This window comes from Agreia pratensis, assembly GCF_900177685.1.
Classification (GTDB): Bacteria; Actinomycetota; Actinomycetes; order Actinomycetales; family Microbacteriaceae; genus Agreia; species Agreia pratensis.
This window is the reverse complement of sequence record NZ_FXAY01000008.1, coordinates 1-57671: the sequence shown is the minus strand read 5'-3', so window position 1 is coordinate 57671 and position 57671 is coordinate 1. Positions and strand designations below refer to the sequence as shown.

General features: G+C 63.9%; 52 protein-coding genes and 1 pseudogene (1 of these 53 running past the window's edge). 36 read left to right on the top strand and 17 right to left on the bottom strand.

Annotated features, from left to right (window positions below; all coding sequences use genetic code 11):
- A protein-coding gene (locus tag B9Y86_RS16850) for a ParA family protein (RefSeq protein ID WP_085488411.1) crosses the window boundary here: on the bottom strand, nt 1-570 show its 5' portion. It extends 249 nt beyond the left edge of the window; only the first 570 of its 819 coding nucleotides appear in the window; its start codon is at nt 568-570; its stop codon lies beyond the left edge, outside the window.
- 76 nt (nt 571-646) lie between these two features.
- Here B9Y86_RS16850 and B9Y86_RS16845 point away from each other — a divergent pair, with 76 nt between their 5' ends.
- A complete protein-coding gene (locus B9Y86_RS16845) occupies nt 647-4054 on the top strand; it encodes a pyruvate carboxylase (RefSeq protein ID WP_085488268.1) in 3408 nt (1135 codons plus the stop codon).
- Complete coding sequence (locus tag B9Y86_RS16840; RefSeq protein ID WP_085488266.1) at nt 4051-4542, top strand: peptide deformylase; 492 nt, start codon at nt 4051-4053, stop codon at nt 4540-4542. Before B9Y86_RS16845 ends, B9Y86_RS16840 begins: the two co-directional genes overlap by 4 nt.
- Here the strand turns inward: B9Y86_RS16840 and B9Y86_RS16835 are convergent.
- The 3 genes from B9Y86_RS16835 to B9Y86_RS16825 all read right to left on the bottom strand — a co-directional run bounded on the left by B9Y86_RS16835 (nt 4539) and on the right by B9Y86_RS16825 (nt 8150).
- Nucleotides 4539-5201 (bottom strand): TetR/AcrR family transcriptional regulator, encoded by a 663-nt coding sequence (locus B9Y86_RS16835; protein WP_085488264.1) that lies wholly within the window; start codon nt 5199-5201, stop codon nt 4539-4541. The genes B9Y86_RS16840 and B9Y86_RS16835 overlap by 4 nt on opposite strands.
- A gap of 100 nt (nt 5202-5301) precedes the next feature.
- Complete coding sequence (gene aroQ / locus B9Y86_RS16830; protein ID WP_176223411.1) at nt 5302-5979, bottom strand: gamma subclass chorismate mutase AroQ; 678 nt, start codon at nt 5977-5979, stop codon at nt 5302-5304.
- 347 nt (nt 5980-6326) lie between these two features.
- A complete protein-coding gene (locus tag B9Y86_RS16825; protein WP_085488260.1) occupies nt 6327-8150 on the bottom strand; it encodes an AMP-dependent synthetase/ligase in 1824 nt (607 codons plus the stop codon).
- Nucleotides 8151-8333: 183 nt separating this feature from the next.
- Here B9Y86_RS16825 and B9Y86_RS16820 point away from each other — a divergent pair, with 183 nt between their 5' ends.
- From B9Y86_RS16820 to B9Y86_RS16810, 3 genes are all read left to right on the top strand, one after another.
- Entirely contained in the window at nt 8334-9281 is a 948-nt protein-coding gene (locus B9Y86_RS16820; RefSeq protein ID WP_085488258.1) for an ROK family glucokinase, read from the top strand.
- 14 nt (nt 9282-9295) lie between these two features.
- A complete protein-coding gene (locus B9Y86_RS16815; RefSeq protein WP_085488256.1) occupies nt 9296-9985 on the top strand; it encodes a lysophospholipid acyltransferase family protein in 690 nt (229 codons plus the stop codon).
- Between the two features lie 64 nt (nt 9986-10049).
- Entirely contained in the window at nt 10050-11429 is a 1380-nt protein-coding gene (locus B9Y86_RS16810; protein ID WP_085488254.1) for a class II 3-deoxy-7-phosphoheptulonate synthase, read from the top strand.
- Nucleotides 11430-11531: 102 nt separating this feature from the next.
- Here B9Y86_RS16810 and pknB read toward each other — a convergent pair whose 3' ends face one another.
- Together pknB and B9Y86_RS16800 are read right to left on the bottom strand one after the other, a co-directional pair.
- On the bottom strand, nt 11532-13490 hold the full coding sequence (gene pknB / locus B9Y86_RS16805) for a Stk1 family PASTA domain-containing Ser/Thr kinase (RefSeq protein WP_425319480.1): 1959 nt from the start codon (nt 13488-13490) through the stop codon (nt 11532-11534).
- 108 nt (nt 13491-13598) lie between these two features.
- Nucleotides 13599-13991: a LysM peptidoglycan-binding domain-containing protein gene (locus B9Y86_RS16800; RefSeq protein ID WP_085488250.1), complete on the bottom strand. Its 393-nt coding sequence runs from the start codon at nt 13989-13991 to the stop codon at nt 13599-13601.
- A gap of 163 nt (nt 13992-14154) precedes the next feature.
- On the opposite strand from B9Y86_RS16800, the gene B9Y86_RS16795 reads away from it, so the two are divergent.
- Nucleotides 14155-14496: an Rv2175c family DNA-binding protein gene (locus B9Y86_RS16795; protein WP_085488248.1), complete on the top strand. Its 342-nt coding sequence runs from the start codon at nt 14155-14157 to the stop codon at nt 14494-14496.
- 12 nt (nt 14497-14508) lie between these two features.
- Here the strand turns inward: B9Y86_RS16795 and B9Y86_RS16790 are convergent, their stop codons facing one another.
- Nucleotides 14509-15600, bottom strand: a complete 1092-nt coding sequence (locus B9Y86_RS16790; protein ID WP_085488246.1) for a polyprenyl synthetase family protein — start codon at nt 15598-15600, stop codon at nt 14509-14511.
- 77 nt (nt 15601-15677) lie between these two features.
- Here B9Y86_RS16790 and B9Y86_RS16785 point away from each other — a divergent pair, with 77 nt between their 5' ends.
- The 21 genes from B9Y86_RS16785 to dnaE all read left to right on the top strand — a co-directional run bounded on the left by B9Y86_RS16785 (nt 15678) and on the right by dnaE (nt 39455).
- Nucleotides 15678-16058 (top strand): DUF3040 domain-containing protein, encoded by a 381-nt coding sequence (locus B9Y86_RS16785; RefSeq protein ID WP_085488244.1) that lies wholly within the window; start codon nt 15678-15680, stop codon nt 16056-16058.
- A 294-nt stretch (nt 16059-16352) separates the two neighbouring features.
- Complete coding sequence (gene mraZ, locus B9Y86_RS16780; RefSeq protein ID WP_055928434.1) at nt 16353-16784, top strand: division/cell wall cluster transcriptional repressor MraZ; 432 nt, start codon at nt 16353-16355, stop codon at nt 16782-16784.
- 100 nt (nt 16785-16884) lie between these two features.
- Complete coding sequence (gene rsmH / locus B9Y86_RS16775; RefSeq protein WP_085488242.1) at nt 16885-17841, top strand: 16S rRNA (cytosine(1402)-N(4))-methyltransferase RsmH; 957 nt, start codon at nt 16885-16887, stop codon at nt 17839-17841.
- A complete protein-coding gene (gene ftsL / locus B9Y86_RS16770) occupies nt 17838-18422 on the top strand; it encodes a cell division protein FtsL (protein WP_085488240.1) in 585 nt (194 codons plus the stop codon). The genes rsmH and ftsL overlap by 4 nt, the downstream gene beginning before the upstream one ends.
- Before the next feature lie 41 nt (nt 18423-18463).
- Nucleotides 18464-20251 carry a peptidoglycan D,D-transpeptidase FtsI family protein gene (locus B9Y86_RS16765; protein WP_085488238.1) on the top strand — a complete coding sequence of 596 codons (1788 nt, stop codon included), beginning with the start codon at nt 18464-18466 and terminating at the stop codon, nt 20249-20251.
- Nucleotides 20252-20266: 15 nt separating this feature from the next.
- Nucleotides 20267-21811, top strand: a complete 1545-nt coding sequence (locus B9Y86_RS16760; RefSeq protein ID WP_244894818.1) for a Mur ligase family protein — start codon at nt 20267-20269, stop codon at nt 21809-21811.
- Nucleotides 21812-21814: 3 nt separating this feature from the next.
- Complete coding sequence (locus tag B9Y86_RS16755; RefSeq protein ID WP_085488234.1) at nt 21815-23239, top strand: UDP-N-acetylmuramoyl-tripeptide--D-alanyl-D-alanine ligase; 1425 nt, start codon at nt 21815-21817, stop codon at nt 23237-23239.
- Nucleotides 23236-24333: a phospho-N-acetylmuramoyl-pentapeptide-transferase gene (mraY, locus tag B9Y86_RS16750; RefSeq protein ID WP_085488232.1), complete on the top strand. Its 1098-nt coding sequence runs from the start codon at nt 23236-23238 to the stop codon at nt 24331-24333. Before B9Y86_RS16755 ends, mraY begins: the two co-directional genes overlap by 4 nt.
- Nucleotides 24330-25883, top strand: coding sequence for a UDP-N-acetylmuramoyl-L-alanine--D-glutamate ligase (gene murD, locus B9Y86_RS16745; protein ID WP_085488230.1), 1554 nt, complete (start codon nt 24330-24332; stop codon nt 25881-25883). The genes mraY and murD overlap by 4 nt, the downstream gene beginning before the upstream one ends.
- On the top strand, nt 25867-27090 hold the full coding sequence (gene ftsW / locus B9Y86_RS16740; protein WP_139824960.1) for a putative lipid II flippase FtsW: 1224 nt from the start codon (nt 25867-25869) through the stop codon (nt 27088-27090). The genes murD and ftsW overlap by 17 nt, the downstream gene beginning before the upstream one ends.
- Nucleotides 27087-28163, top strand: a complete 1077-nt coding sequence (locus tag B9Y86_RS16735; protein ID WP_085488228.1) for a UDP-N-acetylglucosamine--N-acetylmuramyl-(pentapeptide) pyrophosphoryl-undecaprenol N-acetylglucosamine transferase — start codon at nt 27087-27089, stop codon at nt 28161-28163. Before ftsW ends, B9Y86_RS16735 begins: the two co-directional genes overlap by 4 nt.
- A gap of 60 nt (nt 28164-28223) precedes the next feature.
- Nucleotides 28224-29636 (top strand): UDP-N-acetylmuramate--L-alanine ligase, encoded by a 1413-nt coding sequence (murC, locus tag B9Y86_RS16730; RefSeq protein ID WP_085488226.1) that lies wholly within the window; start codon nt 28224-28226, stop codon nt 29634-29636.
- Nucleotides 29633-30736 carry a cell division protein FtsQ/DivIB gene (locus B9Y86_RS17425; protein WP_139824959.1) on the top strand — a complete coding sequence of 368 codons (1104 nt, stop codon included), beginning with the start codon at nt 29633-29635 and terminating at the stop codon, nt 30734-30736. The genes murC and B9Y86_RS17425 overlap by 4 nt, the downstream gene beginning before the upstream one ends.
- A gap of 168 nt (nt 30737-30904) precedes the next feature.
- Nucleotides 30905-32086 (top strand): cell division protein FtsZ, encoded by a 1182-nt coding sequence (ftsZ, locus tag B9Y86_RS16720; RefSeq protein ID WP_085488224.1) that lies wholly within the window; start codon nt 30905-30907, stop codon nt 32084-32086.
- Entirely contained in the window at nt 32083-32754 is a 672-nt protein-coding gene (locus B9Y86_RS16715) for a YggS family pyridoxal phosphate-dependent enzyme (RefSeq protein ID WP_085488222.1), read from the top strand. Before ftsZ ends, B9Y86_RS16715 begins: the two co-directional genes overlap by 4 nt.
- A 41-nt stretch (nt 32755-32795) precedes the next feature.
- A complete protein-coding gene (locus B9Y86_RS16710) occupies nt 32796-33284 on the top strand; it encodes a cell division protein SepF (RefSeq protein ID WP_085488220.1) in 489 nt (162 codons plus the stop codon).
- 7 nt (nt 33285-33291) lie between these two features.
- Nucleotides 33292-33600 (top strand): YggT family protein, encoded by a 309-nt coding sequence (locus B9Y86_RS16705; RefSeq protein WP_280522313.1) that lies wholly within the window; start codon nt 33292-33294, stop codon nt 33598-33600.
- A gap of 127 nt (nt 33601-33727) precedes the next feature.
- A complete protein-coding gene (locus B9Y86_RS16700; protein WP_085488218.1) occupies nt 33728-34378 on the top strand; it encodes a DivIVA domain-containing protein in 651 nt (216 codons plus the stop codon).
- Nucleotides 34368-34946, top strand: coding sequence for a signal peptidase II (gene lspA / locus B9Y86_RS16695; RefSeq protein WP_228515455.1), 579 nt, complete (start codon nt 34368-34370; stop codon nt 34944-34946). The genes B9Y86_RS16700 and lspA overlap by 11 nt, the downstream gene beginning before the upstream one ends.
- Entirely contained in the window at nt 34946-35869 is a 924-nt protein-coding gene (locus tag B9Y86_RS16690) for an RluA family pseudouridine synthase (protein ID WP_085488216.1), read from the top strand. Before lspA ends, B9Y86_RS16690 begins: the two co-directional genes overlap by 1 nt.
- A 118-nt stretch (nt 35870-35987) precedes the next feature.
- Nucleotides 35988-39455: a DNA polymerase III subunit alpha gene (gene dnaE / locus B9Y86_RS16685; protein WP_244894826.1), complete on the top strand. Its 3468-nt coding sequence runs from the start codon at nt 35988-35990 to the stop codon at nt 39453-39455.
- 34 nt (nt 39456-39489) lie between these two features.
- Here dnaE and B9Y86_RS16680 read toward each other — a convergent pair whose 3' ends face one another.
- Entirely contained in the window at nt 39490-40029 is a 540-nt protein-coding gene (locus B9Y86_RS16680) for a flavin reductase family protein (RefSeq protein ID WP_085488212.1), read from the bottom strand.
- 82 nt (nt 40030-40111) lie between these two features.
- Here B9Y86_RS16680 and hisD point away from each other — a divergent pair, with 82 nt between their 5' ends.
- The 3 genes from hisD to B9Y86_RS16665 are packed head-to-tail and all read left to right on the top strand — an operon-like array spanning nt 40112 to nt 42970.
- Entirely contained in the window at nt 40112-41428 is a 1317-nt protein-coding gene (hisD, locus tag B9Y86_RS16675; protein WP_085488210.1) for a histidinol dehydrogenase, read from the top strand.
- A 10-nt stretch (nt 41429-41438) separates the two neighbouring features.
- Complete coding sequence (gene nrdR, locus B9Y86_RS16670) at nt 41439-41927, top strand: transcriptional regulator NrdR (RefSeq protein ID WP_085488208.1); 489 nt, start codon at nt 41439-41441, stop codon at nt 41925-41927.
- Between the two features lie 2 nt (nt 41928-41929).
- Nucleotides 41930-42970, top strand: a complete 1041-nt coding sequence (locus B9Y86_RS16665; RefSeq protein WP_085488206.1) for a quinone-dependent dihydroorotate dehydrogenase — start codon at nt 41930-41932, stop codon at nt 42968-42970.
- Here B9Y86_RS16665 and B9Y86_RS16660 read toward each other — a convergent pair.
- Both B9Y86_RS16660 and B9Y86_RS16655 read right to left on the bottom strand, forming a co-directional pair.
- Nucleotides 42967-43398, bottom strand: coding sequence for a YdeI/OmpD-associated family protein (locus tag B9Y86_RS16660; protein WP_085488204.1), 432 nt, complete (start codon nt 43396-43398; stop codon nt 42967-42969). The two genes, B9Y86_RS16665 and B9Y86_RS16660, sit on opposite strands and share 4 nt — an antisense overlap.
- A 38-nt stretch (nt 43399-43436) precedes the next feature.
- Entirely contained in the window at nt 43437-44018 is a 582-nt protein-coding gene (locus tag B9Y86_RS16655; RefSeq protein ID WP_244894817.1) for a DUF3043 domain-containing protein, read from the bottom strand.
- A gap of 46 nt (nt 44019-44064) precedes the next feature.
- Between B9Y86_RS16655 and B9Y86_RS16650 the strand changes: the two genes are divergently transcribed.
- From B9Y86_RS16650 to B9Y86_RS16630, 5 genes are all read left to right on the top strand, one after another.
- On the top strand, nt 44065-45495 hold the full coding sequence (locus B9Y86_RS16650) for a dipeptidase (RefSeq protein ID WP_085488203.1): 1431 nt from the start codon (nt 44065-44067) through the stop codon (nt 45493-45495).
- Nucleotides 45496-45603: 108 nt separating this feature from the next.
- A complete protein-coding gene (gene erpA / locus B9Y86_RS16645) occupies nt 45604-45966 on the top strand; it encodes an iron-sulfur cluster insertion protein ErpA (protein ID WP_044443252.1) in 363 nt (120 codons plus the stop codon).
- Between the two features lie 160 nt (nt 45967-46126).
- Nucleotides 46127-46996 carry an aa3-type cytochrome oxidase subunit II gene (ctaC, locus tag B9Y86_RS16640; RefSeq protein WP_139824958.1) on the top strand — a complete coding sequence of 290 codons (870 nt, stop codon included), beginning with the start codon at nt 46127-46129 and terminating at the stop codon, nt 46994-46996.
- 11 nt (nt 46997-47007) lie between these two features.
- Nucleotides 47008-48744 carry an aa3-type cytochrome oxidase subunit I gene (ctaD, locus tag B9Y86_RS16635; RefSeq protein WP_055781588.1) on the top strand — a complete coding sequence of 579 codons (1737 nt, stop codon included), beginning with the start codon at nt 47008-47010 and terminating at the stop codon, nt 48742-48744.
- Nucleotides 48745-48747: 3 nt separating this feature from the next.
- Complete coding sequence (locus B9Y86_RS16630) at nt 48748-49164, top strand: cytochrome c oxidase subunit 4 (RefSeq protein ID WP_085488202.1); 417 nt, start codon at nt 48748-48750, stop codon at nt 49162-49164.
- 70 nt (nt 49165-49234) lie between these two features.
- Here B9Y86_RS16630 and trpS read toward each other — a convergent pair whose 3' ends face one another.
- The 5 genes from trpS to ctaE form a co-directional block, all read right to left on the bottom strand.
- Nucleotides 49235-50275: a tryptophan--tRNA ligase gene (gene trpS / locus B9Y86_RS16625; RefSeq protein ID WP_085488200.1), complete on the bottom strand. Its 1041-nt coding sequence runs from the start codon at nt 50273-50275 to the stop codon at nt 49235-49237.
- A gap of 209 nt (nt 50276-50484) precedes the next feature.
- A complete protein-coding gene (qcrB, locus tag B9Y86_RS16620) occupies nt 50485-52125 on the bottom strand; it encodes a cytochrome bc1 complex cytochrome b subunit (protein ID WP_085488198.1) in 1641 nt (546 codons plus the stop codon).
- Nucleotides 52122-53198: a cytochrome bc1 complex Rieske iron-sulfur subunit gene (gene qcrA / locus B9Y86_RS16615; protein ID WP_085488196.1), complete on the bottom strand. Its 1077-nt coding sequence runs from the start codon at nt 53196-53198 to the stop codon at nt 52122-52124. Before qcrA ends, qcrB begins: the two co-directional genes overlap by 4 nt.
- Before the next feature lie 89 nt (nt 53199-53287).
- Nucleotides 53288-54076 carry a cytochrome bc1 complex diheme cytochrome c subunit gene (gene qcrC / locus B9Y86_RS16610; RefSeq protein WP_085488194.1) on the bottom strand — a complete coding sequence of 263 codons (789 nt, stop codon included), beginning with the start codon at nt 54074-54076 and terminating at the stop codon, nt 53288-53290.
- Nucleotides 54077-54134: 58 nt separating this feature from the next.
- Nucleotides 54135-54803 carry an aa3-type cytochrome oxidase subunit III gene (gene ctaE / locus B9Y86_RS16605; protein WP_082466303.1) on the bottom strand — a complete coding sequence of 223 codons (669 nt, stop codon included), beginning with the start codon at nt 54801-54803 and terminating at the stop codon, nt 54135-54137.
- Between the two features lie 65 nt (nt 54804-54868).
- On the opposite strand from ctaE, the gene trpD reads away from it, so the two are divergent.
- On the top strand, nt 54869-55921 hold the full coding sequence (gene trpD, locus B9Y86_RS16600; protein WP_085488192.1) for an anthranilate phosphoribosyltransferase: 1053 nt from the start codon (nt 54869-54871) through the stop codon (nt 55919-55921).
- Between the two features lies 1 nt (nt 55922).
- On the opposite strand, the gene glpK is transcribed toward trpD, so the two are convergent.
- Both glpK and B9Y86_RS16590 read right to left on the bottom strand, forming a co-directional pair.
- Entirely contained in the window at nt 55923-57437 is a 1515-nt protein-coding gene (glpK, locus tag B9Y86_RS16595) for a glycerol kinase GlpK (RefSeq protein ID WP_085488190.1), read from the bottom strand.
- Between the two features lie 79 nt (nt 57438-57516).
- Nucleotides 57517-57671 (bottom strand): annotated as a pseudogene (locus B9Y86_RS16590) (aquaporin); the annotation flags it as partial.

The window sequence follows — 57671 nt, the reverse complement described above, 5'->3', positions numbered from 1 at the left end:
AACACGGTTCACAATGATTCCGAGCGGCTGGAGTCGGGGACTGAGGCCGCGGCGGATCTCTTCTATCGCACGCAACGCCCTGTCGGCCGCGGCTACGGAGAAGAGTCCAGGCTCGGTGACGACACTCACCCTGTCGCTCGCTGCCCACGCGGTACGCGTGAGTGCGTTGAGCGAAGGCGCACAGTCGATGAGCACGAGGTCGTAGTCAGCCTCGACGGTCGCGAGGGCTTCCTCGAGCTTCCAGATGTCGCGGATGCTCGGGTGCGGACCGTCGAAGTTGAGAGCAGATGGACTGCCGATCAGCACATCGATTTTGCCGCCACGATCCTTGGTCCAGCCGCTCGGAGCGATAGCCGCGCGAACGACCTTCTCTTTGGGGCTGGCCAGAACATCGGCCACATTGAGGTGACCGGCGACACGAATGTCCATTCCGGTCGAGACATCGGACTGGGGGTCAAGATCGACGACGAGGGTACGCAGGCCCTTTGCAAAAGCGGCCGAGGCGAGCCCGAGCGTCACCGTGGTCTTTCCCACTCCTCCCTTGAGGGAGCTGACGCTGAGTACATGCACGGACACCACGTTACCTTTACTAGGCTGAGACAACCTAACCGTGCGCTCGATACGCACGTATTTGTGAAAGGCCCCCATGTTCTCCAAGATTCTTGTCGCCAACCGTGGAGAGATCGCCATCAGGGCATTCCGTGCGGCGTATGAACTCGGTGCGAAGACCGTCGCGGTCTTTCCCTACGAAGACCGAAACAGCATGCATCGGCTCAAGGCCGACGAGGCCTATCAGATCGGCGAGATCGGTCACCCCGTGCGCGCATATCTCGATGTGGGCGAGATCATTCGCGTAGCCGTCGAGAGCGGCGCCGACGCCATCTACCCCGGCTACGGATTCCTCTCCGAGAATCCCGATCTCGCCGAAGCCGCCCGCGCCGCCGGTATCACCTTCATCGGGCCGGGCTCACACGTGCTCGAAATGGCCGGCAACAAGGTCACGGCGAAAGATCACGCGATCGCGGCCGGTGTTCCAGTGCTCCGCTCTACGCCCGCCTCGCGCGACCTCGATGTGCTCTTGGCCGGCGCCGACGACATCGGCTTCCCTCTGTTCGCCAAGGCCGTCGCAGGCGGCGGTGGGCGTGGGATGCGCCGGGTCGAGTCGAAGGGCGAACTGACAGAGGCGCTCGAGGCAGCGATGAGAGAGGCCGACAGTGCATTCGGCGACTCGACCATGTTCCTCGAGCAGGCGGTGCTCCGCCCGAGGCACATCGAGGTTCAGATCCTCGCCGATGCGACGGGGGAGACCCTGCACCTCTTCGAGCGGGACTGCTCTGTTCAACGGCGCAACCAGAAGGTGATCGAGATCGCACCGGCGCCGAACATCAGTGACGAGCTGCGCGAGGCGCTGCACCGAGACGCGATCGCCTTCGCTCGATCGATCGGCTACGTGAATGCCGGCACAGTCGAGTTCCTCGTGGACACGGTGGGGGAGCGCGCGGGCGAACACGTCTTCATCGAGATGAACCCGCGCATCCAGGTCGAGCACACGGTCACCGAAGAGGTCACCGACGTAGACCTCGTGCAGTCGCAGATGCTCATCGCAGCCGGCGTCACGCTCGCCGAGATGGGCCTGTCGCAACAGGGCATCGTGCTTCGCGGCGCCGCACTGCAGTGCCGCATCACGACCGAAGACCCGACCGCCGGGTTCCGACCCGACACCGGCAAGATCACGACCTATCGGTCGCCGGGAGGCGCCGGCATCCGACTCGACGGCGGAACCATCAACCCGGGCGCGCAGATCAGCCCGCACTTCGACTCCATGCTGGCGAAGCTCACCTGCCGAGGCCGCGATTTCTCGGCGGCGGTGCGGCGGTCTAAGCGGGCCCTTGCCGAGTTCCGCATCCGAGGGGTCGCCACCAACATCCCCTTCTTGCAGGCTGTTCTCGAAGACCCGAGCTTCGAGGCGGGCGACCTGAGCACCTCCTTCATCGATGAGCGTCCCGAACTGCTTCGAGGCCATGTCTCGAAAGACCGCGGAACCAAGATCCTCAACTGGCTCGCGGATGTGACGGTCAACCAGCCCAATGGGGCGCGCCTATCGAGCGTGGACCCTCTCGACAAGCTTCCCGCGATCGATCTCGATGCTCCCGCGCCGAGTGGGTCGAGGCAGCGACTCCTCGAACTCGGGCCGCAGGCATTCGCGAGCGCCCTTCGTGCTCAGACTGCTCTCGCCGTGACCGAGACCACGTTCCGTGACGCGCATCAGTCGCTGCTGGCTACCCGCGTGCGCACCCGAGATCTGCTCGCGGTGGCGCCCTACGTGGCTCGCATGACCCCAGAGCTTCTGTCTGTCGAGGCCTGGGGCGGCGCGACCTACGATGTCGCGCTCAGATTCCTCGGAGAAGACCCCTGGGAGCGCCTCGCCTCCCTGCGGGAAGCGGTTCCGAACGTGGCTCTGCAGATGCTGCTGAGAGGGCGCAACACCGTGGGGTACACCCCGTATCCGACCGAGGTCACCGACGCCTTCGTGCGCGAGGCGGCCAAGACCGGAGTCGACATCTTCCGCATCTTCGACGCGCTCAACGATGTCGGGCAGATGCGCCCCGCCATCGACTCGGTGCTCGAAACAGGCCATGCCGTTGCCGAGGTGGCGGTCTGCTACACCGGCGACCTGCTCGACCCGGCCGAAGATCTCTACACCCTCGACTACTACCTGAGGCTGGCGGAGCAGATCGTGTCATCGGGTGCGCACGTGCTCGCCATCAAAGACATGGCGGGCCTCCTTCGTCCGGCGGCGGCCGAGAAGCTGGTTGCGGCCTTCCGCAGCAACTTCGATCTACCCGTGCATGTCCACACTCATGACACACCGGGCGGCCAGCTGGCGACTCTCTTGGCGGCGAGCCGGGCAGGTGCCGATGCCGTCGACGTGGCGAGCGCTCCGATGGCCGGAACGACGAGCCAGCCATCGGCATCCAGTCTTGTCGCCGCACTGGCACACACCGACCGCGACACGGGCATCTCGCTGCGGTCCGTGCTCGACCTCGAGCCCTACTGGGAAGCCGTGCGCACCGTCTATCGCCCGTTCGAATCGGGCCTCGCCGGGCCCACGGGCCGGGTGTACAGTCACGAGATCCCCGGCGGCCAGCTGTCGAACCTTCGCCAGCAGGCGATCGCTCTCGGGCTCGCCGACGACTTCGAGCGCATCGAAGACCTCTACGCCGCGGCGAACAAGATTCTCGGTCGCGTGCCCAAGGTCACACCCTCGTCGAAGGTCGTGGGCGACCTCGCCCTGCACCTCGCCGCCGTCAAGGCCGACCCGAAGGACTTCGAAGAGAACCCCCAGAACTACGACATCCCGGACTCGGTGATCGGGTTCATGGCGGGGGAGCTCGGCGAGCTGCCGGGCGGATGGCCGGAGCCGTTCCGCACCAAGGTCTTAGAGGGCCGCGAGGTGAAGATCGGGGTCACCCCGCTCGAACAGGCCGACGCCGAGACCCTGACGGGTGACGACAGCGCGGCGATCAGGTCGACTCTGAACAGGCTGCTGTTCGCCGGACCGACGAAGGCCTTCGAGCAGGTGCGCGAGCAGTACGGCGACCTGTCGGTGGTCGATACGGTCGACTATCTCTACGGCCTTCGCCAGGGCGTCGAGAACGTCGTGGAAATCGATAAGGGCGTCAAGCTCTACGTGGGCCTCGAAGCGATCGGTACGGCCGACGACAAGGGCATGCGCACGGTCATGACCATTCTGAACGGCCAGCTCCGCCCGGTGTTTGTGAGAGACCGCAGCATCACCGTCGAGACCACCGCTGCTGAGAAAGCCGATCCCTCGAAGCCCGGTCAGGTTGCCGCTCCCTTCTCGGGCGTGGTGACACTCAAGGTGGCCGAGGGCGCGATCGTCGCGGCGGGCGAATCCGTGGCGACCATCGAGGCGATGAAGATGGAGGCCGCCATCACGGCCCCGATCGCGGGCAGGGTGAGTCGTGTCGCGATCCCCGCAACGCAACAGGTCGAAGCCGGCGACCTTCTCGTCGTGGTGGCCGCCCAGTGAGCGCGCGCGAGATCCGACTGTTCGGTGACCCTGTTCTGAAGACCGTCTCCGATCCAGTCACGGACATCGACGATCGCATCCGGGGCCTTGTGGAAGACTTGCTCGACAGCGTGCGTCTTCCCGGCCGCGCCGGAGTCGCCGCGTCGCAGATCGGTGTCAATCTACGCGCGTTCAGCTACAACGTCGACGGGCGGATCGGGTACATCCTGAACCCCACGATCGTCGAGCTGTCGGGCGAACCCCAGCTCGTCGATGAGGGGTGTCTCTCCGTTCCCGGGCTCTGGTTCCCCACTCTGCGGCATCCATTCGCCCGGGCGACGGGCATCGACCTCGACGGCAACGAGATAGAGGTGTCGGGCACCGGAGTGATGGCGCAGGCCCTTCAGCACGAGACCGACCATCTCGACGGCCTGCTCTACCTCGATCGGCTCGACAAGCCGGCACGGCGCGAGGCCATGAAGCAGGTTCGAGAGTCCGACTGGTTCTAGTTCTCGTCGTCGGTGGAGTCGGTATGCCCGGCGTCCACGGTGTCTAGTGCTTTCACTCGCTCGACCCGCGCAACGGCGTCTGCGATGCCCCAGGATTCGAAGAGGGGTCCCCAGAGTGACTTGAGTCGAATCTCGAACTCCTCCGCGCTCACCGTCATGGATCCGCCCACCAGCCCGAATGTTGCGCTGAGCAGGAGCCCGACTGTTCGCTCAGGAATACCGTCGGGGTCGCCGCCGGAGTCGCGCACGGCGATCTCGAGCTGCTGTCTCAGGATTGTTCCCCAATCGAAGTCGCGGGGCACCTCGATGCCCGCCTCGAGAAGCTCGTGCAGCAGCCGCGTCGCGCCTGCGGCTATCGGACATGAACGAGCGTCGAAAGACGTCGTCAACAGGAATGCGGTGAGTCGTTCAAGGCCCGGCTGCTCAGATATCTGTGCGTACAGACTCGTCCACCGCTGTTGCTGGTGCTCGATCACAGCGCTAGCGAGGGCGAGTTTCGACGGGAACAGGTGGTATCCGATGGCGGACTTCGGCTTGCCCATCGCCTCTGCAATTCGCGAAAACGAGGTGCCCTCGTAACCGAATGTGCCGAACTGCCGACCCGCGGCCTCGATGATGGCAGCCTTCGACGCCTCCATCGCTTGCACTCGCCGATTCATTGCCCTCCTCCGCCGATGTTATGGCATGTCACAAAAGGCCAATTATACGGAGATCGAGTGTCGCCTCCAGCTCGGGGGTGTGCGGCCGCGGGTCGTCAGCTCAGCTCGCGCAGAAGGATGCCCAGGCTACTCTGACGGCCTTGCGTTCGAGAGAATCCATACCCGGGTAGGTCCGATCACGCTCGGAGTCGACAGCGTGTGAACAGCGCGCGTCATTCGCCACTGCGGATGCGTCGCCGATGGCCGTCACGAGCGCGGTGTCGATGGAGTCCAGTTGTGGTCGGATCGTAGCCAGGTCGGGGGCTTCGGTGGGAGCTGTCTGCGTGTTGTGCTTCCATTCCGTGAAGAGACCGTTTTGCACCACCTTGCTGGCGCTGATCTGCGCACGCACGACTCTGGCCACCAGATCTGGATCGACGCCGTCCTTCGTCGCGAGAGCGACGGCCTCGTCGACCACGGCCTGCTCTCGAACGGGGTCGGTGATGGGTTTTCCGCTCAACCACTTGGACTGGGCGACAGGGGTCGCGAGTGCGAGTCGCTGGGCGACGAGGGATCCGATCGGATCGAGCGTGTCCGCGTCATCGACCCGGTGTTGTGATGAGACATGGGCATCGGAAGACTGCTCGATGCTCGACGGCATATCAGCGGCGATGGCGCCCTGCCCCGAGGCGACGATCCCCGTGAGGGTGAGGCCGAGAACGACCGCCCCGGCGAGAGACCGGGGGATAGTGCTGTGGCGAGGCGTCTGAGACTTTTTCGTGGAACGGGTGCGTGGCATGGTGCTCTCCCTTGCTGGGTGGTTAACTGCTGCGGCGGCGCGCCGCAGCAGTTCGTCGGATGAAGCTCGCCAGGGAGTGGGCGAGGTCTGCGCTGAGAGAGTAACTTCCGAGATGGTCATGACCGATGGAGCAGTCGCACTCCATCACGCACGGTTCGTCGACGTACGCGATGTGACAGATCGCGTTGTGCGCGACTCTGCTCTCGAGCTCGTCCATACCTCTACCCGCCTCCCTAGACGATCGTCTAAGAAGATGATTCATCAGCGCGACGGTGTTCACCGACCAACGGGGCAAGTTGTCAGTGAATCGGAAGCTATGAGAAGGAGGGCTACCGAGCCCTCGGGCATCAGAGGATGAGCGACTGGCCCTCTGTTGCAGGTGCCGCCTGATAGATGCGTTCGACGTCGTCGGCGAAGTCCTTGAGGATCACGTTCCGCTTGATCGTGAGCTTCGGGGTCAGGTGGCCCGAGTCTTCGGTGAGATCGTCGCTCAGCACGACGAACTTGCGGATGGACTCGGCTCTCGAGACGGAACTGTTCGCATCGTCGACAGCGCGCTGAATCTCGGCGAGCACGGCGGGGTTCTGAGCCGCCTCGGCGAGAGTGAGGCGCGGCGATTGGCCGTTGTTGCCGAGCCAGACGGGGAGCATTTCGGGATCGAGGGTGATCAGAGCCGAGATGAAGGGCTTCTGATCGCCGACAACGATGACCTGCCCGACGAGCGGGTTCGCGCGGATCGGATCCTCGAGAACGGCCGGAGCGACGTTCTTGCCCGCCGCCGTCACGATGATCTCCTTCTTTCGCCCCGTGATGGCGAGGAAACCGTCGGAGTCGAATGCCCCCATGTCGCCCGTCTTGAACCAGACGCCGTCCATGGCCTCGCGGGTCGCCTCCTCGTTGTTCCAATACCCGGCGAATACGTTGATGCCGGATACCTGGATCTCGCCGTCGTCGGCGATCCGGACTCCCACACCCGGCAGAGCGGGCCCGACGGTGCCGATCTTAAACTTCGACACGAGGTTGACGGTCGCGGGTGCGGTCGTCTCGGTCAGACCGTAGCCCTCGAGGATCTTGATGCCGAGGCTGCGGTAGAAGTGGCCGAGGCGGTGGCCGAGCGGCGCGGAACCCGATACCGCGTACTGCACACGCCCGCCCATGGCCTGGCGGATCTTCGAGAGGACGAGCCTGTCGAAGAGGGCGAACCGCAGTCGCAGTCCCAGAGGCACCTTTCCCTCGTCGAGGGCCACGGAATGTTCGATCGCCGTGGCAGCTGCTTTGCGAAAGATCGACCCTTTGCCGCCTGTCTCGGCCTTCTGTTCGGACGAGTTGTAGACCTTCTCGAAGACGCGGGGCACGGCGAGTAGGAATGTGGGTCGGAAGCTGCCCAGAGAGGTCAGCAGCTTCTTCGTGTCCGACTGGTGTCCGACCTTGACGCCGGCGTGCACGCAGAGCACGGAGATGAACCGAGCGAAGATGTGCGCCGTGGTGATGAATAGCAGAGTGGATGCTCCGGGCTCGAGCATCTCTTTCATGGCGACCCCGGCGTTTCGGCTGAGCTCGACGAAGTTCGAATGGGTGAGCATGCAGCCTTTCGGCCTGCCCGTTGTTCCCGAGGTGTAGATGAGTGTCGCGAGGTCGCTGCCCGACGCACTCGATCGCGCGGCCTCGAGTGCCTCGTCGCTCACAGCGGATCCCGACGCCACGATCTTGTCGAGGTCGCCGAGGTCGATCTGCCAGACCTGGTTGATCAGGGGGAGATCGGGGTGCACCTCATCGAACTTCGCGAAGTGATCGGCGGTCTCGAGGATGACCGCGACAGCACCCGAGTCGCTCAGGTTCCACTGGACCTGGCTGGGAGCAGATGTCTCATAGATCGGCACGAGAATCGCCCCGGCGAACCACGTCGCGAAGTCGACCACCGTCCACTCGTAGCGGGTCTTGCACATGAATCCGATCTTGTCGCCCGGCTTGATGCCATTGGCGATGAGGCCCTTCGCGGTCGCGCGAACTCGATGCAGGAACTCGGCGACGGTGATCTCGCTCCATCCGTCTCCATCAGGAACGGCGAACAGAGGCGCATCCGGTGTGGCGGCGGCTCGAGCCAGCAGCAGATCGGTAGCGTTCGCGTCGGGGTCAGCCTTCACAACGGCGGGTACAGAGAATTCTTCCACGTCAACTCCTTCGTCAACAGGTCAATGTGCTCGTCGGCGCTTGAGGCCGATGCTCAGGCCAAATGGTGCTGGATGGTGCCTGATAACTACACTCTACTTGGCGCATTCGATCCTTTGTCGGAACGCGCATCGCAAGCGACGTCTTCGCCCCAGTGGCCGGCGACGTGGAAGGACACGGTTTTAATGCACGCCATCGGCATCGACATCGGCGGAACCAAGATCGCCGGCGCGTTGGTCGACGACCTCGGGCAGATCGTGCGTTTCGACCGACGACCCACCCACGCCGTCGACATCCAGAACATCGAGGACACGGTCGTCGCGATGATCACCGAGCTTGCGGATGGCTACGACGTCGCTGCTGTCGGTGTGGCCGCAGCCGGATTCATCGACGCGGCGCAGTCGACCGTGTACTACGCACCCAACATCAGCTACCGCAACGAACCGTTCCGCGAAAAGCTCGAGCGACGTGTGCCCTTCCGTGTCATCATCGAGAACGACGCGAACGCGGCAGGATGGGCGGAGTTCCGCTATGGCGCGGGCCGCCTCGTCAGCGACATGTGCATGCTCACCATCGGCACGGGGGTCGGGGGAGCCATCGTCTCATCCGACCGCATGTTTCGAGGCGGATTCGGCGCGGCTGCCGAACTCGGCCATATGAGAGTCGTGCCCGACGGCCTGCCCTGCGGTTGTGGCGCGCGCGGCTGCATCGAGCAGTACGGCTCGGGCCGAGCGCTGCTTCGCTACGCGAACGAGTTGGCGGATGCCGGCGGTGTCGGTATCGCGTTGGCCGCCGCACGGACTCGCGTCGGCGTGCTGACGGGCCACGAGGTGAGCGAGCTTATTCAGGCGGGCGACCCCGGGGCCCTCGCCGCACTGCGCGAACTCGGCCACTGGATCGGGCAGGCGAGCGCAAGTCTCGCCGCCGTGCTCGATCCCCAGCTCTTCGTGATCGGCGGTGGAGTCGCTCAGGCCGGAGACCTGCTGCTCGATCCCATCCGGCAGTCGTTTCTCGACAACCTGCCCGCTCGCGGGTACCACCCCGAACCGGAGTTCAGGATCGCCGAACTCGTCAACGATGCGGGAGTCGTCGGCGCCGCCGACCTCGCACGTCTCTACGCCGCGCAGATCTGAGCCGAAGGCACACGATGTTCTACTGGATCATGAAGAACCTGATCGCCGGGCCGATCGTGCTCACGGTGTTCCGCCCCTGGATCAGAGGACTCGAGAACGTGCCGCGCACGGGAGGGGCGATACTGGCGAGTAATCACCTGTCGTTCATCGACTCGGTGATCCTTCCCCTCGTGCTCTCCCGGCGCGTGTCGTTCCTTGCCAAGAGCGATTACTTCACGGGCAAGGGCATCAAGGGTGCTCTCGTGCGGGGATTCTTTCTCGCGACCGGGCAGTTGCCGATCGATCGCTCCGGAGGCAAGGCGTCGGAAGCCTCGCTGAACACGGGGCTCGCCGTGTTGGGCAGGGGCGACCTCCTCGGTATCTACCCGGAAGGCACCAGGAGTCCGGACGCGAAGATGTACCGGGGGCGAACCGGTGTCGCCCGGATGGTCCTCGAGGCGGGTGTGCCCGTCATTCCCGTCGCGATGATCGACACGCACAAGGTCATGGCGATCGGAACGAAGGTTCCGAAGATCAGGAGAGTTGGCGTCATCATCGGCGAGCCGCTAGATTTCTCTAGGTTCGAGGGGTTGGAATCCGACCGATTCATCCTTCGGAGCGTCACCGACGAGATCATGTACGAACTGCAGCGGCTCTCGGGCCAGGAATACGCAGACGTCTACGCGACTTCGGTAAAGGAGAAACGGACGAGCGTCGTTCGTTGACGCGGTCGGCCTTCCCGATGGCCGGTCCGCACACTCGAGAAGCAACAGATACGGAAACCCTCACGTGGTAGATCCAACCGAACTGGTCGTTCAAGCAGACGAGTCTGTGATCGCCGGGTTGGACTATTGGCGAGGTCTCCCGGTGAAGCAGCAGCCCACCTGGCCCGACAGCGTCGCTGTCGAATCCGCCTCCGCCGAGATCGCTGGTCTCCCTCCTCTCGTCTTCGCGGGTGAGGTCGACAATCTGCGTGATCGACTGGCCGTGGCGGCGCGTGGAGAGGCATTCCTGCTCCAGGGAGGCGACTGCGCCGAGACATTCTCCGGTGCCACGGCAGAACAGATCCGCAATCGGGTGAAGACCGTGCTGCAGATGGCCGTTGTGCTCACCTACGGCGCTTCGATGCCCGTCATCAAGATGGGGCGTATGGCAGGGCAGTTCGCCAAGCCTCGCTCGAGCGACACCGAGACACGTGGATCGGTCACCCTGCCCGCCTACCGTGGCGACATCGTCAACGGATACGACTTCACTCCCGAGTCCCGTGAGGCAGACCCTCGGCGACTGGTCCAGGGTTACCACACCGCGGCATCGACCCTCAATCTGATTCGAGCCTTCACGCAGGGCGGATTCGCGGACCTCAGGCAGGTGCACGACTGGAACAAGGGCTTCACATCGAACCCGGCCAACGTCAGGTACGAGCACCTCGCTCGCGAGATCGACCGGGCCGTGAAGTTCATGATCGCCTGCGGGGCAGACTTCGAGGCGCTCAAGCGCACCGAGTTCTTCGTCAGCCACGAGGCCCTGCTCTTCGACTACGAGCGGCCCATGACTCGCATCGATTCGCGCACGGGAACCCCGTACAACACGTCGAGCCACTTCCTCTGGATCGGTGAGCGCACTCGTGACCTCGATGGGGCCCACGTCGACTTCCTCAGCCGTGTGCGCAACCCGATCGGAGTCAAGCTCGGTCCCACCACGAGTGGTGACGACATGCTGCGCCTCATCGACAAGCTCGACCCGAACAGAGAGCCCGGCCGTCTCACGTTCATCACGCGAATGGGCGCAGGCAAGATCCGCGACGCCTTGCCGCCCTTGCTCGAGACCATCAAGTCGGCCGATGCGACTCCGCTGTGGGTCACGGATCCGATGCACGGCAACGGGCTGACGACACCCACGGGCTACAAGACGCGTCGTTTCGATGACGTCGTCGACGAGGTCAAGGGCTTCTTCGAGGCTCACCGCGCCGCGGGAACTCATCCGGGCGGCATCCACGTCGAGCTCACGGGCGACGATGTCACCGAGTGCCTCGGCGGCTCGGAGCACATCGACGAGGCCGACCTCGCGACTCGCTACGAGTCGCTGTGCGACCCTCGCCTCAATCACATGCAGTCCCTCGAACTCGCGTTCCTGGTCGCCGAGGAGCTCGGCGAGGTTCGCAAGGGCTAGCGCTGCTCAGCCGATCGGTCGCGCCCGACCCGGATGCCTCGCGCATCCGAGGTCGGGCGCTTCAGTTTTCGAGCGGCGCGGCTGCACCCGGAGCCGCGTTGACTAGAAGCTGACGCTGACGGTGAGCTTCGAGCCGCGGGGAACGCTGGTGCCGGCGGCGGGGTTCGTCGCAGTGACGGTGACGAGTGCGGGCACGATGTCGGCGCCAGCGGGGTAACTGAGGTCGAATCCGGCCGCCACCAGAATCGATTTGGCATCGATCCAGGGCTTGCCGACGACATCCGGAACCGTGACAGGTTCGGGGCCACGCGAGATCTGAAGCGACATCGTGTCGCCGGGATGGACGGTGTCGGCGGGCGCGATGGCCTGGATCACGTTGCCCTCCTTGATCGAGTCGCTGTAGACCTGCTCGCCGGCGGCAGCCGACAGGCCGACGGACTGCAGAGTCGCGGTAGCGTCGTCGACCGTTTTGTTGGACACATCGGGGATGGCGCCGGCCGAGACCAGGAGAGAGACCGGTTGGGCCTCGCTGTAGATGACACCCTCGGTAGAACCGTTGCTGGCGAGGCTCGCGCCCTCCGCGTTGTACGCGTCGAGAACGATTCCTGCCGCGGCAGAGTTCGAGAAGACCTGCGATTCGCTGCCGAGAGTGAACTTCGCATTCTGGATGGCTTGCGCTGCCGCGGTCTTGTCGACACCGATCAGCTGAGGGAGCGGCAGCTGGGCCGGACCTGTCGACACGATGAGGCTGACTGCGGCATCGCGTGCGACGTGAGCGCCGGACGACGGATCGGTGCCTATGACAGTTCCGGCAGGAACGGTCACGCTCGATTGATCTGCGCGGGTCACGACGACACCGAGCTTCTCGAGAGTCGATTGCGCGGCGTCTGGCGCCTGTCCAGCCACGTCGGGGATCGTCAGCTGGGCGCCCGGCCCGATGCCGAAGTACCACCCCGTGCCGCCTGCCAGAGCGACGAGAAGGAGCACGATGCCGACTAACCAGAACGCGCGGCGGCGCCGCACAGCGACTGAGGCTTTCAGACGGTCAGCCGGAGCTGCGGGGCTGTGCGCCGCCGTCTGTTGGGGCGCTCTTTGCGTCGCCGGTGCGCGGTTCGGCATGGTCAGAGCCGACGTGATGCCGGTTTTCTGAAAAGACTGTGTCTGTGCCGACGCGATGTCGGGACTGAGGGCTGCAGGCATCACGACCGTGCGCTGAATGCCGGTCGTCGCTGCCTGGGTCGCGGACATACTCTGCTCGGTGAGTCGAAGCTGTTCGAGCATGGCCCGACCATCTGTCGGACGGTCGACAGGGTCTTTGGCGGTCGCCCACAAGACGAGCTCGTCGAGGTCGCGCGGCACCGATGGATTCACCGCGCTGGGTCGGGGAACCTGGTCGTTGGCGTGCTGGAACGCAATCTGCATGGGCTGGTCGCCGACGAATGGCTGTGCGCCGGTGAGCATCTCGTACATCATGATGCCGGCGGCGTAGATGTCGCTTCGTGCGTCGGCCGTTCCTCGAGTCAGGAGCTCGGGGGAGAGGTACGCAATCGTTCCGAGCAACGCCTGACCGGTGGCCGTATTGGCCGACGTCGCACGCGATAGTCCGAAGTCGCCGATCTTGATGCGGCCGTCGTCGGCGAGCAGCACGTTTTCTGGCTTGAGGTCGCGGTGCACGATGCCCGCTTTGTGCGCTGCCGCGAGACCCCCGAGAACGGCGTCCATGATGTCGAGGGTCTGCTCGGTCGTGAGCGTTCCATAGTCTTTGAGGAGGTCGCGCAGGGTCATACCGGGCAGGTACTCCATGACGAGGTACGCCATGTCCGAGTCCTGGCCCTGATCGAAGACGTTGACCACGTTGGGGTGAGCCAGTCTCGCCGCAGACCTGGCCTCCTGCACGAAGCGTTCTTTGAAATTGGATTCGTCGGCCAGATGGCCGTGCATGATCTTGATGGCGACACGACGCTCGAGTCTGAGGTCGGTCGCGAGGTAGACGGTGGCCATACCGCCCCGGGCGATCCGCGACCGCACCTGATACCGACCGTCGATAAGACGTCCGATCATAGGGTCAGTGGGCGCGGTGGTCACGAATGAAGTTTAGAGAGCCGTGGCCACGGAAGCCGGGATAGACACCACGAAGATCGAGACCCGCCGTGCCGGCCGTGCGCACGTTCAGCCGAAACGCCTGTCGCGCCGGTCCGCGGTCTCGGCCGCGGGCCATTCGAGATCGTCCGGGATCGGGTCGAGCCGGAGCAGCTGCCCTGGAAAAATGGGCGTCTTCCAGCTCAGCCCGTTCTGCGCCAGCACGTGGGCTGTCGGCAGGCCGTGACGGATGGCGATCTCGCTGACGGTGTCACCCAATTCGACGCGGTACGACGACTCGTCCGGCTCGTCGTGTGTGGGATCTGGGCTGACCGGCAGCTTGTCTTTGCGGCGACTCGACGACGCTGCGAGTTTCGAAGCGACAAGTCCGACCAGAACGAAGGGGAGTGCGACGAGGGCGGCGAACGAACGGGGTTGGTGATGCCGCGCTCGTCGGCTCGCGCGGCTCGGCGACCTGGTCATAGCGGTCGTGCACCTCGCAATTCTGTTTTCACCCGTGCGTCAACAGTTCCACGTATGCAGAGGCTCGTCAACGCTCCATCGGTGGGCGAAGCGAGGCCGTCATAACGATGCGATATCGGTGACGGGGTGCCGGGGGCGCCCCCGATCGTGGCAGGCTTGGCATGTGAGTGAAAACGCCCCCGCAAGAACCTGGTTGACCATCCCCGACGTCGCCGACATATTCGGATCCACACCGGGTCGAGTCCGCAAGATGATCGAGGAGCATTCACTGCTCGCGATCCGCCGAGACAAGGTCCTCGTCGTGCCGGATGTCTTCATCCGCGACGGCGAGCCCCTCCCTGAGCTGAAAGGCACGATCATCGTCCTCCTCGACTCCGGTTTTGTGCCGGATGAGGCGATGCAGTGGCTGCTCGAAGAAGAGGAATCGCTCGGGGTCGCGCCGATCGACGCGTTGCTCGCCGGCCGTAAGGCCGAGGTTCGCCGAGTGGCGCAGGCTCTGGCCTGATCGATCAGCTCGTCACGACGAGCGCTCGGTGAGGAGCCGGGCGAGCTGCTCCAGCTCAGCGACCGCATCGACGTCGAGGTCCGCGTCACGCAGAGCGTCGAGCGCGTTGGCCGTGTATGACGATATCGACCGCTCAGCACTCTCGAGTGCGCCGCTGACTTCGATCTGCCGCTGCAACTCGACGACGGCCGCGTCGTCGAGCTCGGGTCGACCGAGCGCGTCGTCGAATGTCTCTCGCTGCGAGTCGCTCATGCCCTGGCGGGCAAGCGCCACCAGAACGGTGCGCTTGCCTTCGCGCAGATCGTCGCCCGCTGGTTTTCCGGTCACGGCCGCATCGCCGAAGACCCCCAGGACGTCGTCTCGCAGTTGAAATGCCAGTCCGAGTGGAAGGCCGAAGCTGCGCAGAGACTCGAGTTGCGCCGCGGATGCCCCGCCGATGAGGGCGCCCAGGGCGAGTGGCGCCTCGACGCTGTACTTGGCCGACTTGAAGGTCATGACCCGTTCCGCGCGGCGGATCGTCTCGGTGTCGGGAACTGTGGGCCAGGCGTTCTCTTCGAGGATGTCGAGATACTGTCCGACAGTGACCTCGGTGCGCATGCGGTTGAACTCCGCCCGCGTCGATCGAGCTCGGTCTCGGTCAGTCAGCAGATCGAGTGCCCCGTCGACGAGTTCGTCGCTCCAGCCGAGAAGGAGGTCTCCGTGCAGGATGGCGCTGGCGCGACCGAACGCATCCGCCGAGCCGACGAAATGCTCGTCGCGATGCAGCGCGGCGAATCGAATGTGGGCGGCGGGCATGCCGCGACGCGTGTCTGAATTATCGATGATGTCGTCGTGCACCAGCGCTGCGGAGTGGAACACCTCGAGCGCTGCGGCGAGGGTGACGACGGCTCTCTGCTCGTCGGCCTCGGCGTGGGTCGATGTCGCCTGCCATCCGGCGATGCAGAACCGTGCGCGAAACCGCTTGCCGCCGCTGAGAAGATCCCGGGAGAAATCGGTGAAGGCGGACAGTTCGTCAGCCACAGCGGCGAGAATGGGTTCACGAGACGCGAGAAAATCGGCGATTTCGGTGTCGACCTGGCTTACCAGGCGCGTGCTTTGTGTCACGTACCTAGCCTAGCCAGATGCTGAGCACTACAATCGCTTCAAGTACGACGCGTGTGACAGAGCCTGAGGTGAATAGGATGCCGCTTTCCGAGCAGGAGCAAAAGCTTCTAGATGAGATGGAGCGCAGTCTCTATCACAACGATGCCGATTTCGTCTCGGCGGTCAACGCCAGTAGAGGCAGAGTCAACTACGGCGCCCTCGTACTCGGCATTCTTCTCGCCATCGCTGGTCTCGTGGTCGTCATCGTCGGCGTCATCACGCACCTTCCCATTGTCGGCCTCGTCGGCTTCGTCGGGATGTTCGCCGGGGTGCTCCTTGCTCTTCGGCCGTCGTCGACAGCGTCCCGTCCGGCATCCGGGCCGCGCACGGGGTCTTCACCCAGCGCCGCCGCATCCAAGACCAATCTGATGGACAAGCTCAACGATCGCTGGGACAAGCGTCAGGACCGCGAGGAATAGGCCAAGAGCCGCTTCTTCCGCACACCTCCACAAAGGGGGCCGACCTTCGGGTCGGCCCCCTTTTTTTGTCGTCTTGCGCCGGAGCTTGCGTGCCCGTGCTCCAAAATACGGCCCGACTCGCTCGAAACGTCAAATTCCCCTCCATTTCCCTCCACCGCCAAAAGTGCTTGATTTGTGCGGAAGTCTGGGCCGTTTCACGGCTTAGATCTCAGCTTTCTGTTGTTTGGTGGTGTGAAGTGGAGTATCGTGGAGGAATACCCAACACCTGGCCGGATTCGAGGGGGAGAAAGGACGATGTTCCTTGGCACGTACGCTCCCAAACTCGACGACAAAGGTCGCATCATCCTTCCGGCGAAATTCAGGGATGAACTCGAAGGCGGAGTCGTGCTGACTCGCGGTCAAGAACACTGCGTCTACGTGTTCAGCTCGGCCGAGTTCGAGGAACTCCACAACAAGATCCGGCAGGCACCGGTCACCAGTAAGCAGGCTCGCGACTACATGCGCGTCTTCCTCTCCGGCGCCGATGCCTCCGTGCCCGACAAGCAGAACCGCGTAAGCATTCCTGCTCACCTGCGCAGCTACGCCGGGCTCGAGCGCGAACTGGTCGTCATCGGCGCCGGATCGCGCGCCGAGATCTGGGACGCCGAAGCCTGGAACACCTATCTGGCGGCCCAGGAGGCCGCATTCTCCGAGACCGACGAGGAGGTGATTCCCGGCCTCTTCTAGTCGTTCCGCGTGACTCCCAGCCGTTCCTCGCCCTGACACACTTCCCCGGTGCCAGGTCGGAATGGATGGGGATCAGGCAGAACGAACAGGTCGATACTCCATGGAAGACGTCACACGAATCCACACTCCCGTCATGCTCGAGCGGTGCATCACCGTGCTGGGGCCGGCTCTCGAACGCCCGGGCGCTGTTCTCGTCGACGCCACCCTGGGACTCGGTGGACACGCGGAGGCCTTCCTCACTCGCTTCCCCGAGCTGACGCTCGTGGGGCTCGACCGTGATCTTCAGGCCCTGGCGCTCGCCGAGGGCCGACTGAAACCATTCGGGGATCGCGTGCACCTTGTGCACTGCGTCTACGACGAGATCAACTCCGGTTTGCAGAAGCTCGGCATCTCCTCGGTCGACGGCGTGCTCTTCGACCTCGGCGTCTCGAGCATGCAACTCGACCGTGCCGAGCGAGGCTTCGCGTACTCGAAGGACGCACCGCTCGACATGCGCATGGATCAGGACGCCCCGCTCACAGCCGAGATGATCCTCGCCGAGTACTCGGAGTTCGACCTCCGTCGCATCTTCCGCGACTACGGCGAAGAGAAACTTGCCGACCGCTATGCGCGACGAATCGTGCAACGACGTGCCGAACAGCCACTTGTGCGATCTGCCGATCTTGTCGATCTGCTGCAGCAGGCCACCCCGGCCGCCCTGTCGCGCGCCGGCCACCCCGCCAAGCGTGTCTTCCAGGCGCTGCGCATCGAGGTCAACCAGGAGCTGAGCGTGCTAGAGCGGGCCATTCCCGCCGCGATCGGATCGCTCCGAGTCGGCGGTCGCATCGTCGTGATGTCGTACCAGTCGCTCGAAGACCGCATCGTCAAACGTGCACTCCAGTCGCTGAGCGTGTCCACGGCTCCACCCGGCCTTCCGGTCGAGCTGCCCCAGCACAAGCCGGAGCTGTCGCTCCTCGTTCGTGGCGCCGAACTGGCGACCGAGGAGGAGAAGGCCGAGAACCCTCGAGCCACCCCTGTCCGTTTTCGAGCTGCCGAACGTATCAGGAGCGCCTCATGACGAATCTGGCCACCGTGCCCATCTCCCGACTCGGCGCACCCGCATCCACGCCCGCGGTCGAGCCGCGTCGTCGGTGGCTCAAGCCTGCGCCCGACAGCGTCCCTCGTCAGCGCCGGCGCCCTCGCATCGTCTACGCCGCGGTCGCTATCGGCGGCATCGCGATCATCGCCCTCGCCCAGCTCCTGCTGACCATCGGGCTCTCAGACGGCGCCTACCAGGTTTCAGCACAGCAGGCGAAGTTGAAAGATCTGTCGCGAACGAATCAGGCGCTGAGTGAACAGCTGACGGCCCTGTCGTCGCCCCAGAATCTGGTGCAGAACGCACAATCGCTCGGCATGGTCGCCAACGGAAACACCGTATACCTCAGGCTCTCCGACGGCGCCGTTCTCGGCTCGCCCGCTCCTGCTAGCGCCGCCACTGCACCCATCGCCGCAGACCAGGCGCTCGTTCCGAACTCATTGCTGCAGCCCGCTCCCGTCGTGGCCGCGCCTGTTCCTGATGCGTCGAGCGCGCCTCCGACGGCGGCGCCCGACCCGAGCGTACCGTGGCAGGGTGCTCTTCCCTCCCCGCAGACGCACTGACCGACCGGTGACCCGCTCACCAGCCGAATGAAAGGCCGCACGTGACCCCGACGACAGCCAGAACAACCCGAGGGCGCGTGACCATCGCGGTGCTCATCATCGTCGCCGTGGTGTCGGTCTTCTGCGTCAGGCTCGTCGATATCCAGATCGTTCAAGCCGACAGCTTGAATGCCACCTCGCTCGCCAGTCGTTCTGACAGCACAGTCACTCTGGGCACGCGCGGCAATATCGTCGACGCCAACGGTGTGGTCCTGGCCACCAGCATCCTGCGTTACGCCATCGAGGCCGACCCGTCGGCTGTCGCTGAGTTCGATCGCCCAGCCGCGGACGGCTCCGGTGATGTCAAGGTGAGCGCCCAGCAGGCGATCGGGGAGCTCGCGTCGGTCATGGGGCTCGATCCGGCTGTCATCACGGCCATCGTGACCGCGGACCCCACCTCGCGTTATGCGCAGATCTCGAAGTCGGTCGATGTGTCGACGTATAACAAGATTCGTGCGCTCGACATCCCGTGGCTCTATTACAAGGCCGATCAGTCGCGCACCTATCCCGATGGCAGCGTGGCGGGCAACCTCGTCGGATTCGTCGGTGCAGACGGATCCGCCCTGGCGGGCACCGAACTCACTCAGGACTCGTGCCTCGCCGGCAGCGATGGCAGTGAAGTGACGGAGACCGGTGAGGACGGTGTCGCGATTCCCGGATCGACCGTGACCCTGAAGAAGGCTGTCGATGGCGGCACGGTGAAGTTGACGATCAACAGTGACCTGCAATATTTCGCGCAGGAGGCACTCGCACAACGCGTGACCGAGGTCGGCGCCGAATCGGGAACCGTCGTCGTGACCGAAGCCAAGACAGGCAAGATCCTCACGGCGGCTGAGTACCCGACCGTCGATCCGAACAACATCGACGCCACCGATCCGGCGTACCGTGGCGCCAAGGTCTTCAGTGACCCCTTCGAGCCCGGCTCGACGTTCAAATCGATCACGGCCGCATCGCTGATCGACGCCGGCGCGGCGACTCCGGCCAGCCAGGTACTCGCTCCCTATGAATACAAGTCGGGCAACGCCGTCATCCACGACTCGTTCTATCACGCACCCATGCCGTGGACCCTCACCGGCGTCATCGAGCAGTCCTCGAACACAGGCATCTCCATGCTCAGCAACAACATGTCCGTCGATCAGCGCTGGGACTACATGAACAAGTTCCACTTGGGAAAGCCCACCGAGGTCGGATTCGTCGGTGAAGACTCTGGCGACATCCTGCCCGGCGGTGTATCTGGCCCCACCCAGCTCGACGATCAGACGATCTACAACACGACCTTCGGGCAGGGTCTCACGGTGACGGCGGTGCAGATGGCGAGCGCCTACCAGGCCATCGCGAACAACGGCGTGAGGATGCCCGTGCAACTCTTCGAAGGATGTCAGCACGAAGACGGCACGGTGACAGACGCCCCTGCCGCCTCCACCGGCGAGCAGGTCGTCTCGCCTCAAGCGGCTCAGGACACCGTGCACATGATGGAGTCCGTGGCAACGACCGGATACGCCGCCGATGCCCTGAAAATCCCCGGCTACCGGGTGTCTGCGAAGACAGGAACGGCCGAGATGAGCAACGGCGACGGCGCCTACGGAGGGGCATACCTCACGTCGATGGCCGGTATGGCACCATCGGACGATCCTCAGTACGTCGTTTCGGTCACTATCCGGAAGCCCGTTACCATTACATCTGGACTGGCCGCAGCGCCGGTCTTCCAGAAGGTGCTGTCACAGGTGCTGAAGACGTATCGGGTGCAGCCGTCCACGGTTCCAGCGCCTGACTTGCCCACTACTTACTGAATGAAGGAGTCATCTGTGCCGGATCGGGTTTCGCAGGGACTGCGCCCGGAACATCCGATCGCACGGTCGCTCTCTCAGCTCGTCTCCGACTTCGAGCTCGAGCAGATCGGTGAATTCGCGCCCGACTCCGTTACCGGGATCAGCCTGACGTCGAAGGACATCCTGCCCGGAGACCTCTACGTCGGTCTCCCGGGACGCAACGTGCATGGCGCCAGCTTCGCCGCGGCTGCCGCGCAGAGCGGCGCCGTGGCGATCCTCACCGACTCGGTGGGCGCAGGTCTTGCCGCAGACAGCGGACTGCCGGTGATCGTCACACAGCAGCCTCGCGAGGCTCTGGGGGCGGTGTCGGCGTGGATCTATCGCACGCTCGACGATCCGCCCACGCTGTTCGGTGTCACGGGTACCAATGGCAAGACGAGCGTGACCTACATCCTCGACGCGATCCTCTCGCAGCTGGGTATCGTCGCGGGCTTCAGCACGACGGCCGAGCGCGGCATCGGCGACCTGCGTATCACCAGCACGCTGACGACTCCGGAGGCGACCGAGGTTCATGCTCTGCTCGCCCGCATGCGCGAGGCGGAGGTGCGGTCGGTGATCATCGAGGTGTCGGCGCAGGCACTCACTCGCCACCGAGTCGACGGAATCGTCTTCGACGTCGTCGGTTTCACGAACCTCACGCACGATCATCTCGACGACTATGGTCGAATGGAGGACTACTTCGAGGCGAAGCGCGCCCTGTTCGAACCGGATCGTGCTCGCCGCGGAGCCGTGCTCGTCGACGGGGAATGGGGATCCCGGCTCGCCGAGGAGTCACGAATTCCCGTGGCCACGATTTCGACGAAGCCGGGGATCCCGGCCGATTGGCGGATGACGATCCTCGAGGAGACCGTCGATTTCACGCGGTTCACCATCGAGGGTCCCGATCACCGTTCGATCACCACGAGTATCCCGATTCTCGGCCGGTTCATGGCCGAGAATGCCGCCCTGGCGATCGTGATGCTCGTGGAATCGGGCTACGACCTCGAGGCTATCTCGCACGTGCTCGAACGCGACGGCGGCATCGACGCCTTCGTGCCGGGTCGCGCAGAGAAGGTGTCCGCCGATGCGGGACCGCGGGTGTACATCGACTACGGCCACAGCCCAGACGCATTCCAGAGCGCCCTCGAGGCGCTGCGGCGCGTAACCGACGGCCGGGTGATCATGGTCTTCGGTGCCGATGGAGACCGGGACACGACCAAGAGGGTCGACATGGCGTCGATCGCGGCCCGGCTCGCGGATGTCGTGGTCATCACCGACTACAACCCCCGGTTCGAAGACCCGGCGTCGATTCGCTCGGTGCTTCTGGATGCCGCACGTTCGGCTCGAGACGATGTCGAACTGTACGAGGTTCCCGACCCGAGGCTTGCGTTCAGGAAGGCCCTCTCTGTGGCCGGCGATGGTGACGTCATCCTGCACGCCGGTCCGGGCCACGAGGACTATCAGGAAGTCGCGGGCGAGAAGATTCCCTACTCCGCGCGCGACGAGGCACGGCTCGCCCTGCAGGAATACGGATGGCTTTGACCCATGCTTCAACTCACACTTCATGACATTGCCGAGACCATCGGCGGTCGCCTCGTCATTCCCGACGCCGTCGGGGCCGCGGGCGTCTCGGCCTCGACCGTCGTCTCCGGAGCCGTCGACACTGATTCGCGTGAGATTCGCGACGGGGGCATTTTCGTCGCCAAGCCCGGCGAGTTCAGCGACGGCTTCCTCTTCATCGACAAGGCCGTGTCCGCCGGTGCGGCTCTGATCATCGCCGAACGACCATCCGATGCGCTCGTCGCGCAGATCATCGTCGACGACGCGGTTCTCGCGCTGGGAGCTCTCGCAACCGAGGTCGTGCGCCGTGTCCGAGCGCACGGACTGCTGCGGATCGTCGGAATCACAGGCTCGAACGGCAAGACGACCACCAAGAACCTCCTGCGCTCGATCCTCGAATCCGAGGGCGAGACGATTGCGCCGCGAGACTCGTTCAACAACGAGGTCGGCGCCCCGCTCACGATGCTCAAGCTGACGCCGTCGAGTCGATATCTCGTGGCCGAGATGGGCGCATCCGGCCCGGGGGAGATCACGCGGCTCATCCGCATGGCCAAACCCGATGTCGGTGTGGTGCTCACGGTAGGGCTCGCCCACGCCGGAGAATTCGGCGGCATCGCCACGACGCTGGCCACGAAGACCGAGATGGTCTCTGACCTCGAGCAGACGGATGTCGCGGTGCTGAACATCGACGACGCCCGGGTCGCAGGAATGGCAGACAAGACCGCGGCGCGAATCGTCTGGTTCGGCCTCGACGAGCGGGCCGCGGTGCGCGCACACGATGTGTCGGCGCATGCCGGCGGCACGGATTTCATCTTGACGCTCGCCTCGGGCGAGAGACGACCGGTGCGGTTCAGAGTGCTCGGCGAGCACCATGTGATGAACGCGTTGGCTGCCGCTGCGGCGGCAGAAAGCCTCGGCGTGGGTATCGACCGCATCGTCGACGCGCTGCAGACAGTGACCCGCGCCGAACGCTGGCGTATGGAGGTGCTCGGGGGTCGCGACAACGTCACCGTGATCAACGACGCCTACAACGCGAGTCCCGACTCGATGGTCGCTGGGCTCAAGACCCTCGCGCAGATCGCAACGCCGGCGTCACGCAAGATCGCGGTGCTCGGAGAGATGAGCGAACTCGGCGAATTCTCACTCGAAGAGCACGACCGGATCGGACGCATGATCGTGCGGCTCGGTATCGAGAAGTTGATCGTCGTGGGCGAAGGAGCGCGTGCGCTCCACCTCGCGGCGACGCACGAGGGATCGTGGGACGGCGAGTCGCAATTCGTCGATACCGCCGACGAGGCCTACGACGCTCTGGCGCCAGAACTGAAGCCGGGCGACATCGTGTTCGTCAAGTCGTCGAACTCCGCCGGGCTGAGGTTTCTCGGTGACCGACTGGGGGAGTTGTACGCATGAAAACACTGCTCGCCGCCGGGGCGCTCTCCATGGTCTTCTCGCTCTTTATGACCCCTGTCTTCATCCGTCTCTTCAAGCGCCTCGCTTGGGGCCAGTTCATCAACATGGATGGACCCGAGACCCATCACGTCAAGCGTGGAACGCCGACCATGGGCGGAATCGTCATCGTGCTCGCCACGCTGTTCGGCTATTTCGTTGCCCTTCTCGTCACGCAACGCGGCGTGTCGATCTCTGCGCTTCTCGTGCTGTTCCTCATGGTCGGACTCGCGGTCGTCGGGTTCATCGACGACTTCATCAAGACGCATCGAAAGCGCAGCCTGGGTCTCGGGCCGGCCGCCAAGCTCATCGGGCAGATCGTGGTCGGCGTCGCCTTCGCGATCCTCGCGCTGAACTTTCCCGACAAGAATGGCGTGACGCCGGCATCGACAGCGATCTCGATTGTGCGCGACACGCACATCGACTTCGACATGCTCGTCATTCCCGCCATCATCGTCATCGCCTTCGTCGTCTGGGTGTGTGTGATCGTCATGGCGACGTCGAACGGCGTCAACCTGACTGATGGTCTCGACGGGCTGGCACCCGGGTCGAGCATCCTGGCCATCGGAGCGTTCGTCTTCATCGGCTTCTGGCAGGACAGCCAGAACTGCTTCAATCCGCATCTTGCCTCAGACGTACTCGGCAAGTGCTACGAAGTGCGCGACCCCCTGGATCTCGCCATCATCGCGGCCGCCATCGTCGGCGCGCTGATCGGTTTTCTCTGGTGGAACACCAATCCTGCGAAGATCTTCCTCGGTGACACCGGTTCGCTCGCACTGGGTGGGGCTCTCGCTGCACTCGCCATTCTGAGCCGCACCGAGCTGCTTCTCGTCGTGATCGGCGGCATCTTCGTGATCGTGGCCGGCCAGGTGGTCATTCAGCTCACCTACTTCAAGCTCACGAAGGGCAAGCGCATCTGGCTCGCCAGCCCGCTTCACCATCACTTCGAGGTGAAGGGCTGGGCAGAGGTCACCATCGTGGTGCGGTTCTGGATCATCGCCGGGCTTCTGGTCGCCGCCGGTGTCGGGTCGTTCTACCTCGAATGGGTATCACGATGACCGACGCCCTCGGCGGCAGGGCGCTGGGTCTGACGAGTTGGTACGACGACTGGTCTGGCCTCAGGGTCGGCGTTCTCGGTCTCGGTGTCACAGGCTTCTCCGTGGCCGACACGCTCGCGGAGCTCGGCTCACGTGTGCTCGTGGTCGCCGAAAAGGTCGACGACCGTTACCGGCTGATGCTCGAGGTGATCGGTGCCGATCTCGTGCAAGCGTCGCCGCTGGCGTCCTTGCCGGCTGAGCTCGAGTCGCTCGATCCGGAGCTGCTGATCGTGTCTCCGGGATTCCACCCGGATCATCCGGTGATCACGTGGGCGCTCGAGCACGGCATCCCCGTGTGGGGCGACGTCGAACTCGCCTGGAGACTGCGCGACAAGGTCGGCGTCTCCGGTGCCGGTAGCGCTCCGGCCGAGTGGATCGCCGTGACCGGAACGAACGGCAAGACGACCACCGTTCAATTGACGGCCGCCATGCTCGCCGCGGGTGGGTTGCGCGCGGCGCCCTGCGGCAACATCGGTGTGCCCGTTCTCGACGCTGTGCGTGATCCGCAGGGCTTCGATGTCTTCGTGGTCGAGCTCTCGAGTTATCAGCTGCATTCGACGTCGAGCATGTCCCCGTGGGCTGCTGTGTGTCTCAACGTCGCGGAGGATCATCTCGATTGGCACGGATCGATGGAGGCCTATGTGGCAGCCAAGGCCCGTGTCTATACCAACACGCGAAGTGCCTGTGTCTACAACAGGGCTGACGAGCTCACCCTGAAGATGGTCGAAGATGCCGAGGTCGTCGACGGAGCCAGGGCGATCGGATTCGATCTCGGCGTGCCCGGCCCAAGCGATCTCGGCATCGTCGACGGAATCCTGGTCGACCGGGCTTTTCACGACGATAGGCACAGCTCGGCTCTCGAGGTCACCACGGTCGCTCGTCTGGCTGAGGCAGGTCTGGGGGCGCCTCACACCGTGGCCGATGTCCTTGCTGCGACGGCGCTTGCGCGCAGCGTGGGTGTGACGATTCCGGCCATCAGATCGGCGCTCGAGACCTTCCAGCTCGATCGGCACCGCATCGAGGTCGTCGAGATCCGCGACGACATCACCTGGGTCGATGATTCCAAGGCCACGAACGCGCACGCCGCGGCGGCGTCGCTGTCTGCGTACCCCTCCGTCGTCTGGATCGCGGGAGGCCTGCTCAAGGGCGTCGACATCGAGCCCCTTGTGCGGGCGCGTGCACCGAAGCTTCGAGGTGTAGTTCTTCTCGGTGAAGATCGCACGGCCCTTCGGCAGGCATTCCAGCGACACGCGCCCCACCTTCCCGTGCGAGAGGTGACGGGCACGGAGACTAAGAGTGTCATGTCGGTCGCCGTCGAACTGGCTGCCGCTCTCGCGGTGCCCGGTGATGTGGTGCTTCTGGCACCTGCGGCCGCGTCGATGGATCAATTCACCGACTACTCCGACCGTGGCGACCGCTTCGCACACGCCGTGCGCAAATATCTGAGAGGTGATCCGGCTGACGACAACACGCCCGACGGTACGGCACCCGCTGGTGCTTCCGGGATCTAACTCGAAGAATCGCGCGACGTCCACTTCCGCCGGTCAAGCGGCTCGCACAGCCCGTATCTCGCTCGGACGCGCATTTCAGCCTGAGTCTCGCAGCTATTTCCTGCTGCTCGGCACAACCATGTTCCTGATGCTCTTCGGGCTGGTCATGGTGTTGTCGGCGAGTTCGGTCTCGTCGTATGCCGGATCGCAGGGAGCATTCGGTGTTTTCTGGCGACAGGCCATCTTCGCCGCCGTCGGCGTTCCGTTGATGCTGATACTGGCCCAGACGCCGGTGAGAGTCTGGCGCCGCTTCGCGTGGGTTCCGCTGGTCGCGGGCATATTTCTGCAGATATTGGTGCTTTACACCCCCCTGGGCATCGAGGCAGGAGGTAACCGCAACTGGATCGGTATAGGCGGATTCAACGCCCAGCCCTCCGAGCTCATCAAGCTCGGGCTGGTGGCATGGCTGGGAGTGATTCTGTCGAAAAAGGAGCCCTACCTCAATCGTTTCGGTCACGTCTTGATTCCCGCGGTCCCCGTGGCCGGCCTCGGCATCTTTGTCGTGCTGCTAGGCGGCGACATGGGAACCGCGATGATCATGGCCGCCTTGGTTTTCGGGGCGCTCTTCTTCGCGGGCATCAAGGTCCGGATGCTCGTGATCCCGGTGGCGGTGGCCCTCGCTCTGACAGTCGTCATCGTTCTGACGAGGTCGTCGCGTATCGAGCGCATCCAGAACTTCCTGGGCATCGGCGGCGGAGACCAGACCGGTCTGAGTTACCAGAATCAGCACGCTGACTGGGCGATGGCAGCGGGTGGCGTCTTCGGCGTTGGACTCGGCAACAGCAAAGCCAAGTGGTTATGGCTCCCCGCCGCGGACAACGACTTCATCTTCGCCATCATCGGCGAAGAACTCGGCCTTGTGGGTGCGGTTGTCGTGCTCGCACTCTTCGTCGTTCTAGCTATCTCGTTCTTGCGAATCGTGAGGTCGTCGACTGAACTCTTTTCCCGGGTTGTGACAGGCTCCGTGATGGTGTGGGTCATCGGCCAGGCGTTTGTGAACATTGCCGTTGTTCTGCAGGTCCTCCCGGTTCTCGGTGTTCCCCTGCCGCTCATATCTTCCGGTGGATCTGCTCTTGTGACCAGTCTCTTGGCGGTCGGCATGGTGCTTTCGATCGCGAGACACAACAGTCGGTCGGGAGACGACCTGTCGGAGAAGACCATTCGATGACCACCTACCTCCTTGCCGGTGGAGGCACCGCCGGGCACGTGAATCCTCTGCTCGCGACCGCCGATGAATTGAGGCGGCGTGAACCCGACGCGTCGATCATCGTCGTCGGCACGGCAGAGGGGCTCGAAGCGCGCCTCGTGCCTCTCCGTGGCTATGAGCTCGTCGTCATCCCGCGACTTCCATTCCCTCGCCGGCCCGGCAAGGCAGCGGTCACGTTCTTTCCGCGTCTTCTCGGTGTCATCTCACAGTTGCGCTCGCTCATCGCCGACAGGTCGGTCGATGTGGTGGTCGGATTCGGGGGATATGCGGCCGCGCCCGCCTATCTGGCGGCTCGTCGCGCCCACGTTCCCATCGTCATCCATGAGGCGAACGCCCGACCGGGCCTGGCGAACAGACTCGGCGCGCGATTCACTCCCTATGTCGGCGTCGTCTTCGCCGGCACGCCCCTGCCGCACGCCGAGCTCACGGGTCTCCCTCTCCGCAGTGAGATCGCCACGCTCGATACCAGTGCGATGGCACAGTCCGCGCGAGAGAACTTCGGGCTCGAGAATTCGGCCCCCGTGCTCCTGGTCACCGGTGGGTCGCTGGGTGCGCAGAGACTCAATCACACGATCCGGGATGCCTTCGGCTCGGTCCTCGACGCCGGGTGGCAGATTCTGCATATCTGGGGAGACAAGGCCGACCTCGTCGACCCGGGCGTCGACGGCTACGTCGTCGTGAGATATTCCGACCGCATGGACCTCGCGTTCGCTGCCGCAGACCTCGTCGTCGCAAGGGCGGGCGCGGCGACCGTCTCCGAGCTCGCCGTGCTGGGTCTTCCGAGCGTCCTCGTTCCCTATCCGGTCGGAAACGGCGAGCAGAAGGTCAACGCTCACGACCTCGTGCAGGCCGGTGCGGCCGTGCTCGTCGACGATGCCCGGTTCACTCCGAGCTTTGTCGCCGACGAGCTGCGCCTGCTCCTCGCCGACAGCTCGCGTATCGATGCGATGGCTCGAGCAGCCGGCCAGGTCGGCATCGCCGACGGCGACGCGCGGTTGGCCGAACTGATCCAGCGTGCAGTGGCGAGAGCGTAATCTTGATCACTGGTCCGGCGCATTGCGCCGGGTTCCGTTCGAAGAAATGAGTCGTACCCCGTGATCAAGCCAGACCTCAGCCAGCAGATACCCGCCGATCTCGGTGCGGTGCACTTCGTCGGCATCGGCGGCTCGGGCATGAGCGGCATCGCGCGACTCATGATCGACGCCGGCATTCCGGTTTCAGGGTCAGATGCGAAGGAGTCGAAGGGCACGAAGGCTCTGAGGGAGCGCGGCGCGCGCATCAGCATCGGACACGCAGCAGAGAACCTCGGCGAGGCGGACACCCTTGTCGTCACCAGCGCCCTCTGGCCCGACAACCCCGAGTATCTCCTCGCGAAAGAACGAGGCATCCCCATCCTCCATCGATCGCAGGCGCTCGCCTGGGTCGCAGGCCGTCATCGCCTCGTCGCGGTCGCCGGGGCGCACGGCAAGACCACCTCTACAGGCATGATCGTGACAGGACTCATCGAGCTCGGTCAGGAGCCCGGGTTCGTGAACGGCGGAGTGATCTCCGCCCTCGGCACGAGCTCGGCGAGCGGCGACGGCGAGATCTTCGTGCTCGAGGCCGACGAATCCGACGGCTCATTCCTGCTGTATGACAAGGCCGTCGCGCTCATCACGAACGTCGACCCCGACCACCTCGACCACTACGGCTCCGTGCAGGCCGTTGAGGACGCCTTCGTGACCTTCGCCGACGAGGCTTCGGAACTCGTCGTCATCTCAGCCGACGACGCCGGCGCGGTCCGGGTGTCCGAGCGGCTCGCCTCCAAGCGAGTGCTCAGCTTCGGAGAAGACGAGAACGCCGATGTGCGCCTCCACTCCGTCGAGACCGGCGACAACGTCACCTTCCAGGTGCGCTACCTCGGCAACGACTACCCGGGGTCGCTTCTGGTCCCCGGCAGACACAACGCACTGAACGCGGCAGGTGCCTTCGCCGTGCTGGTCGGCATGGGCTTCGCGCCCGCCGAGACGCTGGATGCCATCGCACACTTCGCCGGGACCGGTCGCCGATTCGAGTTGCACGACACGGTGAGAGGAGTCAGCGTCTACGATGACTACGCGCACCACCCCACAGAGGTCGCGGCAGCTCTCACCGCCGCTCGCACGGTGGTCGGCGAAGGCCGCATCATCGCTGTGCATCAGCCTCATCTGTACTCCCGCACCCAGCTGATGGCCGGCGAGTTCGCCGAGACTCTCGAGCGCACCGCCGACTTCACGATCGTGCTCGATGTCTGCGGAGCACGCGAAGACCCGGTGCCCGGAGTCACCGGCGCTCTGGTCTCCGAGAGGTTCTCAAACGCCGATGCCGTGCGCTACATCGATGACTGGCAGAAAGCAGCCGACTTCATGGCGTCGATCGCCCAGCCTGGCGACTTCGTCGTCACGCTCGGATGCGGGGATGTCAATCTGATCGTGCCGCAGCTGCTCGACGCGCTCGCCCGTGAGACGCAGGCGCCCCCGGCGGCATGAAAAGACCTCCTGGCGTGACCCCGCCGCCCGCCGGGCCACCGGAGGCCGAGCGACCGAACGAACCCCGCGCCGCCGAGCCGCGCCGCCGCGCCCCGGGCGGCATCCGTCGTTCGAAGAAGAAGACGTCGTCAGAGGTCGAGGCGATAACCGAACCGATCGATATCGTTTCGGGGTCGGCTTCTACCCCAGAAGCCTCGTCCGGCTTCCGCTCCCTCCCGCCTCTGCCCGAGGTGTCGCTCGGTGACGGGCGCGACTCCGGGCGCGACGATGACGATGACTCGAGCCCGAAGCCGTGGTGGCTCACTCGACGCACCGACCCCACCGTAGAGAAGGCCGCCGAAGCCGAGAAGAATCTCGCCCACGCCGAGAGGCGCCGACGCAGATACGAGAGAGCAGAGGCTCGACGGTTCACGCAGGCCACGCGCACGCGTCGCCGCAAGTACCTCATGGGACTTGCCGCGACCGTCGTCCTGGTGCTCGTCGTCGTTCTGACCGCTTACTCGCCCCTCCTCGCGGTGAGGACGATCACCGTCGAGGGGGCGTCTCGCGTCGATGCCTCGGCGGTGTCGGCCGCGCTCGACGACCAACTCGGCAGACCCCTGACGCTGGTCGATTTCGGTGAGGTCAAGAAGACTCTCGAGACCTTCCCCCTCATCCAGAGCTACGTCACCGAGGCTCGACCGCCGGACACGCTCGTGATCCGCATCGTCGAGCGGCGCCCGGTCGTGACGGTCGCTGCTGACGGCGCCTTCAATCTGGTGGATGCCGCGGGTGTCGTCGTCGAGACCACGCCGGCCCGCGCGCCGGGTTACCCGACGATCGATGTCGCGGCTACCCCGGTCGACTCACCCGGCTTCGCTGCGGCCAGTCAGGTGCTGCTCGCGCTCAGTCCTGAGTTTCTCGCCCAGGTCGACGCGGTAAGCGCGCCGACTCCAGATTCCGTGACGCTCGCTCTGACGAATGGCCAACGTGTGGTGTGGGGGAGCGCCGAGGACTCGGCGCTGAAGGCGCGCATCGTCGCCAGCATGATCTCGAACCCCGGCATCCCGGACGTCACGGAATACGACGTGTCCTCGCCCGAGGCTCCGATCGTTCATTGATCGCCGCGGACGCCACCGGCAACCGCTCATTACGCCGTCAGTTCGCGACACGCGGGGCGTGTGGAGTAGCAGGACCCAGCCGCGCCCTTAGGTTCGAAACAAAGAAATGCATACTCGATATAACTTTAAGTCTCAGCTAGAGGTTTAGGGTTCCAGCGGAGGCCGGACGTGACAACCAACCAGAACTATCTCGCAGTCATCAAAGTTGTCGGAATCGGCGGCGGCGGCGTCAACGCCGTGAACCGCATGATCGAACTCGGACTGCGGGGCGTCGAGTTCATCGCCATCAACACCGACGCTCAGGCGCTGCTGATGAGCGATGCCGACGTCAAGCTCGATGTCGGTCGCGAACTCACCCGTGGACTCGGCGCAGGAGCCGACCCTGAGGTGGGTCGTCGCGCCGCAGAAGACCACGCGGAGGAGATCGAGGAGGCCCTGTCCGGCGCCGACATGGTCTTCGTGACCGCGGGCGAGGGTGGAGGAACGGGAACGGGTGGCGCTCCCGTCGTCGCACGCATTGCGAAGTCGATCGGCGCTCTGACCATCGGTGTCGTGACGAAGCCCTTCGGGTTCGAGGGCAAGCGCCGCGCCGCTCAGGCCGAAGACGGCGTCGCGACTCTCAAGAACGAGGTAGACACCCTCATCGTCGTTCCGAACGACCGCCTGCTCGAGATCAGCGATCGCGGAATCAGCATGCTCGAGGCGTTCTCCACCGCCGACCAGGTACTGCTCGCCGGTGTCCAGGGCATCACCGACCTCATCACCACTCCGGGCCTCATCAACCTCGACTTCGCCGACGTCAAGAGCGTCATGCAGGGCGCGGGTTCGGCTCTGATGGGCATCGGTTCGTCTCGTGGGGCCGACCGAGCCATCAAGGCGGCGGAACTCGCTGTGGCGTCGCCGCTTCTCGAGGCCAGCATCGAAGGCGCCCACGGCGTGCTCCTGTCGATTCAGGGTGGATCGAACCTCGGAATCTTCGAGATCAACGACGCCGCCAAGCTCGTTCAAGACGCCGTGCACCCCGAGGCGAACATCATCTTCGGTGCGGTCATCGACGACACGCTCGGTGACGAGGTGCGTGTCACCGTGATCGCTGCCGGCTTCGACGGCGGCGACGCCACGGAGCAGAGGCGCGGAAGTTTCGTCGCTTCGGCAGACGAGAAAGATCCCTACGGTGCCGGCGGAACGGCCATTTCGACTCTGGCGCCGGTTCGTCACGCGGAGGAACAGCCCGCCGAAACTCCCTCGTGGTCTCAGACGGGCGAACATCACCTCACCGGTGCCGTCGCCTTCGATCCCGCGTCGGAAGACGACGACACCGACCTGGACGTCCCCGACTTCCTCAAGTGACGCTCGAAGAACGCCTCTCTGAGGTCACGGCTCGGGCCGCAACAGCTGCGGCCCGAGCCGGGCGCAGCATCGACGAACTCACGATCATTCCCGTGACCAAGTTCCACCCTGCCTCTCTCGTGCGCGAGCTCTATGCGCTCGGCGTGCGGGACGTCGCAGAGAATCGGCATCAGGAAGCCCGCGAGAAGGCGGTCGAACTTGCCGATCTCACTGACCTCCGATGGAACTTCGTCGGGCAGCTGCAGGGCAAGAAGGCCAGACAGGTGCGCTCATACGCGCACATCATCCACTCGGTCGACCGGGCCTCTCTGATCGATTCGCTGTCGTCAGAAGACGACGACACGTCGATCTTTCTGCAGGTCAATCTCACCGATGATCCCGGGCGCGGGGGAGCGGCGGCCGAGCAGCTCGAGGAGCTGACCGAGTACGCGTTGCGGGCCCCCGGCATCCGGCTCGAAGGCCTGATGGCCGTGGCCCCGCTCGGCGTCGAGCCGCAGGCCGCCTTCGCTCGTGTTCGTGAGCTGTCGGAGCGCATCCGTCTGATCGCGCCCATGGCGTCGTCGATCTCGACCGGCATGTCGGCGGACTTCGAGTTCGCTATCGCCGAAGGGGCGACACACCTACGAATTGGTACCGCAATCACTGGAAATCGTCCAACGGACGGTTAATCTTGCGACTAGGCACCTGAACCACATACCGGAGGAACACAATGGCCAACCCGCTTCGCAAGACGATGGTGTATCTGGGTCTGGCGGACGAAGAGCTGGAGTACGAAACTCCCGCCCCTGGTCCCGTCGCCCCGGTTCCCGCCCCCCAGTCCCACTCGGCGCAGACGCACGCCGCACCGGCCGCAACGCGGGCACCGGTCACGCCGCTGCGCAAGACGCACATCCAGAAGAACGTGGCACCCACTGAAATGAACGAGATCCTCACGGTTCACCCGAAGCAGTACAAAGATGCCCAGGTCATCGCCGAGAACTTCCGCGAGGGAATCCCGGTCATCATCAACCTGTCGCAGATGACCGACGCCGATGCGCGACGCCTCATCGACTTCGCGGGAGGCCTCTCGCAGGGGCTCTACGGCAAGATCGAGCGCGTCACGAGCAAGGTGTTCCTGCTGTCACCGTCGCACGTCTCTGTCTCCGGTGACACGTCGGCTGATACTCGCGCGGAGTCCTCCTTCTTCGTCCAGTCATAATTGACGAGTGGATCTACTCGTCATCATCGTCGCGACAGTCGCGTACTACGCGCTGCTCGTCTACTTCTTCCTCATGTGGGGGCGTTTCGTACTCGACCTCGTGCAGAGTTTTCAGCGCTCATGGCGACCGGTCGGGTTCGTTCTGTTCATTGCTGAGGTCGCGTATACGGTCACCGATCCTCCGATCAAGTTCTTCCGCCGAATAATCCCACCGCTCCGTCTCGGTCCGGTGGCATTCGATTTCGGGTGGAGCATCGTGATGCTGCTGGTCATCATCGCCATGTCCATCCTGAACTTCGTCAGGTATTCGGCGTAGCTCGTTGTAGTGTGTGTCATGCACAATCGAGACACGTGCCCGTGGGCCTCAACGCCTGCCGCCGTGTTTATTGCTAGCGTTGGTTAGCGATATCCCCGTTCGTCGAATGTAATAAAGGTGGAAGAACATGGCGTTAACTCCAGAAGACGTTGTTAACAAGCGCTTCGCGCAGACCAAGTTCCGCGAGGGCTACGACCAGGACGAGGTCGATGACTTCCTGGACGAGGTCGTCGTTGAACTGCGTCGACTGACCCAGGAGAACGAGGAGCTTCGCGCTCAGCTCTCCTCGGGAGGCTCCGCTCCTTCGGCGGCTGTTGATGCACCCGTCGTCTCCGAGCCTGTTGCCGACGCTCCCGTCGTCGACGCGGTCGTCCCCGAACCTGTCGCCGCTGCTCCGGCCCCGGTCTCCGCTGTTCCGGCCCCCGCTGCCGACGACGACGCGGCTTCGACCACGAACCTCCTGCAGCTGGCGCGCCGCCTGCATGACGAGCACGTCAAGGAGGGCGCGGACAAGCGCGATGCACTCATCGCCGAAGGTCACGCGACCGCCGCGCGCATCGTTGCAGAAGCAGAGACGAAGCAGCGCAACGACCTCGCACGCCTGAACCAGGAGAAGGCTGCCATCGAGCACCGCATCGATGAGCTGCGCTCGTTCGAGAAGGACTACCGCGTGAAGCTCAAGAGCTACATCGAGGGCCAGCTCCGCGACCTCGATTCCTCGGGCACCGAAGGCGGATCGACCTCGTCTGCACCGAGCTACACCGGCTTTGGAGGCTAGGACTGCCGCGAAGGCCAGTCCCAGGGTCCTGATCGTCCTGGTTCTCGTTGCAATCGCTGCGTTTATCCTCGATCAAGGCTCTAAGTATCTCGTTGTCACAACGTTGAAACCGGATGAGGTCGTCCCCGTGCTGGGCGACCTCCTCCAGTTTCAGTTCGTCAAGAACCCGGGCGCTGCCTTCTCGATAGGCAACGCCTACACCTGGATCTTCTCGATCCTCGCGTCTGCGGTCACCGTCTTCATCGTCTGGTTCGCACGCCGCATCCGCTCTCTCGGCTGGGCGATCGTGTTCGGTCTCCTCCTCGGTGGAGTACTGGGCAATCTCACCGATCGTCTGTTCCGTGAGCCGGGCTTCGGAGTCGGCCATGTGGTCGACTTCCTCCGCATCCCGCTGCTGCCGGCCATTTTCAATATCGCCGACACGGCGATCGTCGTCAGCATGGGCCTCTTCCTCATCCTGACTCTGCGAGGCATCGGCCTCGACGGGTCTCGGCCCGTCCGCCCGGGCGACGAGGAGTCGGACGAACTCCGGGAATCGTCGGCGACAGCGCCCGGCGAAGCCTCCTGATGGCAGAGAACCGATCTTTTCCGGTTCCCGACGGCCTCGACGGCAGCCGGGTCGACGCGGCTCTGGCGAAGATGCTCGGGTTCTCCCGCACCTTCGCAGCGGAGATCCTCGATGCCGGCGGAGTGACGGTCGACGGAGTCGAAGTCGGCAAGTCCGACAGGCTCCGGGCCGACTCGTGGCTCGAGGTGACATGGAGTCCCAAGACCGAAGTCCAGATCGTGCCGATCGACGTGCCCGATCTGGGAATCGTCTATGACGATGACGACATCGTCGTCATCGACAAGCCGGTCGGCGTCGCGGCACATCCCTCCGTCGGCTGGACCGGCCCGACGGTTCTCGGAGCACTCGCGGGGGCGGGCTTCCGCATCTCGACGAGCGGGGCCGCCGAGCGCGCGGGCATCGTGCACCGACTCGACGCGGGCACCAGCGGTCTCATGGTCGTGGCCAAGAGCGAAGACGCCTACACGTGGCTCAAGAGCGCTTTTCACGACCGTGAGGTCGACAAGATCTATCACGCCGTCGTGCAGGGTCATCCCGATCCTCTCGCCGGTACCATCGACGCTCCCATCGGTCGCCACCCTCGTTCCGACTGGAAGTTCGCTGTGACCGCCGCGGGCAAGCCCAGCGTGACGCATTACGAGACGCTCGAGGCATTTCCCTCGGCCTCGCTGCTCGAGGTGCATCTAGAAACCGGGCGCACGCATCAGATCCGTGTTCATATGGCGGCACAGCGGCATCCGTGCGTCGGCGACGCGATGTACGGCGCCGACCCGACGATCTCTGCGCGTCTCGGCCTCACGAGGCAGTGGCTGCACGCCAAGCGTCTCGGATTCATCCACCCGAGGAGCCGAGAGTACGTGTCGTTCGAATCTCCGTACCCACTCGATCTGCAGCACGCGCTCGACATTCTTCGGCGCGACTGAGGTCGTGAGTCGGGAGAGCCGACGTAAACTTAGAGACCTCTCGCCCCAGCTTTAGTCGGAGTCATCTGTGCCTTCTCAGGATTCATTCGTTCACCTCCACGTGCACAGCGAGTACTCGATGCTCGACGGTGCCGCGCGGGTGAAACCCCTGATCGAAGCCGCAGTCGAGCAGGGCATGCCGGCTGTGGCGGTGACCGACCACGGCAACGTCTTCGGGGCATTCGACTTCTGGAAGACCGCCACGGACGCGGGCATCAAGCCGATCATCGGAACCGAGGCGTACATCACGCCGGGCACAGCCCGGGGCGATAAGACTCGAGTGAAGTGGGGCGGTCCTAACTCCGGGCGAGACGATGTCTCCGGATCCGGCGCCTACACGCATATGACGCTGCTCTCCGAGACCACGGAGGGCATGCACAACCTCTTCCGGCTGTCGTCGCGCGCGTCAATCGAGGGGTACTACTTCAAGCCGCGTATGGACCGGGAGCTGTTGAGCATGTACTCAACAGGGCTCATCGCTACGACCGGATGCCCGAGCGGCGAGATCCAGACTCGTCTGCGACTGGGGCAATACGACGAGGCGCGCAAGGCTGCCGCCGACTACCGCGACATCTTCGGCAAAGAGAACTACTTCGCCGAGATCATGGATCACGGGCTCGGCATCGAGCGGCAGATCATGCCCGATCTGCTGCGGCTTGCCAAAGAGCTCGATCTGCCGCTGGTTGCAACCAACGACTTGCACTACACGCATGCCCACGACGCGACGAGCCACGCTGCGCTTCTGTGCGTTCAGTCGGGTTCCACACTCTCCGACCCCAATCGCTTCAAGTTCGACGCCGACGAGTTCTATCTGAAGTCCGCGGCCGAGATGCGGCACCTGTTCCGCGACCACCCGGAGTCGTGCGACAACACGCTGCTCATCGCCGAGCGCTGCGAGACCGTCTTCAACACGTCGGCGAACTACATGCCCCGTTTCCCGGTTCCCGAGGGCGAGACCGAAGACACCTGGCTGGTCAAAGAAGTAGAGGCGGGCCTGATCGCTCGCTATCCGAACGGCATCCCCGACGATGTGCGGGCACGTGCCGAGTACGAGACAGGCGTGATCCTTCAGATGGGGTTCCCCGGATACTTCCTCGTCGTGGCCGACTTCATCAACTGGTCGAAGAAGAATGGAATCCGCGTCGGGCCAGGCCGAGGGTCGGGAGCCGGATCGATGGTGGCGTACGCCATGAACATCACCGATCTCGACCCCATCAGACACGGTCTCATCTTCGAGCGTTTCCTCAATCCCGACCGCGTATCCATGCCCGACTTCGACGTCGACTTCGACGACCGTCGCCGCGGTGAGGTCATCAAGTACGTCACGGAGAAGTACGGTGACGAGCGTGTGGCCCAGATCGTCACGTATGGAACCATCAAGGCCAAGCAGGCGCTGAAGGACTCGTCTCGTGTTCTGGGTTTCCCCTTCGGTATGGGCGACAAGCTCACCAAGGCGATGCCGCCGCCCATCATGGGAAAAGACATCCCGCTCTCGGGCATCTTCGACACGAAGCACCCGCGCTACAAGGAGGCGTCCGACATCCGTGCCGTGATCGAGAGTGATCCCGAGGCGCGCACGGTTTTCGACACTGCTGTCGGCATCGAAAACCTCAAGAGGCAGTGGGGCGTGCACGCCGCCGGTGTGATCATGTCGAGCGAGCCTCTGATCGACATCATCCCGATCATGAAGCGTGAACAAGACGGGCAGATCGTCACGCAGTTCGATTACCCGGCAGCTGAGGCTCTCGGCCTCATCAAGATGGACTTCCTCGGTCTTCGAAACCTGACGATCATCGACGACGCGCTCGACAACATCCAGTCGAACCGTGGGCACCGCCCGGTTCTCGAGGATCTCGAACTCGACGATGTGCCGTCATACGAGCTGCTGGCTCGCGGAGACACCCTGGGCGTGTTCCAGCTCGACGGAGGAGCCATGCGCTCGCTCCTGCGCCTGATGAAGCCCGACAACTTCGAAGACATCTCGGCCGTGCTCGCGCTCTACCGGCCCGGCCCGATGGGTGCCGACTCGCACACCAACTACGCCCTACGAAAGAACGGGCTGCAGCCGATTACGCCCATCCATCCCGAGCTCGAGGAGCCTCTCTTCGAGGTGCTGGGAACGACGTATGGCCTGATCGTGTATCAAGAGCAGGTCATGTCGATCGCGCAGAAGCTCGCAGGCTTCACGCTGGCCCAGGCCGACCTCTTGCGCCGGGCAATGGGAAAGAAGAAGAAGTCCGAGCTCGACAAGCAGTTCGAGGGCTTCTCTGCCGGGATGAAGGCCAACGGATACTCGATGGCCGCCGTTCAGACCCTCTGGGATATCCTCCTTCCCTTCTCCGACTACGCCTTCAACAAAGCCCACTCCGCCGCCTATGGAGTGGTTTCTTATTGGACCGCGTATCTCAAGGCCCACTATCCGGCCGAATACATGGCTGCTCTGCTGACCAGCGTCGGCGACTCCAAAGACAAGATGGCGCTCTACCTCAACGAGTGCCGGCGCATGAACATCAAGGTGCTTCCGCCCGATGTCAACGAATCGATCGGCTTCTTCGCCGCTGTGGGGGAGGACATCCGGTTCGGGCTCGGCGCCGTGCGCAACGTGGGCTTCAACGTCGTCGACGGCATCAAGAACTCCCGCGAAGAGAAGGGCCGCTTCGAGTCGTTCCACGACTTCTTACGCAAGGTTCCGCTGCCCGTCACGAACAAGCGGGCCATCGAGTCGCTCATCAAAGCCGGCGCATTCGACTCGCTCGGTTCCTCCCGTCGGGCTCTAATGGAGATCCACGAGGACGCGGTCGAGAGCGCGGTCAGTGACAAGAGAGCCGAGGCGAACGGCCAGGTCGGATTCGACTTCGACAGCCTCTGGGACGAGCCGCAGACCGAGAGTCAGGTTCCCGAGCGGCCGGAGTGGACGAAGCGCGACAAGCTCGCCTTCGAACGGGAGATGCTCGGCCTCTACGTCTCCGACCACCCCCTGGCCGGTCTCGAGATCCCTCTGGCGAAGCACGCGTCGACATCCATCACCGATCTGCTCGCGAGCGAGCACACTCAAGACGGCGACCAGGTGACGGTTGCCGGGCTCATCACCAGCGTGCAGCATCGCACGGCGCGCAACAGCGGCAACCAGTACGGCATGATCCAGATCGAGGACTTCGGCGGCGAGGTCACCGCCATGTTCATGGGCAAGTCGTACCAGGAGTTCGCCCCCGCGCTGACGAACGATGCGATCGTCGTCGTCCGCGGACGAGTGAGCATGCGCGATGACGGACTGAACTTGCACGCGTTCAGCCTGTTTTCACCCGATCTGGGTCAGGCCGGCGGCTTCGGCCCGGTCGAGATCTCGATGACGGAGTCGCGGGCCACGACAGACACGGTTCAGGCACTGAACGACGTGCTCATCCGGCACTCCGGCGACACCGAGGTTCGCCTCAAGCTGGTCAAGGGTCAGACCGCGCGGATCTTCGAGATCCCCTATCCTGTGCGGGTCTCGGCCGATCTCTACGGCGAATTGAAGTCGCTGCTTGGCCCGAACTGCCTGGCGTGAGACGGGGGCCGTCGTCCGCCCGATGCGACCACGGCTATGCGTGGTCGCCGAGCAGCCGATACGCGCGCTCGTGGTACAGCAGCGCCTCGTCGTCGTCGCCGAGGCCGCCCTGCTCTACCTGAACGGCGACGACAGCGTTGTTGTGCAGTGGCATGCGTCCGATGATGCGTCCCACCATCCATGCGGTCACGTCGTTCAGAATGGGCAGTCCATGCGGGCCTGTGTGCCAGTGATCGCCCTCGAAACGAAGCGCCTGGTCGCCGGACATGATCTCGGCGACCGACCTGTTGCGCGAACCGAGCATGTGGATGGCCACGTAGTCGGTCTCGGCGATCGCTCGCCAGGCGCTGGCGGAGCGCGCCATGTTGAAGGTCGCCATGGGCGGCACGGCCGAGAGCGACGACAACGACGTGGCGGTGAAGCCGACCGGTGCACCATCGGGGGAGAGCGCCGTCACGACAGCCACCCCGGCAGCGTGTCGCCGAAACGCCTGCTTGAATGCGACGAGATCGTCGGGAGTCTGCGGCTGGGTGGACGTGCCCTCGGGTGCGTCGGGCTGAGTTGTATCGGTCACACTGTCCTCCAACTCGACACTGCGTGTGAGCTATTCCCGACGGCGGCCGCCGGTATGCATCGGCCAATACAATGGACAGGCCATGATTCAGACGATCGACCTTCGGGGTCACAAGCCTAGCCCTTCAGAACTCATCAACCTCGTGCCGCGGTCACTCACCGACGTGTCTGCAGCGCAGGTTGCAGCTCAGCAGCTGATCGATGACGTGATCGACAGGGGAGAGCAGGCCATCCTCGACCAGGCACTGCGATTCGACGGTGTCACCCCCCGGTCGATCCGTGTGTCCCAGAGCGATATCGACGAGGCCGTCGCCAGCCTGGATCCCCACGTGCGCGTGGCTCTCGAAGCGGCGATCGAACGTGTGCGCATGGCGACGCGCGCTCAGGTTCCTCCGGCCACGACAACGACGCTGGGCGAGGGTGCCGTCGTCGAGCAGCGGTGGCACCCCGTCGAACGGGTCGGTCTCTACGTTCCGGGAGGCAAAGCGGTCTACCCCTCGAGTGTGGTGATGAACGTCGTTCCCGCTCAGATCGCCGGGGTCAGATCGATCGCTCTTGTATCACCGGCACAGAGAGAATTCGGTGGGTCAGTGCACCCGACGATTCTCGGCGCCGCCGGACTTCTGGGAATCACCGAGGTCTACGCCATGGGCGGAGCAGGAGCTATCGGCGCACTCGCCTACGGCGTCCCTGCTCTCGATCTCCATCCCGTTCAGGTCATCACGGGCCCGGGCAATGTCTACGTCGCCGCGGCGAAGCGCATCGTCGGTGCACGAACGGGTATCGACTCCGAAGCCGGCCCGACCGAGATCCTCATCATCGCCGATGCAGACGCCGATGCCTCTTTCGTCACGGCCGATCTGGTGAGCCAGGCGGAACACGACGAACTCGCGGCGGCCGTGCTGGTGACCGATTCACCGGAACTCGCAGACCGGGTGCGCTCACTCCTCGATGAGATGGCACGCTCGACCCGCCACGCGGAGAGAGTGGCGATCGCGCTCGATGGCATTCAGTCGGCGATCGTGCTCGTCGACGATCTGTCGGCTGCGGCAGAGTTCAGCAACGCCTACGGTCCGGAACATCTCGAGATCCAGACGATCGATCCAGACGCGGTTGTCTCGAGCATCCACAATGCTGGAGCGATCTTTCTCGGCGCATACTCGCCGGTGAGTCTCGGCGACTACTTGGCGGGCTCCAATCACGTGCTTCCGACGGGAGGCCAATCGCGATTCTCATCGGGCCTGGGCGCGTATACCTTCCTCCGCCCGCAGCAGATCATCCGTTACGATCGTGCGGCGCTTGGCGAGGTCAAAGATCGCCTCCATGCTCTCGCCGAGTCCGAGAACCTCCCGGCGCACGCTGAGGCGGTTGCCGTACGCTTCGATTCTCCAGACCGTTAGGCCCCGCGACATGTTCTGCCCCTATTGCCGCTATCCCGACTCGCGTGTCGTCGACTCCCGGACGACCGACGACGGCCTCGCCATCAGGCGCCGACGCCAGTGTCCTGAATGCGGTCGACGCTTCAGCACCACAGAGACCGCGAGTCTCAACGTCATCAAGCGCAGCGGCGTGGTCGTGCCGTTCAGCCGAGACAAGATCGTGAGCGGTGTGCGAAAGGCATGCCAGGGGCGGCCGGTCACCGATTCCGATTTGGCCATACTCGCCCAGCGCGTCGAGGAGACCGTGCGGCTCAGCGGGGCCGCCCAGATCGAGGCCAATGACATCGGCCTCGCCATCCTGCAGCCGCTTCGTGAGCTCGACGAGGTGGCATACCTGCGCTTCGCCAGCGTCTATCAGGGATTCGATTCGCTCGACGACTTCGAAGCGGCGATCACGCTTCTGAGAGTCGAGCACGAGGCGGCCCGATCGAGCAACGACAGCGAAGCCACGGTCGAGTGAGAATGTATGCACTCCTCTTCACTCACGTCCTGACCCGTATCGATCCGGAACGGGCGCACCACCTTGCGTTCACGGTGATCCGGCTCATTCCCCGCCTCGGCCTCGGCGGTCTCGCTCGCCGGTTCACAGCGTCCCGGTCGTCACACGCCGTACGCACGCTGGGGCTCGAATTCGCGACCCCATTCGGCCTCGCAGCCGGTTTCGACAAGGATGCCCGTGGCATCCAGGGTCTGGGCGTGCTCGGGTTCGGGCATGTGGAGGTGGGCACGATCACGGCTCATCCGCAGCCGGGCAACGAGAAGCCCCGCCTCTTCCGTCTCATAGCCGACCGAGCGGTCGTGAACCGCATGGGATTCAACAACGGGGGAGCGGCTGAGGCGTCGCTTCGCGTGGCGAGGGCGACCGGGCTTCGCGCAAGGCCCGTGATCGGTGTCAATATCGGAAAGAGCCGCATAGTCGCCGTCGAAGACGCGATCGGCGACTACATCTCGAGCACGCGCGCCCTCGCGCCTGTCGCCGACTACCTCGTCGTCAACGTCAGCTCACCGAACACTCCCGGCCTCCGTGGACTGCAGGAGATCGACAAGCTCGAGCCTTTGCTCAGAGCGGTGAAGACCGAAGCCGGCTCGACACCGCTCCTCGTGAAGATCGCACCCGATCTCACCGACGACGAGGTGGAGAGGGTGTCCCAACTCGCCGTCGATCTAGGTCTCGACGGAATCATCGCCACGAACACGACGCTGTCCAGGCACGGACTTCGTACGGCTGAGGAGACCGTTGCGGCGGCTGGCGCCGGAGGGCTGTCGGGGGCACCTCTCGCGGCGAGGTCGCTCGACGTCTTGCGTGTCATCCGGTCGGTGGTCCCCGCCGAACTCTGCGTCATCTCTGTCGGTGGCATCGAGACGGCTCACGACGTGGCCGAACGGCTGCGTGCGGGAGCCACGCTGGTGCAGGGATACACAGCGTTCCTCTACCGCGGTCCGCTCTGGGCGCGGCAGATCAACCGCGGTCTGGATCGGCTCCTCGCAGCGGACCGGGACTAGCGGAGTTCTGCCAGAGCTGCATCGACGCGCCGCAGCCGGGTGGACTCCGTCTTGGCCGACTCGATCGACAGCACGATGCGATTCTGGTTCGTGTACGACAGCGCGTCGAAGCGTGCCTTTGACTCGGGATCGTCGATCAGTGCCCTGGCGAGGTCGGCCGGAACGGTGACCGTTCGAGGTGCGGTGTCGCGTTCTACCTCTACCTCGACCTCGTCTCCGCCGGCGACATTCGCCTGCGCCCGATTGGCGGCGCTCAACGAGATCATCAAACGACCCTTGTATGCCGCGACGCTGCTTCGGTAGCTGTGCGACCCGATGGTGACGACGACCGGGATCCGCTTCTCGGGTCCGAGGGCCGACATGACCTCACTGGGCACCTCGATGCCCGTGTTGTTGCCGTCGATCACGACGGTGGTCACGAATTTCATCGACGTCGTCGTTCAGTGTCGGTTGCTCGTCGTGAGGATCAGACCGGGTACTTGCCGCGCTTGACCTGCGGCTTGGGAAGGCGAAGGGGTCGCAGCTGCAGGGCACGCATCGCCGCGTACCAGCGCACGCCCTTCTCTACCTTGCTGTCGCCGAACTTGGCCTTCAGCTTGCGGGTGACGAGCCAGCCGAGCAGCAGGCTGTCGACGACCACCAGAACGACGAACGCGTAGAGGGCGAGCATCAGAGCGGTCTGCACGGTCGGGTTCGGAACCAGTGTCGCCAGGATCACGGCAAACATGACGGGGATCATGACCTCGCCGAGGCTGAACCGCGCATCGACGTAGTCGCGGACGTAGCGGCGCTGCGGACCCTTGTCGCGGAGGGGGAGGAACTTCTCCTCGCCGTTCGCCATGCCGACGCGCGCACGGTCACGGGACTCTTGCAGCTTCGCCCGTGACGCCTTGCGGGCCTCTTTGTTGTCGCCGGCGACGAGAGGGCGCTTGTTGGCGGCCTCTCGCTCTTTGCGGGTGGGAGTCGCGTGGCCCTTGCCGCTGATGGGGGCGTCGTCGAACTGCGCGTCGCGCGGTGCGTCGAGAGCGGGGGCTTTGTCTTTGGCCACGATGTACGTCCTTGCCGAGAAGTGCAGAAGTATAAAGTTTACCTCTATGACTGAGAACACGGGCGCGACATATTCCGATGACAATGACCTGCAGCGAGTGGTGCGCGGCATCGTCGAGCAGAATATGCCGGCCTCCGTCGCGACGCTGACCGACCTCGTGCGCATCCCTTCCGTGTCGTGGGACGCATTCGATCGCGCGTTCGTCGCGCAGAGCGCCGATGCGGTCGCGTCGCTGCTCGAACAGACGGGTGCCTTCGACTCGGTCATCGTCTCGCAGGCCGAGACCCCCGAGGGCTCTCTCGGTCAGCCCGCCGTGCTGGCTTCGCGCGCAGCGAAGAATGGTCGTCCCACGGTGCTCCTCTACGCGCATCACGACGTTCAGCCTCCCGGCGATGACGCCGACTGGGATTCCGCTCCCTATGAGCCCACCATTCGAGGCGATCGTCTCTATGGCCGCGGGGCATCAGACGATAAGGCAGGGGTCGTCTCTCACATCGCGTCGATCCAGGCACTGGTCGAGGCCACGGCGAACGAGTTCGATCTCGGACTCGTCGTCTTCATCGAGGGCGAAGAAGAATTCGGTTCGCGCTCGTTCGCGGCGTTTCTCGACAAGCACCGCGACCAGCTCGAGGCAGATGTCATCGTCGTCGCCGACTCCGACAATTGGAACGTCGACACTCCGGCCCTGACCATCAGCCTTCGGGGCAACGTCACCTTCAAGCTCACCGTGCGCACGCTCGAGCATGCCTCGCACTCGGGCATGTTCGGCGGTGCCGCTCCGGATGCGATGCTCGCGATGGTGCGGCTGCTCGCGTCGCTGCATGGCGACGACGGGTCGGTCGCTGTCGAAGGACTTGTCGGCACCCAGGGTGCTACTCCGGAGTACTCCGAGAGCCAGCTGGCCCACGAAGCGGGATTCGTCGAGGGAGTCACGAGCGTCGGTAACGGTTCGATCCTCTCGCGTCTCTGGTTCCAGCCGGCCATCACGGTCACCGGTATCGATGCACCCAGCGTCGCCAACGCATCCAATACTCTTCTGCCGCAGGTCGCCGTGCGCATCAGCTCACGCATCGCGCCGGGCCAGAAGGCCAGCGACGCGTTTGCGGCGATCGAGAGGCACCTGCGAGAGAAGGCTCCCTTCGGAGCCGCGATCGAGATCAGCGACGTCGACCTCGGCGACGCATTCCTCGTCGATACGACAGGCTGGGCCGTGCGTGAAGCGAAGACGGCGATGAAAGACGGGTGGGGTGTCGACGCTGTGGATACCGGAATCGGTGGGTCCATCCCGTTCATCTCGGATCTCGCCCGTGTCTTCCCGGCCGCGCAGATTCTCGTGACCGGGGTGGAGGACCCCGACACCCGTGCCCACAGTCCCAACGAATCGCAGCATCTGGGTGTGCTCAAGCGCGCGATTCTGAGCGAGGCGTTCCTTCTGGCCCGACTGAACGAGCGAACTGTCGCCGATCTGGCGGAATGAATTCCGCCCACGCACGGTTTGCGTGTTTAGACTGACCAGTAACGACGTACGTGTGCGAGGTATCGCGCATCACGGCGCACGTGCTTTCCCGACTTCCTAGGAGCAGCCATGAGCGACACCGTATTGACCCAGACCGAGGCTCCCAGCCACCGCGTGGGCGTCACCGACGCCGCAGCCGAGAAGGTGCGCAGCCTGCTCATTCAAGAGGGCCGCGAAGACCTGCGACTGCGCGTCGCCGTGCAGCCCGGCGGCTGCTCAGGCCTCATCTACCAGCTGTACTTCGACGAGCGTCAGCTCGACGGCGATGCTGTCGTCGACTACAACGGGGTCGAGGTCATCGTCGATGAGATGAGCGTTCCCTATCTCGACGGCGCGACCATCGACTTCGAAGACACCATCCAGAAGCAGGGCTTCACGATCGACAACCCCAATGCGGGTGGAAGCTGCGCCTGCGGCGATTCGTTCCACTGATTCTTCGGGCCCGACGAGGCCCGGAATTCCGCTGTTCCGCAAGGGAGTCGCTGTCAAGCGGCTCCCTTTGTGGATTCAGGCGGGCGTGTTATGTCGAGTAGGCTAGAGCACGGTTCTCTACACTTGTCGGTAGTTCCTCCGACAGTCTTCCGAAAGGTCACTGGTGCGCTCTCGACGTCTCCGCCTGGCTGCAATTCCCATTGCCGCCACCCTCGCACTCCTCCTCGCGGGCTGCACTCAGCAGCAGCTCCAGGGATGGCTGCCCACCGAGCCGGGAACGACGAACAACGTCGACCGGGTGATCGGGCTATGGGTCACCTCGTGGATCGTGCTTCTCATCGTCGGAATCATCACCTGGGGCCTCACGCTCTGGGCCGTGATCGTCTACCGCCGTCGCCGTGGGCAGACCGGACTTCCCGCTCAGCTTCGCTACAACATGCCGATCGAGATCTTCTACACCGTGGTCCCGCTGATCCTGGTTCTCGGTTTCTTCGCGTTCACGGCGCGTGACCAGTCGGCCATCGAGGCCAAGTACGACGACCCCGACGTCACGATCGCCGTCTACGGCAAGCAGTGGGCGTGGGACTTCAACTACGTCGACGCCGACGTCTACTCGCCCGGCATCCAGGGCCAGCCGAACCCCGACGACGCCAAGGGCAGCCTTGTCGAGTCCGAAATCCCGACCCTGTATCTGCCCGTGGGTAAGAAGGTCGAGATTCAGCTCGAGTCTCGCGACGTCATCCACTCCTTCTGGGTCATCGACTTCCTCTACAAGAAGGACATGATCCCCGGCAAGACGAACTACATGTACGTCACGCCAGAACGCATCGGAACCTACAGCGGAAAGTGCGCTGAGCTCTGCGGCGAGTACCACTCGCTCATGCTCTTCAACGTCAAGGTCGTCTCTCAAGACGATTACGACGCGTATATCAAGTCTCTGAAGGATGCCGGCTTCAACGGCCAGCTCGGACACGAGTACGACAGAAATCAGAACCTCCCCGGCACGACGTCGCCCCGGGTAGCGGAGTAGGGGAAACGCAGATGACGACTACAGCCGTAGCGCCGACCACCGGTCAGGCCCTCAACGACGGACAGTCCCGCAGCGCGGAGCGCAAGGGCAACGTCCTGGTCAAGTGGATCACTTCCACAGACCACAAGACCATCGGGTACATGTACCTGATCTCCTCGTTCATCTACTTCTGCCTCGGTGGAGTGATGGCGCTCGTCATCCGGGCTCAGCTCTTCGAGCCCGGTCTGGAGATCCTTCAGACCAAGGATCAGTACAACCAGCTGTTCACCATGCACGGCACGATCATGCTGTTGATGTTCGCTACGCCGCTGTTCGCGGGTTTCGCGAACGTTCTCATGCCGCTGCAGATCGGTGCGCCCGATGTCGCGTTCCCGCGACTGAACGCCTTTGCGTACTGGCTCTACAGCTTCGGAAGCCTCATCGCCGTCGCGGGCTTCCTCACCCCTCAGGGTGCCGCCTCGTTCGGCTGGTTCGCCTATGCGCCGCTCTCGAGCGAGACCTTCACCCCGGGAGACGGCGGAAACCTCTGGGTCATCGGCCTCGGTATCTCCGGATTCGGAACGATCCTCGGAGCGGTGAACTTCATCACGACCATCATCACGATGCGTGCTCCGGGCATGACCATGTTCCGCATGCCGATCTTCACGTGGAACATCCTCGTGACCTCGATCCTCGTGCTGATGGCGTTCCCCGTCCTCGCAGCGGCTCTGTTCGCGCTCGGCGCCGACCGCATACTCGGGGCCCACGTCTACGACGCCGCCAACGGGGGAGTCCTGCTGTGGCAGCACCTCTTCTGGTTCTTCGGCCACCCCGAGGTGTACATCATCGCGTTGCCGTTCTTCGGCATCGTGTCAGAGGTATTCCCTGTCTTCAGTCGCAAGCCCATCTTCGGTTACAAGACGCTGATCTACGCCACGATCTCGATCGCCGCGCTCTCCGTTACGGTGTGGGCTCACCACATGTACGTGACCGGCTCGGTGCTGCTGCCCTTCTTCGCCCTGATGACAATGCTCATCGCCGTGCCCACGGGTGTGAAGATCTTCAACTGGATCGGCACGATGTGGCGAGGCTCTGTCACCTTCGAGACGCCCATGCTCTGGGCGATCGGCTTCCTGATCACGTTCACATTCGGTGGGCTCACCGGCGTCATCCTGGCTTCACCGCCGCTCGACTTCCACGTTTCGGACTCGTACTTCGTCGTCGCCCACTTCCACTACGTGGTCTTCGGCACCGTCGTCTTCGCCATGTTCAGCGGGTTCTACTTCTGGTGGCCCAAGTGGACCGGCAAGATGCTCAACGAGACTCTCGGCAAGTGGCACTTCTGGATGCTGTTCATCGGCTTCCACACGACGTTCCTCATCCAGCACTGGCTCGGCGTCGTGGGTATGCCGCGTCGGTACGCTACGTACTCGCCGCAAGACGGGTTCACATCGATGAACCAGGTGTCGACGGTCGGAGCGTTCCTGCTCGCAGCATCCCTGGTGCCGTTCTTCTTGAACGTGTACATCACGGCTCGTCGCGCTCCCAAGGTCACGGTGAACGACCCGTGGGGTTACTCGCGTTCACTGGAGTGGGCCACGTCGTGCCCGCCGCCGAGGCACAACTTCACGTCTATTCCGCGTATCCGCAGCGAATCGCCCGCGTTCGACCTCAACCACCCGGAGGCGGGTATCCCCTTCGGAGTGGGCCCAGCGAAAGACGCTCCCGACGCTCCGACGTACGACACAGCATCCGAGAAGGTGAAGTAACCGATGAGAGCGAATAAGAATCTCTTCTGGATCCTGGCGGTCTTCTGCCTCCTCCTCTCGGGTGTCTACATCTTCTGGCACATCATCGACCAGGGCAATGTCGAGTGGGTGGGTGCCCTCGGTATCGGCCTCGCGGGTGTCCTGTCGGCATTCCTCGCGTTCTACCTGGGCCGTGTCTTCAGTGCACAAGGCGGAGACCTTCCTGAAGACCGTCTCGACTCCGATATCGATGATGGCGACCCCGAGATGGGCTTTTACAGCCCCTGGAGCTGGTGGCCAGTCATCCTCGCCGGGTCGGCTTCGCTGATGCTGCTGGGCTTCGCTGTTGGAACGTGGATCACCTTCATCGGTGTCGCCCTCGTTCTGGTCGCGATCGTCGGCTGGGTCTACGAGTACTACCGGGGATACTTCGCCCGTTAGATCCACGTGCGCTTCAGGGCCCGTCTCGTTCACTCGAGACGGGCCCTTTTGCGGTTCCCGCCTAGATCGGTCAGTAGCTCGTTCCCATGGCTGCGCGCACCTCGGCAAGCGTTGTCTCCGCGGCGGTATTCGCAACCTCATTTCCTTCACCGAGAATTCTGCTCGCGAGATCAGGATCGCTGGCGAACGCTCGCCGTCTCTCCCTGAGGGGCGCCAGATAATCGTTCACAGCGGTCGCTGTTACCTCCTTCAAGGCGCTGCTACCGCGGTCGCCGATCTCTGCGGCGAGTTCGACCGGATCGACGCCGAGACACAGAGAGGCCGTCGATAACAGCGCTGAGACGCCAGGGCGCTGCTCGGGGTCGAAGCTGATTCGGCGGTCCTGATCTGTTCTTGTCCGGCAGATCGCGTCGACTGTCTCATCAGGCGTCATCGAGAGAGAGATCGCGTTGCCGTAGCTCTTCGACATCTTCCTTCCGTCGAGGCCGGGAACTTCGGGTGCCGAGGTGATGAGCGCATCCGGCACGGGGAACACCTGGCCGTAACGCTCGTTGAACCGCCGAGCGATGACACGGGTCATCTCGACATGCGGGAGATTGTCTTTGCCGACCGGCACGAGGTTTCCCTTGCAGAACAGGATGTCTGCGGCCTGGTGCACCGGATAGGTCAGTAGCAGCCCGCTCAAGGCTCGTCCAGACGCTGCGAGTTCTGCCTTCACGGTGGGATTGCGATGCAATTCGGCCTCCGTGACGAGACTGAGAAACGGCAGGAGCAGCTGGTTCAGTGCGGGCACCGAGGAGTGCGTGAAGATAGTGGTCCGCTTCGGATCTATGCCTGCGGCGAGATAGTCGAGCACCGCGCTATGCACGTTCTCTCGAACGTGAGCTGTCGTGTCGCGGTCGGTGATGACCTGATAGTCCGCGAGCACGATAAACATCTCGACACCGGCCTCTTGCAGCCGCACTCGTTCCCTGATTGTGCCGAAGTAGTGACCCAGGTGTAGCGGCCCGGTGGGTCGCTCACCAGTAAGCACGCGAAAGCGCTCCGGATGGAGGGCTACGGCGGCTGAGACTTCAGCCGATCGCTGCGCAGTTGAGGTGAAAGAATCCATTCGTGTCTCCCGATCTGTTGGGAGCCGCACGGAGTACTCGGGCCGTTCACGAGCCGCCGTGCAGCCCGTGAACATGTTTCAACCGGCTGCTATCGCAGCCACCACCATGCGGAACGGTTGAAACTCATGTAGGGGACGATACCAAAAAATCCGCCGGATCATCTCGGAGGAGACGATCCGGCGGATCTGGATGCAGTGCTGTCGCGATGTTAGTGGTGGCCGCCGCGTTCGATCTCTTTGGGGCTCACGGGTGCGATGCGGTCTTCGAAGAACCATCGCGACATGCCGGCACGGAAACGCTGCACGGCGGTGATCTTGCCCTGGGCGTTCGGGCGGATCATCAGTGGCTGGTAGTCGTTGTAGTCCACCAGCTTCCAGCGCTCGTACTCGTCGACAGGCTGGTGCACCTCGATGTACTCGCCGCCCGGGAGGCGCACGATGCGCCCCGATTCGAAACCGTGCAGGGCGATCTCGCGGTCCTTCTTCTGCAGGGCGAGGCAGACGCGCTTTGTAACGAGGTAACCGATGATCGGGCCGAGGATGAGCAGAGCCTGATTCACGTGGATCACACCCTCGATCGACAGCTGGAAGTGCGTGGCGATGATATCGGAGCTCGCCGCACCCCAGAGGGCGGCGTAGAACAGGACTCCGGCGACACCGATCGCGGTGCGGGTCGGCGCGTTGCGCGGGCGGTCGAGCAGGTGGTGCTCGCGCTTGTCGCCCGTGACCCAGGCCTCGATGAACGGGTAGACCAGAACGGCCACGATCAGGCCGGTGAGAAGCAGTACCGGAATGAGGATGTTGAACGACCAGGTACGGTTCCACAGCTCGAACTCGAGTCCCGGTGGCATCAGCCGGAGGGCGCCGTCGGCGAATCCGATGTACCAGTCGGGCTGTGTACCCGCGGAGACCGGTGACGGGTCGTAGGGGCCGTAGTTCCAGATGGGGTTGATGGTGAAGAACGTGCCCATCAGTGCGATGACACCGAAGACGATGAAGAAGAAGCCACCCGCCTTGGCAGCGAACATCGGCAAGATGGGGGAGCCGACGACGTTGTCTTTCGTCTGGCCTGGTCCCGACCACTGCGTGTGCTTGTGCACGACGACGAAGACGAGGTGCAGGGCGAGCATGACGGCAAGGATGGCCGGCAGCAGCAGGATGTGCAGGGAGTAGAGGCGTCCGACGATATCGGTTCCGGGGAATTCGCCGCCGAAGAGCAGGAACGAGATCCAGGTCCCTACGACGGGCAGTCCCTTGATGAGACCGTCGATGATTCGCAGACCGTTGCCCGAGAGGAGGTCATCGGGAAGCGAGTATCCCGTGAAGCCCTCGGCAAGAGCGAGGATGAAGAGGATGAAGCCGATGACCCAGTTCAACTCGCGCGGCTTGCGGAAGGCGCCCGTGAAGTAGATGCGGAGCATGTGGATGCCGATGGCCGCGATGAAGGTCAGCGCAGCCCAGTGGTGGATCTGGCGGATGAGAAGGCCACCGCGAACGTCGAACGAGATGTTCAGCGTCGACGACATGGCCGTGGACATCTCGACACCCTTGAGCGGCACGTACGAGCCGTTGTAGACGACCTCGGCCATAGAGGCCTGGAAGAAGAACGTGAGGAACGTTCCGGTCAGAAGGATGACGACGAAGCTGTAGAGGGCGACCTCGCCGAGCATGAACGACCAGTGATCGGGGAAGATCTTGCGGCCGAATTCCTTGACGACGCCCGAGATGCTCGTGCGCTCGTCGATATAGTTCGCTGCGGCCTCCGTGAAGCGGCTTGTGCTGCTCCTCTGCGACGACGTCTGTGTCGGGGCTGGGGCCGGTGCGGTGTCCGGGGTGGTCACTGTGCTCATGATGAAGATCGCTCCCAGAAGCTCGGGCCGACAGGTTCGTGGAAATCGCTCTGGGCGATCAGGTAGCCCTCGCCGTCAACGGCGATAGGCAGCTGCGGCAGCGCACGCTTCGCCGGTCCGAAGATGACCTTGCATTCTTCGGTGACGTCGAATGTCGACTGGTGGCAGGGGCAGAGCAGGTGGTGCGTCTGCTGCTCGTAGAGAGCGACGGGGCATCCAACGTGGGTGCAGATCTTGGAGTAGGCGACGATGCCGTCGTACGACCATCCGGTCCGCTCCGCGCTCTCTTTGAGCTTGGAGGGGTCGAGGCGCATAAGGAGAACGGACGCTTTCGCCTTCTCTTCGAGGCGATGCTCCGATTCGTTCAGTCCCTCGGGGATCACGTGGAAAGCAGACCCGAGCGTGACATCGGATGCCTTGATCGGGAGCCCCGACGGGTCGAGGGTGAGGCGTGCGCCCTTCTTCCACATCGTGTGTTCGAGCATCTCGACGGGATTTTCGTTCTGAGGACCCCAGCCGCGGAAGAGGACGACCGCGGGAAGGGGAAAGGCCACGAGGGCACCCAGGAGAGTGTTGCGGACGAGTGTGCGGCGTCCGAAGCCGGACTCCTCGTTAGCCTGCTTGAAGATCTCGACGGCGCGGGCGCGTGTTTCTTCGCTGCCGCGGACGGGGTGGCGCTGGTCGATTCCCTCGTGGTTGGCCATGAGGCTCTTCGACCAGTGAACCGCACCGAATCCCAGCCCGAAGAGCGCGAGAACGATTCCGATGCCGAGCATCATAGTGTGCAGGCGCAGTGCGCCGGTGTCGCCGTCTTCGATGGGGAACGCCATGTACGAGGCGATGGCGAAGATGCTGCCGACGATCGACAGATAGAAGAAGGTGTAAACCTGTCGTTCGGCCTTCTTCTCGGCCTTCGGGTCGGTGTCGGTCACACGCGGACGGTGAGCCGGGAAGCCCGGGTTCTCAAACGTCTCGGACGGGATGACGGCCGTGCCAGGAGCTGCCGTCTCGTGGGAGACGCCAGCCGACGAAACAGCGGTGATGTCCTTGCCGCTCATATCGTCATGTGCCATGTGATTGCCTTTCGAGCTTTTCTTCGAGGGCGTCCTTCTCAGGTCGTCCTCGCCTCGGTGAAGAATGTGTTAGCAGCCGGTTCGCTGGTCTAGTTCGACTTCGCAGTGAGCCACACGGTCAGGGCGACGATGGCACCCAGCCCGAAGATCCACACGAAGAGTCCCTCTGCCACGGGGCCCAAGCTGCCGAGTTCGTATCCACCAGGAGACGGGTTCTTCTCGATGTACTTGAGGTACGTGATGACGTCGCGCTTGTCTTCGGGGGAGAGGTTCTTGTCGTTGAAGACCGGCATGTTCTGCGGACCGGTGACCATGGCCTCGTAGATGTGCACGGCGGCGACGCCGGTCAGCGCCGGCGCGAACTTGCCCTCGGTGAGCGCTCCACCTGCGCCGGCCACGTTGTGGCACATGGCGCAGTTGATGCGGAAGAGTTCGGCTCCGTTGCTCGCGTCGCCCTTGGCGTCGAGCAGGCTCTCGTCGGGAACTGCCGGTCCGGGGGAGAGAGAGGCGACGTAGGCGGCCAGTGCCTCGGTGTCTTCTGCGGTGAACTGAGGTGCCTTCTCCATAGCCTGGGGGCCCTGCATAGCCATGGGCATACGACCTGTACCGACCTGGAAGTCAACAGAGGCGGCGCCGACTCCGAGGAGGCTGGGGCCCGCGCCGGTGCCCTGAAGGTCGAGTCCGTGGCAGCTGGCACAGTTGGCGGCGAAGAGCTTCTTGCCCTCGTCGATCGTGGTCTGCGACGCGGTGCTGGTCTCAGCTGTGGCCGTGCCGCTGAAGAGCGTGTATGCACCACCGGTGAACATAAGTCCGATTGCGATCAGGGCAACGGTCGCCAAGGGGTGACGTCTGTTTGCCGTGCTGCCTTTTCGGGCCATTCTCTTCACTCTTTTCACAACTCTCTTCGTTCGACCGGGGTTCGGGTGGGCCGGTCGGTTATTTCAGTACGTAGATGACGAGGAACAGGCCGATCCAGACCACGTCGACGAAGTGCCAGTAGTACGACACGACGATGGCGCTGGTCGCCTCGCGGTGCCCCATGTTCTTGACGGCGAAGATCCGGCCGATGACAAGCAGGAAGGCTATGAGTCCACCGGTCACGTGGAGACCGTGGAAACCGGTGGTCAGGTAGAACGCCGAACCGTAGGCGCTGGAACTCATCGAGATGCCCTCGGAGACCAGCGTGGCGTACTCGAAGATCTGGCCCGAGACGAAGATCGCGCCGAGCAGGTAGGTGAGGAAGAACCACTCGGTGGTTCCCCACTGCGTCGGCTTCCACCCGGTGGCGCGCGCCTGCAGACGCTCGGCTGCGAAGACACCTGCCTGGCAGGTGAAGGAACTCGCGACCAGGATGAGAGTGTTCACGAGGGAGAAAGGAACGTTGAGAACGCTCGACTCGCTCTCCCATAGTGGGCCCGACGTGCTACGGAGAGTGAAGTAGATGGCGAAGAGGCCGGCGAAGAACATCACCTCGCTTCCGAGCCACACGATTGTGCCCACTGCCACGACGTTAGGTCGTTGGATCAGGGGGGCACTCGAAGTCTGGGTCAGGGAGCTGCTCGTCACTTCTCCATTATGTCCGATATCAGCACAGGGTTTTTGCATTTGGGTATGAGTGGCGGCGCCCATTGACACCGGTCGGTCAGTCGTCTGGCCTTTAGAATCGGCCTATGGCGTACTCAGAGTCCTGGTCCGGAATTCTCTCCACTCTTCTTGCTCGAGAGGATCTTTCTGTATCTGACTCCTCATGGGCGATGGATCAGATCATGTCGGGTGACGCATCGGACGCTCAACTCGCCGCTTTTCTGGTCGCTCTGCGTGCCAAAGGCGAGACGGTCGACGAGATCGTCGGTTTCCGCGACGCGGTGCTCGACCACGCGGTCGGTCTCGACGTCGACCCGCTTGCGCTCGATATCGTCGGTACGGGCGGTGACAGGCATGGCACTGTGAATGTCTCGACTATGGCGTCGATCGTGGCTGCCGCTGCCGGCGTCCCTGTCGTGAAGCACGGAAACAGGGCCGCCAGCTCGAAGTCCGGTTCCTCGGATGTGCTGCAGGCGCTCGGTGTCGATCTCGACATCTCGAACGTGCGCACGGCTCAGGTGCTCGACGAGGCGGGAATCACCTTCGCTTTCGCGGCGAAATTCCACCCCGGGTTCGGCAATGTCGCGAGCGTCAGACGGGAGTTGGGCGTGCCGACGGTCTTCAACTACCTCGGCCCGCTGTGCAATCCGGCCAGGCCGGAGGCATCCGCTGTCGGTGTGGCTCAGCTCGATAGGGTGCCGATCTTCGTGGGCGTCTTTCAGACGCGGGGAGCCACGGCCCTTGTGTTCCGCGGTGACGATGGACTCGACGAGTTGACCACCACGGGCCACAGCCATATCTGGGAGGTGTCGTTGGGCGCCGTGGTCGAACACGATCTCGACCCTCGAGACCTCGGCTTGGCACGGGCGAAGATGAGCGATCTGCTCGGCGGTGACGCCGAGCACAACGCCGATATCGCCAGGCGGGTGCTTCGGGGTGAGACGGGGCCGGTGCGCGACATCGTGCTACTGAATGCCGCCGCGGGTCTGGTCGCGTTCGAACTCGCATCCGATCCGGAGCAGGGACGCAGGCCGATCGTCGAGCGCTTGCGAGAAAAAATGGCCGTAGCCGCCCGGACGATCGATTCCGGGGCGGCGACGGCCACTCTCGACGCGTGGGCCGAAGCCACGCGTCACTGAATCACTGGGTGTCTTCGTCGACCCAGTCGAGGGTCTTCGTGACGGCCTTCTTCCAGTTGCGCAGCAGACGCTCGCGCTCGGCGTCGTCCATGCTGGGCGTCCAGCGCTTGTCCTCCTGCCAGTTGGCGCGGAGTTCATCGAGGGTCGACCAGAAGCCCACGGCGAGTCCCGCCGCATAGGCCGCGCCGAGCGCCGTGGTCTCTGCGACGACGGGGCGCACCACCGGCACATCGAGGATGTCGGCCTGGAACTGCATCAGGCGGTCGTTGGCGGATGCGCCGCCGTCGACCTTCAGCTCGGTCAGCGGTACGCCGGAGTCGGCGTTGACCGCATCCAGAACCTCGCGGGTCTGGAACGCGATGGCCTCGATCGCGGCGCGGGCGATGTGGCCCTTGTTCACGTATCGGGTGAGACCGACCAGGGCGCCGCGGGCATCCGATCGCCAGTGCGGAGCGAACAGACCCGAGAACGCGGGTACGAAGTAGGCGCCACCGTTGTCGTCGACCGTGTCGGCCAGCGCCTCCACCTCCGGCGCCGACGAGATAATGCCGAGGTTGTCGCGCAACCACTGGATGAGCGAGCCGGTGACGGCGATGGAGCCTTCGAGGGCGTAGTGGGTTTCTCCGTCTCCGAGTTTGTAGCCGATGGTGGTGAGCAGGCCGTTCTCGCTCTTGACGATGTCGGTGCCGGTGTTGAAGATGAGGAAGTTGCCGGTGCCGTAGGTGTTCTTCGCCTCGCCCTTGTCGAACGCGGCCTGGCCGAATGTGGCGGCCTGCTGGTCGCCCAGGATTCCGGCCACCGGAACCTCGCGCAGCAGGCTCGAGTCGTGCACGAGTCCGTAGACCTCGGAGGAGCTCTTGACCTCGGGCAGCATCGATCTCGGCACGTTGAAGACGGCGAGGATGTCGTCGTCCCATTCGAGCGTTTCGAGGTTGAGGAAGAGGGTGCGGCTCGCATTGGTGACGTCGGTGATGTGAACGCCGCCATCGACGCCTCCGGTGAGGTTCCAGGTCACCCAGCTGTCTGTGGTTCCGAACAGCAGGTCGCCGGCTTCGGCGCGTTCGCGGGCGCCTTCGACGTTCTCGAGGATCCAGACGATCTTGGTACCGGCGAAGTACGTCGACAGCGGGAGACCGACGACGTCTTTGAAGCGGTCTCCGCCGCCGTCTGCAGAGAGGCGATCGACGATCTCCTGGGTGCGGGTGTCTTGCCAGACGATGGCGTTGTAGACGGGCTCGCCGGTGTTCTTGTCCCAGACAACCGCGGTCTCACGCTGGTTGGTGATGCCTACGGCCTTGATGTTGTGGCGCGTGATATTGGCCTTCGAGAGCGCCTGACCGATGACCTCGCGGGTGTTGTCCCAGATCTCTTTCGGGTTGTGCTCGACCCAGCCCGCCTTGGGAAAGATCTGCTCGTGCTCCAATTGGCCTGTCGAGACGATAGAGCCCGAGTGGTCGAAGACGATCGCGCGAGTGCTGGTGGTGCCCTGGTCGATGGCCAGGATGTAGTCCGTCATGTCTAACTCCTTCGTTAAGTTCTGCGGTCCGATGCAAACAGCGGGCCCGGTCACCATAGTGGCCGGGCCCGCTGGGAATTCAGGTGAGGATGGGGAGGAGTGGTCCGGCGGCGAGGCCGGCGATGACGCCTCCGACGATGGGGCCGAAGACCGGGATCCAGGAGTACGACCAGTCCGATCCGCCCTTGCCCTTGATCGGCAGTAGGGCGTGCGCGATACGCGGACCGAGGTCAC

Bases quoted from the DNA above. Each gene is read 5' to 3' on its own strand.
- B9Y86_RS16845 (WP_085488268.1), top strand. From the start codon at position 647: ATGTTCTCCAAGATTCTTGTCGCCAACCGTGGAGAGATCGCCATCAGG.
- B9Y86_RS16835 (WP_085488264.1), bottom strand. From the start codon at position 5,201: ATGAATCGGCGAGTGCAAGCGATGGAGGCGTCGAAGGCTGCCATCATC.
- aroQ (WP_176223411.1), bottom strand. From the start codon at position 5,979: ATGCCACGCACCCGTTCCACGAAAAAGTCTCAGACGCCTCGCCACAGC.
- B9Y86_RS16820 (WP_085488258.1), top strand. From the start codon at position 8,334: ATGCACGCCATCGGCATCGACATCGGCGGAACCAAGATCGCCGGCGCG.
- B9Y86_RS16815 (WP_085488256.1), top strand. From the start codon at position 9,296: ATGTTCTACTGGATCATGAAGAACCTGATCGCCGGGCCGATCGTGCTC.
- pknB (WP_425319480.1), bottom strand. From the start codon at position 13,490: ATGATCGGACGTCTTATCGACGGTCGGTATCAGGTGCGGTCGCGGATC.
- B9Y86_RS16800 (WP_085488250.1), bottom strand. From the start codon at position 13,991: ATGACCAGGTCGCCGAGCCGCGCGAGCCGACGAGCGCGGCATCACCAA.
- B9Y86_RS16785 (WP_085488244.1), top strand. From the start codon at position 15,678: ATGCCGCTTTCCGAGCAGGAGCAAAAGCTTCTAGATGAGATGGAGCGC.
- mraZ (WP_055928434.1), top strand. From the start codon at position 16,353: ATGTTCCTTGGCACGTACGCTCCCAAACTCGACGACAAAGGTCGCATC.
- rsmH (WP_085488242.1), top strand. From the start codon at position 16,885: ATGGAAGACGTCACACGAATCCACACTCCCGTCATGCTCGAGCGGTGC.
- ftsL (WP_085488240.1), top strand. From the start codon at position 17,838: ATGACGAATCTGGCCACCGTGCCCATCTCCCGACTCGGCGCACCCGCA.
- B9Y86_RS16755 (WP_085488234.1), top strand. From the start codon at position 21,815: ATGCTTCAACTCACACTTCATGACATTGCCGAGACCATCGGCGGTCGC.
- mraY (WP_085488232.1), top strand. From the start codon at position 23,236: ATGAAAACACTGCTCGCCGCCGGGGCGCTCTCCATGGTCTTCTCGCTC.
- murD (WP_085488230.1), top strand. From the start codon at position 24,330: ATGACCGACGCCCTCGGCGGCAGGGCGCTGGGTCTGACGAGTTGGTAC.
- B9Y86_RS16735 (WP_085488228.1), top strand. From the start codon at position 27,087: ATGACCACCTACCTCCTTGCCGGTGGAGGCACCGCCGGGCACGTGAAT.
- B9Y86_RS17425 (WP_139824959.1), top strand. From the start codon at position 29,633: ATGAAAAGACCTCCTGGCGTGACCCCGCCGCCCGCCGGGCCACCGGAG.
- B9Y86_RS16710 (WP_085488220.1), top strand. From the start codon at position 32,796: ATGGCCAACCCGCTTCGCAAGACGATGGTGTATCTGGGTCTGGCGGAC.
- B9Y86_RS16700 (WP_085488218.1), top strand. From the start codon at position 33,728: ATGGCGTTAACTCCAGAAGACGTTGTTAACAAGCGCTTCGCGCAGACC.
- B9Y86_RS16690 (WP_085488216.1), top strand. From the start codon at position 34,946: ATGGCAGAGAACCGATCTTTTCCGGTTCCCGACGGCCTCGACGGCAGC.
- dnaE (WP_244894826.1), top strand. From the start codon at position 35,988: ATGCTCGACGGTGCCGCGCGGGTGAAACCCCTGATCGAAGCCGCAGTC.
- hisD (WP_085488210.1), top strand. From the start codon at position 40,112: ATGATTCAGACGATCGACCTTCGGGGTCACAAGCCTAGCCCTTCAGAA.
- nrdR (WP_085488208.1), top strand. From the start codon at position 41,439: ATGTTCTGCCCCTATTGCCGCTATCCCGACTCGCGTGTCGTCGACTCC.
- B9Y86_RS16665 (WP_085488206.1), top strand. From the start codon at position 41,930: ATGTATGCACTCCTCTTCACTCACGTCCTGACCCGTATCGATCCGGAA.
- B9Y86_RS16660 (WP_085488204.1), bottom strand. From the start codon at position 43,398: ATGAAATTCGTGACCACCGTCGTGATCGACGGCAACAACACGGGCATC.
- B9Y86_RS16650 (WP_085488203.1), top strand. From the start codon at position 44,065: ATGACTGAGAACACGGGCGCGACATATTCCGATGACAATGACCTGCAG.
- erpA (WP_044443252.1), top strand. From the start codon at position 45,604: ATGAGCGACACCGTATTGACCCAGACCGAGGCTCCCAGCCACCGCGTG.
- ctaD (WP_055781588.1), top strand. From the start codon at position 47,008: ATGACGACTACAGCCGTAGCGCCGACCACCGGTCAGGCCCTCAACGAC.
- B9Y86_RS16630 (WP_085488202.1), top strand. From the start codon at position 48,748: ATGAGAGCGAATAAGAATCTCTTCTGGATCCTGGCGGTCTTCTGCCTC.
- trpS (WP_085488200.1), bottom strand. From the start codon at position 50,275: ATGGATTCTTTCACCTCAACTGCGCAGCGATCGGCTGAAGTCTCAGCC.
- qcrB (WP_085488198.1), bottom strand. From the start codon at position 52,125: ATGAGCACAGTGACCACCCCGGACACCGCACCGGCCCCAGCCCCGACA.
- qcrA (WP_085488196.1), bottom strand. From the start codon at position 53,198: ATGGCACATGACGATATGAGCGGCAAGGACATCACCGCTGTTTCGTCG.
- qcrC (WP_085488194.1), bottom strand. From the start codon at position 54,076: ATGGCCCGAAAAGGCAGCACGGCAAACAGACGTCACCCCTTGGCGACC.
- ctaE (WP_082466303.1), bottom strand. From the start codon at position 54,803: ATGCAAAAACCCTGTGCTGATATCGGACATAATGGAGAAGTGACGAGC.
- trpD (WP_085488192.1), top strand. From the start codon at position 54,869: ATGGCGTACTCAGAGTCCTGGTCCGGAATTCTCTCCACTCTTCTTGCT.
- glpK (WP_085488190.1), bottom strand. From the start codon at position 57,437: ATGACGGACTACATCCTGGCCATCGACCAGGGCACCACCAGCACTCGC.